General features: G+C 61.6%; 48 protein-coding genes (2 of these 48 cut by a window edge). 32 read left to right on the top strand and 16 right to left on the bottom strand.

Features of this window, described 5'->3' with window-relative positions; genetic code table 11:
* Positions 1-8, bottom strand: partial view of a serine hydrolase gene (locus IC231_RS07725; RefSeq protein WP_190783901.1) — the beginning only. 1,303 nt of this gene lie to the left of the window's left edge; 8 of the gene's 1,311 nt are visible here — the first part of the coding sequence; the start codon lies at positions 6-8; its stop codon lies beyond the left edge, outside the window.
* Positions 9-80: 72 nt separating this feature from the next.
* Positions 81-365, bottom strand: a complete 285-nt coding sequence (locus IC231_RS07720) for a hypothetical protein (protein WP_190783900.1) — start codon at positions 363-365, stop codon at positions 81-83.
* Positions 366-532: 167 nt separating this feature from the next.
* Between IC231_RS07720 and IC231_RS07715 the strand changes: the two genes are divergently transcribed.
* A complete protein-coding gene (locus IC231_RS07715) occupies positions 533-1,387 on the top strand; it encodes a hypothetical protein (RefSeq protein ID WP_190783899.1) in 855 nt (284 codons plus the stop codon).
* 20 nt (positions 1,388-1,407) lie between these two features.
* Here the strand turns inward: IC231_RS07715 and IC231_RS07710 are convergent, their stop codons facing one another.
* Positions 1,408-2,271 (bottom strand): FkbM family methyltransferase, encoded by an 864-nt coding sequence (locus tag IC231_RS07710; protein ID WP_190783898.1) that lies wholly within the window; start codon positions 2,269-2,271, stop codon positions 1,408-1,410.
* Positions 2,272-2,569: 298 nt separating this feature from the next.
* Between IC231_RS07710 and IC231_RS07705 the strand changes: the two genes are divergently transcribed.
* The 4 genes from IC231_RS07705 to IC231_RS07690 all read left to right on the top strand — a co-directional run bounded on the left by IC231_RS07705 (position 2,570) and on the right by IC231_RS07690 (position 6,727).
* The gene (locus IC231_RS07705) at positions 2,570-3,403 is read left to right on the top strand and encodes a rhomboid family intramembrane serine protease (protein WP_190783897.1); all 834 of its coding nucleotides are present in this window, start codon (positions 2,570-2,572) and stop codon (positions 3,401-3,403) included.
* 126 nt (positions 3,404-3,529) lie between these two features.
* Positions 3,530-4,495: a T9SS type A sorting domain-containing protein gene (locus IC231_RS07700; protein ID WP_190783896.1), complete on the top strand. Its 966-nt coding sequence runs from the start codon at positions 3,530-3,532 to the stop codon at positions 4,493-4,495.
* 199 nt (positions 4,496-4,694) lie between these two features.
* Positions 4,695-5,606 (top strand): T9SS type A sorting domain-containing protein, encoded by a 912-nt coding sequence (locus IC231_RS07695; protein ID WP_190783895.1) that lies wholly within the window; start codon positions 4,695-4,697, stop codon positions 5,604-5,606.
* A complete protein-coding gene (locus IC231_RS07690) occupies positions 5,603-6,727 on the top strand; it encodes an esterase/lipase family protein (RefSeq protein WP_190783894.1) in 1,125 nt (374 codons plus the stop codon). The genes IC231_RS07695 and IC231_RS07690 overlap by 4 nt, the downstream gene beginning before the upstream one ends.
* Before the next feature lie 92 nt (positions 6,728-6,819).
* On the opposite strand, the gene IC231_RS07685 is transcribed toward IC231_RS07690, so the two are convergent.
* Entirely contained in the window at positions 6,820-8,379 is a 1,560-nt protein-coding gene (locus tag IC231_RS07685; RefSeq protein ID WP_190783893.1) for an alpha/beta hydrolase family protein, read from the bottom strand.
* A 164-nt stretch (positions 8,380-8,543) separates the two neighbouring features.
* Entirely contained in the window at positions 8,544-9,527 is a 984-nt protein-coding gene (locus IC231_RS07680) for a fasciclin domain-containing protein (RefSeq protein ID WP_190783892.1), read from the bottom strand.
* 229 nt (positions 9,528-9,756) lie between these two features.
* On the opposite strand from IC231_RS07680, the gene IC231_RS07675 reads away from it, so the two are divergent.
* Entirely contained in the window at positions 9,757-10,647 is an 891-nt protein-coding gene (locus tag IC231_RS07675) for a hypothetical protein (protein ID WP_190783891.1), read from the top strand.
* Between the two features lie 79 nt (positions 10,648-10,726).
* Here the strand turns inward: IC231_RS07675 and IC231_RS07670 are convergent, their stop codons facing one another.
* Positions 10,727-13,162 carry a glycoside hydrolase family 31 protein gene (locus tag IC231_RS07670; protein WP_211538935.1) on the bottom strand — a complete coding sequence of 812 codons (2,436 nt, stop codon included), beginning with the start codon at positions 13,160-13,162 and terminating at the stop codon, positions 10,727-10,729.
* A 193-nt stretch (positions 13,163-13,355) separates the two neighbouring features.
* On the opposite strand from IC231_RS07670, the gene IC231_RS07665 reads away from it, so the two are divergent.
* Genes IC231_RS07665 through IC231_RS07655 form a run of 3 tightly spaced genes read left to right on the top strand, consistent with a single transcriptional unit; the run spans position 13,356 to position 15,414 of the window.
* Positions 13,356-14,423, top strand: coding sequence for a glycosyltransferase family 4 protein (locus IC231_RS07665; protein WP_190783890.1), 1,068 nt, complete (start codon positions 13,356-13,358; stop codon positions 14,421-14,423).
* 4 nt (positions 14,424-14,427) lie between these two features.
* The gene (locus IC231_RS07660) at positions 14,428-14,898 is read left to right on the top strand and encodes a YdeI/OmpD-associated family protein (RefSeq protein WP_211538933.1); all 471 of its coding nucleotides are present in this window, start codon (positions 14,428-14,430) and stop codon (positions 14,896-14,898) included.
* A 42-nt stretch (positions 14,899-14,940) separates the two neighbouring features.
* Positions 14,941-15,414, top strand: a complete 474-nt coding sequence (locus IC231_RS07655) for a YdeI/OmpD-associated family protein (protein WP_185889233.1) — start codon at positions 14,941-14,943, stop codon at positions 15,412-15,414.
* Positions 15,415-15,501: 87 nt separating this feature from the next.
* On the opposite strand, the gene IC231_RS07650 is transcribed toward IC231_RS07655, so the two are convergent.
* Positions 15,502-17,550 (bottom strand): alpha amylase C-terminal domain-containing protein, encoded by a 2,049-nt coding sequence (locus IC231_RS07650; protein ID WP_190783889.1) that lies wholly within the window; start codon positions 17,548-17,550, stop codon positions 15,502-15,504.
* An 89-nt stretch (positions 17,551-17,639) separates the two neighbouring features.
* Between IC231_RS07650 and ggt the strand changes: the two genes are divergently transcribed.
* On the top strand, positions 17,640-19,364 hold the full coding sequence (gene ggt / locus IC231_RS07645) for a gamma-glutamyltransferase (RefSeq protein WP_190783888.1): 1,725 nt from the start codon (positions 17,640-17,642) through the stop codon (positions 19,362-19,364).
* A gap of 81 nt (positions 19,365-19,445) precedes the next feature.
* Here the strand turns inward: ggt and IC231_RS07640 are convergent, their stop codons facing one another.
* Entirely contained in the window at positions 19,446-19,787 is a 342-nt protein-coding gene (locus IC231_RS07640) for a hypothetical protein (protein ID WP_185889230.1), read from the bottom strand.
* A gap of 161 nt (positions 19,788-19,948) precedes the next feature.
* Here IC231_RS07640 and IC231_RS07635 point away from each other — a divergent pair, with 161 nt between their 5' ends.
* Positions 19,949-22,954, top strand: coding sequence for a TIM-barrel domain-containing protein (locus tag IC231_RS07635; RefSeq protein WP_190783887.1), 3,006 nt, complete (start codon positions 19,949-19,951; stop codon positions 22,952-22,954).
* Between the two features lie 37 nt (positions 22,955-22,991).
* Here the strand turns inward: IC231_RS07635 and IC231_RS07630 are convergent, their stop codons facing one another.
* The 3 genes from IC231_RS07630 to IC231_RS07620 form a co-directional block, all read right to left on the bottom strand.
* On the bottom strand, positions 22,992-23,558 hold the full coding sequence (locus tag IC231_RS07630) for a YceI family protein (protein WP_190783886.1): 567 nt from the start codon (positions 23,556-23,558) through the stop codon (positions 22,992-22,994).
* Positions 23,559-23,591: 33 nt separating this feature from the next.
* Entirely contained in the window at positions 23,592-24,113 is a 522-nt protein-coding gene (locus tag IC231_RS07625; RefSeq protein WP_190783885.1) for a hypothetical protein, read from the bottom strand.
* A gap of 142 nt (positions 24,114-24,255) precedes the next feature.
* Positions 24,256-25,437 (bottom strand): helix-turn-helix domain-containing protein, encoded by a 1,182-nt coding sequence (locus tag IC231_RS07620; RefSeq protein WP_190783884.1) that lies wholly within the window; start codon positions 25,435-25,437, stop codon positions 24,256-24,258.
* Between the two features lie 69 nt (positions 25,438-25,506).
* Between IC231_RS07620 and IC231_RS07615 the strand changes: the two genes are divergently transcribed.
* From IC231_RS07615 to IC231_RS07605, 3 genes are all read left to right on the top strand, one after another.
* Positions 25,507-25,968: a hypothetical protein gene (locus IC231_RS07615; protein WP_190783883.1), complete on the top strand. Its 462-nt coding sequence runs from the start codon at positions 25,507-25,509 to the stop codon at positions 25,966-25,968.
* Positions 25,969-26,031: 63 nt separating this feature from the next.
* Complete coding sequence (locus IC231_RS07610; RefSeq protein ID WP_190783882.1) at positions 26,032-27,483, top strand: alpha-amylase family glycosyl hydrolase; 1,452 nt, start codon at positions 26,032-26,034, stop codon at positions 27,481-27,483.
* Positions 27,484-27,603: 120 nt separating this feature from the next.
* Positions 27,604-28,953, top strand: coding sequence for an alpha-amylase family glycosyl hydrolase (locus IC231_RS07605; RefSeq protein WP_211538931.1), 1,350 nt, complete (start codon positions 27,604-27,606; stop codon positions 28,951-28,953).
* 115 nt (positions 28,954-29,068) lie between these two features.
* Here the strand turns inward: IC231_RS07605 and IC231_RS07600 are convergent, their stop codons facing one another.
* Entirely contained in the window at positions 29,069-30,664 is a 1,596-nt protein-coding gene (locus IC231_RS07600) for an N-acyl-D-amino-acid deacylase family protein (RefSeq protein ID WP_190783880.1), read from the bottom strand.
* A gap of 31 nt (positions 30,665-30,695) precedes the next feature.
* On the bottom strand, positions 30,696-31,271 hold the full coding sequence (locus tag IC231_RS07595) for a YdeI/OmpD-associated family protein (RefSeq protein ID WP_190783879.1): 576 nt from the start codon (positions 31,269-31,271) through the stop codon (positions 30,696-30,698).
* A gap of 135 nt (positions 31,272-31,406) precedes the next feature.
* Here IC231_RS07595 and IC231_RS07590 point away from each other — a divergent pair, with 135 nt between their 5' ends.
* The 8 genes from IC231_RS07590 (at position 31,407) to serA (ending at position 41,004) form a co-directional block, all read left to right on the top strand.
* Positions 31,407-32,360, top strand: coding sequence for an aldo/keto reductase (locus IC231_RS07590; RefSeq protein ID WP_190783878.1), 954 nt, complete (start codon positions 31,407-31,409; stop codon positions 32,358-32,360).
* Between the two features lie 211 nt (positions 32,361-32,571).
* Positions 32,572-33,870 carry a sugar MFS transporter gene (locus IC231_RS07585; RefSeq protein WP_190783877.1) on the top strand — a complete coding sequence of 433 codons (1,299 nt, stop codon included), beginning with the start codon at positions 32,572-32,574 and terminating at the stop codon, positions 33,868-33,870.
* A 116-nt stretch (positions 33,871-33,986) separates the two neighbouring features.
* Positions 33,987-35,429, top strand: coding sequence for a glycoside hydrolase family 30 protein (locus tag IC231_RS07580; RefSeq protein ID WP_190783876.1), 1,443 nt, complete (start codon positions 33,987-33,989; stop codon positions 35,427-35,429).
* Positions 35,430-35,480: 51 nt separating this feature from the next.
* A complete protein-coding gene (locus tag IC231_RS07575; protein WP_190783875.1) occupies positions 35,481-36,941 on the top strand; it encodes a glycoside hydrolase family 30 protein in 1,461 nt (486 codons plus the stop codon).
* A 156-nt stretch (positions 36,942-37,097) separates the two neighbouring features.
* Complete coding sequence (gene gloA2, locus IC231_RS07570) at positions 37,098-37,499, top strand: SMU1112c/YaeR family gloxylase I-like metalloprotein (protein WP_190783874.1); 402 nt, start codon at positions 37,098-37,100, stop codon at positions 37,497-37,499.
* A 167-nt stretch (positions 37,500-37,666) separates the two neighbouring features.
* The gene (locus IC231_RS07565; RefSeq protein WP_190783873.1) at positions 37,667-38,146 is read left to right on the top strand and encodes a GNAT family N-acetyltransferase; all 480 of its coding nucleotides are present in this window, start codon (positions 37,667-37,669) and stop codon (positions 38,144-38,146) included.
* A 78-nt stretch (positions 38,147-38,224) separates the two neighbouring features.
* Complete coding sequence (locus IC231_RS07560) at positions 38,225-38,938, top strand: DUF421 domain-containing protein (RefSeq protein ID WP_190783872.1); 714 nt, start codon at positions 38,225-38,227, stop codon at positions 38,936-38,938.
* A 164-nt stretch (positions 38,939-39,102) separates the two neighbouring features.
* The gene (gene serA, locus IC231_RS07555) at positions 39,103-41,004 is read left to right on the top strand and encodes a phosphoglycerate dehydrogenase (RefSeq protein WP_190783871.1); all 1,902 of its coding nucleotides are present in this window, start codon (positions 39,103-39,105) and stop codon (positions 41,002-41,004) included.
* 469 nt (positions 41,005-41,473) lie between these two features.
* On the opposite strand, the gene IC231_RS07550 is transcribed toward serA, so the two are convergent.
* Positions 41,474-42,838: a D-alanyl-D-alanine carboxypeptidase/D-alanyl-D-alanine-endopeptidase gene (locus IC231_RS07550; RefSeq protein WP_190783870.1), complete on the bottom strand. Its 1,365-nt coding sequence runs from the start codon at positions 42,836-42,838 to the stop codon at positions 41,474-41,476.
* 421 nt (positions 42,839-43,259) lie between these two features.
* On the opposite strand from IC231_RS07550, the gene IC231_RS07545 reads away from it, so the two are divergent.
* Positions 43,260-44,696, top strand: a complete 1,437-nt coding sequence (locus IC231_RS07545) for a Gfo/Idh/MocA family protein (RefSeq protein WP_190783869.1) — start codon at positions 43,260-43,262, stop codon at positions 44,694-44,696.
* Between the two features lie 96 nt (positions 44,697-44,792).
* Here IC231_RS07545 and IC231_RS07540 read toward each other — a convergent pair whose 3' ends face one another.
* Positions 44,793-45,701: an NAD(P)/FAD-dependent oxidoreductase gene (locus IC231_RS07540; protein WP_190783868.1), complete on the bottom strand. Its 909-nt coding sequence runs from the start codon at positions 45,699-45,701 to the stop codon at positions 44,793-44,795.
* A gap of 162 nt (positions 45,702-45,863) precedes the next feature.
* Between IC231_RS07540 and IC231_RS07535 the strand changes: the two genes are divergently transcribed.
* From IC231_RS07535 to IC231_RS07520, 4 genes are all read left to right on the top strand, one after another.
* A complete protein-coding gene (locus tag IC231_RS07535; protein ID WP_190783867.1) occupies positions 45,864-47,507 on the top strand; it encodes a CTP synthase in 1,644 nt (547 codons plus the stop codon).
* Positions 47,508-47,760: 253 nt separating this feature from the next.
* Positions 47,761-49,635: a membrane protein insertase YidC gene (gene yidC / locus IC231_RS07530; protein ID WP_190783866.1), complete on the top strand. Its 1,875-nt coding sequence runs from the start codon at positions 47,761-47,763 to the stop codon at positions 49,633-49,635.
* Between the two features lie 127 nt (positions 49,636-49,762).
* The gene (locus tag IC231_RS07525; RefSeq protein ID WP_190783865.1) at positions 49,763-50,842 is read left to right on the top strand and encodes a DUF6438 domain-containing protein; all 1,080 of its coding nucleotides are present in this window, start codon (positions 49,763-49,765) and stop codon (positions 50,840-50,842) included.
* A 58-nt stretch (positions 50,843-50,900) separates the two neighbouring features.
* Entirely contained in the window at positions 50,901-51,434 is a 534-nt protein-coding gene (locus IC231_RS07520; protein WP_190783864.1) for a hypothetical protein, read from the top strand.
* A 153-nt stretch (positions 51,435-51,587) separates the two neighbouring features.
* Here the strand turns inward: IC231_RS07520 and IC231_RS07515 are convergent, their stop codons facing one another.
* Entirely contained in the window at positions 51,588-53,261 is a 1,674-nt protein-coding gene (locus tag IC231_RS07515) for an ABC transporter substrate-binding protein (protein ID WP_190783863.1), read from the bottom strand.
* Between the two features lie 87 nt (positions 53,262-53,348).
* On the opposite strand from IC231_RS07515, the gene IC231_RS07510 reads away from it, so the two are divergent.
* The 5 genes from IC231_RS07510 to IC231_RS07490 all read left to right on the top strand — a co-directional run.
* Positions 53,349-54,029 (top strand): metal-dependent hydrolase, encoded by a 681-nt coding sequence (locus IC231_RS07510; RefSeq protein ID WP_190783862.1) that lies wholly within the window; start codon positions 53,349-53,351, stop codon positions 54,027-54,029.
* A gap of 109 nt (positions 54,030-54,138) precedes the next feature.
* Positions 54,139-54,948, top strand: coding sequence for a ParA family protein (locus IC231_RS07505; protein WP_190783861.1), 810 nt, complete (start codon positions 54,139-54,141; stop codon positions 54,946-54,948).
* Positions 54,949-55,023: 75 nt separating this feature from the next.
* Positions 55,024-55,401: a hypothetical protein gene (locus tag IC231_RS07500; RefSeq protein WP_190783860.1), complete on the top strand. Its 378-nt coding sequence runs from the start codon at positions 55,024-55,026 to the stop codon at positions 55,399-55,401.
* 148 nt (positions 55,402-55,549) lie between these two features.
* On the top strand, positions 55,550-56,515 hold the full coding sequence (locus IC231_RS07495) for a ParB/RepB/Spo0J family partition protein (protein ID WP_190783859.1): 966 nt from the start codon (positions 55,550-55,552) through the stop codon (positions 56,513-56,515).
* A 9-nt stretch (positions 56,516-56,524) separates the two neighbouring features.
* Positions 56,525-57,020, top strand: partial view of a DUF5683 domain-containing protein gene (locus tag IC231_RS07490; RefSeq protein ID WP_190783858.1) — the 5' portion only. The gene runs 164 nt beyond the window's last position; only the first 496 of its 660 coding nucleotides appear in the window; the start codon lies at positions 56,525-56,527; its stop codon lies off the right edge, out of view.

Genomic DNA, 57,020 nt, shown 5'->3' with positions numbered 1-57,020 from the left:
AGCCTCATGTGCCGAAAGATAGAATCTTCCGGCATATGAGGCTTCAAAAGTGGGTAACCCGGTCAGCTAGGCTATGTAGCTTATTGGTCGTTTTTCTTGGCGGGGGCTCCGTCAGCATCGGCTTCGGAGGTGCCTTCGGCGCCATTGGTTTGGCTGCTGTTGCCATAGTCGCCACGGATACCGGAGCCGTCGCCCATGCTTTCCTGGGTGCTAGTAGCTTCGGGGTTGCCGTTGGCGTTGGAATCCGGGTCGGCTTGGCCAGGAATGCGGCCTGCCGTGCTGATAGAGTTGCCCTGGCGCTCCGCGTCGGCTTTCTGGGTAGGATTCTGGTTATCGGTCTGCGGTTGTTGCTGGTCTTGTGCCATCGGAAGAAAGGATAAGGGGGAAGTGCTTGGGTTGCGGTGACGGGAGAGAGTCTGCCGGGCTATACGCACCAGCCGGGAGCGGCGTTGGCCTGCAGCGCATGGTAGTGCGGCGGCTTTTTGCCAACTTGGGGGTTGGTTTCCGATTTCTATCCGTTTTTTATCCCGGCATGGCCGCTTCCTCTTCTCCCGAATCCGAGTTTTTCACCCAGAAAACCGATGCGGAGCTGCTGTTTCTCGCGCAGCACCCCGAGCTGTATCACCCCGACCTGGTCAGCACGGCCCGCCGGGAGTTGCGTCGCCGGGGCCTCAACCCCGATCCGGAAGTCGAGCCTCAGCCCATGGGCGCGCACCTGCCGCCCTACGACGATTCGGAGGAGCCGATGTGGTGGCAGCGGCCGGGCGTGTGGGTTACCGTGCTGGCCGTGCTGCTGCTGGGCAGCGGCCTGTACTGGAAAAGCCTGCGCGGCAACAAGACCCGGCAGGACGAACTGGCCCAACAGGCCAAGGATGCGCCCGCAGTGCTGAAAACCGTGGAAACCCATCTAATTCCGTCCTTCGACTCGCTCACCCGCACCCAGATTGCGCAGGAAATGCGCCAGCTACCCGCCTCCGAGCGCACCCTCGATACCACGGCTACCCGCAAATACCGGCTGCTGGCCGAACGCTACTGGAAGGCCGAAAACCAGACCCTGTACCTGCTGGACCGGGTGCGCCAAACGGCCCCCGACTCTGCGCTGCCCGGCCAGACGGTGACGGTGGTGGAAGAATGGCGCCGCCTTACCAAAGCCCTCGTCTACGACCACGGGCTGACGCCGGTACTGGCCAAACGGATGGATGTGATGCGCCGCGGCGCCTATCTGCGCATTGAGCTGCTGCAAAGCATAAAGGGGCGGTTTGAGGACGGCCAGCCGGTTTACAATGAGTATCTGACGACCCTGCGCGACTCGGCCACCACAATGCATGAGGCACTGCTGAGCCGCGAAAAGTGGGCTGCCGGCCTCCGCCGCGGTACTTCCCTGTAATGTTTCGACGGGCAGGCTGCTTAGCTGACGGATACGTCCATGAAGTATAGGTTCTTCAGCAGGCTGCCTTTCAGCCTGTAGCCCAGCGGCAGCAGAAAAGCGCAGATGGGGTGCGCCAGCGGCTGAATCGGGTCGAAATCCTCGGCCTCAACAACCACCAGCCGCGGCCGGTACCGCCCAAAATCCAACGACTGCAGCACCGACAGGTCGAACTCCTCCGCATCAATAGCCAGCAGGTCGAAGCGGGCCGGAGCGTTGCGGGCGGCCAGAATGGCGGTGAGCGAATAGGGCTGCACCTGCCGGGTGCGGGATATCTGCTGCCCTTCCGCCAGATACTGCGGCACATACTGCAGGTCGGCGGTAGACAGCACGTTGTTGGCAAACTCCATGTAGCTCAGCGCCTGCGTGCTGTGCGCCACAAAAGCGCAAACCGCCTGGTCGCGGGGGCGAATCCGTTGGTATTTTCGGATCAGCTGCTCGTTGGCATCAATGCAGATGCCGCGCCAGCCGCGCCGATACAGCAGAAACGTGTTGGAAATGAACCGGGGCTCGTTGCAGCCGACCTCCACATAGTAGCCGTTGTGCGTAACCAACGGCTTCAACAGTGATTCTATGAGCCGATCTTCGCCGGTGTAGCCGTAGCTCAGCCGCACGCTGCGGCCCAGGGGTAGGCGCACGAGCCCTACCAGCACGTATTTCAGGCTCCGCAATGCCGAAACGACCGGACTGGACCAAGTAAAGAACTGCCGGAAGCTCATCCGCACTTCTTTCAGTGCCAGGCCCGATTGTGTGAAGGAAGCCCGCGAGCGGGCACTCTGATAGAGAGGATACGCCAGGTACCGTTGTGCTTGCGCACGTGCGGCAACTGCGAAAGATGGAAACATGTCAATGACAAAAAGGCGCACAACCAGCCCGCCAGGAGTACTATAAAACATCAACAATATACCACGTTATTATTAAGAATATTAGCAAAATAAGTAAATACCGGTTGAATCTGTCCCCTGTTCCCCGCTTTTACTTTCTGCCGGGTAGCAGCAGAGGCTGAATCCGGTTTTGCCTGCGTAGCTGCCAAAGAGGAATAGCATACTGGGGGTGGCTATTCTGGCAGACTGTGCTGGTCTGGCGCGAGCATGGGACGGTTCTTGTGAGCTGCCGGAAGCCTAGTTTGGGCACTCCCGCCGCATGGAAACTCCTCCCCCCGGTCCGCTCGCCGACAAAACCGATGCGGAGCTGCTCTACCTCGCACAGCACGCGGCCCGCTACCCGGCGGCCATCGGTACGGCAGCCGTGCAGGAGCTGCAGCGCAGAGGCCTGATTCCGGATGAGCTGCCAGAAGCTGCCCCGCCCCGCCCACCGGCAGTTCCTGTACCGGACACACATTGGCTGGAGCAGGGCGCGCAGGTAGTCCGGGCCATGCTCTGGCCGCGGTCAGGCTACCGCGTTACGCCCTGGCTGCTGAATGCCAATCTGGCGGTGTTCCTGCTGATGGGGTTAAGCGGAGTTAATATGCTGGCGCCAGCGGGAGCCGCTCTGGTGGCCTGGGGCTCCAACGTTTCCTCCCTGACGCCCCAGCAGCCCTGGCGGCTCCTGACCAGCATTTTTCTGCACGGCGGCCCGGCACATCTGCTCCTTAATATGAGCGCGCTGCTGCTGCTGGGCCTGATGGCTGAAGGCAAAGCGGGGCATTGGCGCTGGCTGCTGATTTATTTGCTGAGCGGCATCGGGGGCAGCCTGACCAGCCTTTGGTGGCACACGCAGGGCGTAAACTCAGTGGGAGCATCCGGCGCAATATTCGGCCTCTACGGGCTGCTGCTGGCCTTGCTGCTGACCCAACGGACCGCGCTAAGCCGGCAGGAACGCGCCGGTATGCTGGGACTGCTGCTGTATTTCGCGCTCAGCAGTCTGGTGGGCGGCCTCGAAGGCCCGGCCGGCACCGACAATGCCGCTCATATCGGGGGGCTCCTCACCGGACTTGTGGCGGGTCTGGCCTCTATTTTTGTCTGGCGTCCCAAATAACCACTCGTTTACATCCATATTCAACATAGAATAATCAAGTATTTTGCATCCCGGAAAGCAACCAGCTGCCAGCCAGCTGCATCCTTGGAAACACAACGCATTGTCTTTCACTTCTTCTTTATTCTAATGAAAACAAGCCTACGCAACCTGGCTGCCGCCTTGAGCCTGCTCACGGCAACCACCGTTTCTGCCCAGACTACCACCGTGCCCAATGGCACGCTCGATACCTGGATTACGCGCAGCACGCTGGAAGTTCCGCAGAGCTGGAGCACCATCGATGAGGCTATCAAAACGGTGCCCGTCTTTGGCGGCCTCTACACCAGCGTCACGACGGCCAAGGATGCGGGTAGCCGCACGGGGGCTTTTGCGGCGCGCATGGAAACCAAGCTCGACCCGTTTCTGGGCTCGTTGATCGGGCCGGTTCCCGGCGGTATTGTGCTGGGCAGCGTCGATGCAACGGCCATTGACATTGCGGGCAGCCGCGACGTAAGCGCGGTAGGCGGCCTGCCCTTCACCACGCGTGCGGCCAGCATGCAGTTTTACTACAAGCTCACGGGTGCCAATGCCCTGGCCGATTCGGCGTATGCGCTGGTTTCGCTGACCCGCACGGTGGGCGGCAACGTGCAGACCATTGCCTCCGGCAGCCTGCGCCTGCTGCCGGAGGCCAGCTACAGCTTGGGTACTATTCCGCTGCAATATGCGTCTTCCCTGGCCCCCGACTCTATTCATATTGCTTTCGCCTCCGGATTTTCGGTGGCCCCTACAGTCGGGACGGTGCTGGTAGTGGATGACGTGGTGATGAGTGGCACCGTGGCCGCCACCCGCAACACCCAGCTTACGGCTTCGCTTCAGGCCTACCCCAATCCCAGCGCGTCAGGACTGTTTACGCTGGCCGCCGTGGGCCACGATAATGTGCTGGCCACGGCCTCACTAACCGTACTGGACGCCCTGGGCCGCGTAGTTCTGCAGCAGCCGGCGGCCCGCACTTCCGGCCCGCGTACGCTGGACCTTCAGGCCCAGCCCGCCGGCCTCTATACGCTGCGCCTGGATACGCCTGACGGCTTTGCGGTGCAGAAACTGATGACGCAGTAACCACGGGGAGAACAGGCAGTACAAGCGCCCCGGTGGCTGGTGACAACCAGCCACCGGGGCGCTTTCTTCTTTGCGACACCCCCGAATACTGCCTCTCAATCACCCGATTATGTGATAAAAAACACATAGCACAAGCATTATATTTATAGTATTCCGGTGAACAGTTGCCGGAACACTGTTTTGCCTAAGCCCTACTGCTATGAAAAACCTGCTACTTCTCGCTGTAGTACTGTGTTTCGGTGGATGGATGGTCCGTCCTGCCGTGGCCCAAAGTGTGCCCAATGCCGGCTTCGAAACCTGGACCACGCAGGCGGGCACCGAGTACCCGGCCAGCTGGCTCACCACCGATGCCATTTATGGTGGCCAGGGCATTCCGATTTCGCTGGGAACCGTCACGAAAAGCACGGAGAGCTATGCGGGCAGCTTCGCGGCCAAAATGGAAAGCAAAACCCTGTTTGGATTGCCTTTCCCGGCATTTCTGATCCTGGGTTCGCGCTTTCTTACGTCCAGCACGTTTGGCGTTGGCGGCATTCCGTACACGAGCCGGCCGGCCACGCTGCAGTTCTGGTACAAGCTCACACTGGCCGCCAACGACTCAGCGGGCGTGTACGTGGCCCTGACCCGCGGTGGCGGCCAGGCCGCGCAGATAATCGGAGCCGGCGCCACTATTTTGCCCGCCCGCGCCGCCTACGGCCAGATTTCCGTCCCGATTTCCTATGCCCTCGGTCAGGCCCCGGACTCGCTCCGGCTGTTCTTCCTCTGTGGCACGGGAGGTGTGGCGGCCAGCTCGGCGCTGTGGATAGATGAGGTAGCCCTGACCGGCAGCGTGGCCGCAGTAGCACCGGCGGCAGTAGCCGCGGCGCTCAGCGTTTACCCAAACCCCAGCAGTAGCGGCGAATTTTTTCTGGCTTCTTTGTCGCACCCGATGCTCGCTACGGCTCCCTGCCGGGTTTATGACAGCATGGGCCGGCTTGTGTTCCAGCAGCAAGCGGCCCCGCTCAACGCGGCAAGCGGCCGGACCGTAGATTTACGTGGGCTGCGGGCCGGCGTGTATCTGTTGCACCTCAGCACGCCCGATGGCCTGCTGACGCGCAAACTCCTCATTCCGTGACCGAAGACCTGCCTTCTCCCGATTCACAACCCGAAAAACAGCCTTCGCGCTGGCGGCGTGCCACCCAGGCCATGGGCCGCGCGGCGCTACTGCCGTTCAACACGGCCGGCTACCTCTATCGGACGGGGCAGGAAAACCGGCACTTCACGCTACCGGTTCTCAACGGCGCTTTCGGCGACCAGCTGGCCGAGCGGCAGGACCGACGCGCCATCCAGATGAGTTTCCGCCGCCACAGCACCGATGTGCCAGTGGCAGCGCTCCGCCTGGAACCTGCCGCCACCGGCCCTCGCAAAGTAGTGGTGTTTCTGCACGGCCTGATGGGCGACGAGGTAATCTGGCAGGCCGGCTCGCCGGACGGGTTGCGCTACGGCCCCCGGCTGCAGCAGGACACCGGCGCCATCTGCCTCTACGTGCGCTACAACAGCGGCCTGCACATCTCCCAGAACGGCCAGCTGCTCAGCAATCTGCTCACGGAACTCCTTAGCACCTATCCCGATGCAGTTGGGCCGCTGACCCTGGTGGGCCACAGTATGGGCGGCCTCGTTATCCGAAGCGCGGGCTACTATGCTTCTCTGGAGACACAGCAGGGGTCCGTGGCCTCAGCAAGTAAGCCGGAACAAGCAGTTCCAGCGCACTGGCTGACGCATCTCCAGGATGTGTTTCTGCTGGGCGTCCCCAACGATGGGTCGTTTCTGGAACAAAACAGCCATTTCACGTCCGTGGTCCTGCGCAAAATCAATCTGCGGCCCACCCGCTTCATCAGTGGCCTGATCGACAAGCGCAGCAACGGCATCAAAGACCTGCGCCACGCCATTCTGGTGGATGAGGACTGGCAGGACCCGCACGCCGACGACCTGTTTCCGCCCCGCACGCTGGTGCCACCGCTACCTGGGGTGAGCTACCACGTGCTGGTGGGCTCGTTGCTGAAAACCGCCAATTCCGCCCTGCACGACTACTTCGGCGACGGGCTGGTGGGTGCGGGCAGCGCCCTGGGCCGCGTCTTCGGCGACCCGGGCCTGCCGCCGGAGCAACTCATCAGCACCCGCGTGTTTCCGAAGCTGCATCATGGCACACTCCTTTCCAACCCAGAAGTATACCAGTACCTGCGCGACCATATTTAGCCAGAAACTCCTAACAGGCAACGGCCATCTACCCTGGGTAGATGGCCGTTGCCTGTTAGGAGTTTCTGGCTAGTTTACTTGTACGGCATATTCTACTCCTTCACATGGGCCATTATCCAGGAGTGCATGGCCTCCAGAGCAGCGGGCGAAATGATGGGGCGGGGCTGGCCGTTCAGGAGGGGCCACTCGGTGGTGGGAGCCTGGAACAGGTGGTTGGCACCTTCAATCTTCTGGGCCGTCACGCGCGAATTGCCTTTCAGGGCCTTCACGAGGATGTCCATGTTGGTCTGGCCTTCCACCATATCGTCGGCGGTACCGTGCAGCAGCAGTATGGCGGTTTTGGTTTTGTCCAGTTCATCGCGCGGATCAAACCGAAGGTAGTAACGGTACCAGGGCGAGGTGAGGCGGGCGGTGGCCGTCAGTACGGCCTCCGGCGGCAGCGCCGGGGCATCCTGCCGCACCATGTTGGCCACAATGGCCTGCGCCTGGGCGTTGTCGGCGGTATTGGCAATGATATCAAGCATGGCACGGCGGCGCTTGCGCTGGGCATCGAGGCGCTTTTTTTCTTCTACCCGCTGCCGCATGCGCTGCTGCTCCAGATAGGTAGCTACCTGGGCAGCATTGGAGCCTGAAGCCCGCAGCTTTTCGGCTTTCTGCTGTGCTTCCGCGAGGGCCTGCTCCTGCCGCCGCGCCAGACTCAGCAGCGCCGTATCGGGTGTGCCGGCACGCAGCAGCAGCGAGGGGCGCTGCTGGGTCAGCAGCTCGTTGCCGGGCAGGCCGGCGGCGGCCAGCGTCACCACAAAGCTGGGCGGCAGCGGCTGCGCGGCAGCCAGCAGCGCCACATTACCGCCCTCCCCGTGCCCGATCAGGCCGATGTGGGCAATATCGAGCAGCGGCCGGGAGCGAAGAAACGCCAGCGCCGCCTGGGCATCCCGCACCCGGTCTTCGGTGGTCGCCTTCGTCGAGTCGCCGCCGGATTTGCCCGTTCCCCGGTCATCGAGCCGCAGCACCGCCACGCCCCGGCGGGTGAGGTAGTCGGCCAGATTGCCGAATAGGGCAAAGTCGCCGTAGAGAGCATCCCGCGTCTGGGCATCCTGGTCAGAAAGCAGCACGACGGCCGGGAAAGGCCCTTCGCCGGCTGGTACCGTGAGCGTGCCGGCCAGCCGCAGGTGGTCCGTAACGCTGGGCACCGTCACTTCCTCGACGCGGTAGGGCGGCGGAAACTTAAAGGCCTTGGGGGCGGCTGCCGCGGCAGGTGGCACAAACAGCAGCGTGAGCGGCGTAGCGTAGCCGGGTTGCTGCCAGATACCCAGCAGCTGCTGCCCATCGGGAGTGCGGCGGCCCACAAAGCGGCAGCCAGCCTGCTCCGCCTCGAAAATGAGCGTATCGCCACGGGGCGTCACGGTCATGGGTTCCCGGTTTACACGCTGCATGGGCACATCCAGCACCGCGAAACGGTTGCCGTCGGCCAGCTCCGTTATCGTAATCATGAGCGGCAGGCTGCCGCCGGGCACTGTCAGGGCACCTCTCCACTGGCCTTCCAGCGAGTAGCGGCCACCAGCCGGCGCCTGGGCACGGGCTGCCGCGCCGCTGAGCAGCAGCAACAGCCCCAACAAGCCTCTCCAGACGAAGGCAGAGTTTAACTTATTCATAGTGAAAGCAGATGGACAGAGTGCGCGGCAGCCCAGCTGAGCAGGCAGCAACGGCGGGAATCAGGCGGCAAGTACGCCCGCTACCGGGCAGCGCCACCGAACAATTGGCCGGGCAGCCGGAAACGGCCGCCAAACTCCCTGTTCTACTCGCTCAAGCTATTCGCTTATGGAAGCAACACCCGGTCGATGACGTGCACCACGCCATTGGTGCACTGCACATCCGGAATCACCATGCCGGCTGCCGTGGCGTTGCTGTTTCCTTTCACGGTCAGGATGCCATCCGTAAACGCGCCGAGCGTGAGCTGGCCGCCGCCAGCGGTGGTGACGCGGGAACTCTCGGGCAGCTCCGAGGTAAACTGGCCGCCGGGCACTACATGGTTCAGTAGCACGGCCGTGACGGTGGCCTGGGGCAGCTTGCGGATATCGGCCGGCACATCCAGCACCACGCCCAGGTCGGTACCCAGGTTTCGGAATGCCTGATCGGTGGGGGCAAATACCGTGAACTGCGGGCTGCCGGGCGAGGCCGTCAGAACGCCGGCCAGGTTGCAATACAGCACGGCCTCCACCAGAAAGCCCAACTCAGGCTTGGTGAATACCTGCGCATCCTTCAGCGCTACCGCCGACTGCACAATATCGGCGCCGGTGGCCAGCAGCACTTTATCTATCACGTGCACCGTGCCATTGGATGCTTTTACGTCGGTAGCCAGAATCTTCGAGCCGTTTACATAGGTGCTGCCATTGCGGCTGATGATCCGGCGGTTCGGGCCCAGAGCGGAAGGCGACGCCAGCCCCGCCTGCAGGTTATTCCCCGACAGTGTGCCGCCCGTGACGTGGTAGAACAGGGTGCTGGTCAGGAAGGGCTTCTGCAGGGTTAGCAGGTCGGCGGCTGAGTTGAGGCCCAACCGGCCGAATGCCGTGTTAGTTGGGGCGAATACCGTGTAGTTGCCTTCGGGGTCGTTAGGATTTTTATTGGACAGAATGTCCACCACCTCTCCCCGGATAGCCGCATCTTCCAAAATCTGGAAATCCGGATTCGCGACGGCAATGCCGGCAATGGTCGGATCAAGTTCTTCGTTTTTCTGGCAGCCCACCAAAAAAAGGGTGCTCAACGCAAGGCCGCAAAGCCAGCCGGGTAAGGATTTTTTCATGTGCAAACGGTGTGTGAGGCAGTATAAGAGCAGGTTTTCGGAACAGTTCCGGCGTAGAAACGAAAATAAATTCAATCCGGATTTACCCCGTAGTAAATCCGATGCGACTGAGTAGTTCGTAGTTAGCGCCCAGACGGATTCCCATATCCGAACACCGGCGCGCCTGGATTGTTTCTTGAACAATTTCCCGATGAGCCTGTCTACCTGTTCCCTCTACCACTGCTCCTTTATGCAACACACCTACCGTTTTCTCCTTGCCTTCTCATTGCTAAGCCTGGCTGGGTCCCAAATTGGCCGCGCCCAAAGTCTGGTAAGCGGCTTTCTGCCGGGCAAAGGCCACGGCTCCTTTGTAGTGTCCGGTACCGCAGAACGCTACCAAAGCGTGTATCTGGCTCCGGAAAAAATTGACCGGGTTCCTATTTTCGACCGGGTAGAAGTTACTTCTCTTAACCTGTATGGCAGCTACGGCCTCACCGACAGGCTGGAAGCCGTTGTCAGCCTGCCCTATATTCAGTCGCGGGGTTTCGCCGACGAGCAGGTGTTGCGCGACCAGAACTACGTGAATAAACGTGCTGGCCTGCAGGACATTACCCTGCTGCTGAAAGCGAAAATCTTCTCCAAGGAAATCGGGACCAACGTGCTGGACGTGCTGGGCGTAGTGAGCGGTAGCACCCCCATCAGCGACTACAAATCGAACACGGGCCTAGGCTACATTATTGCTATCGGCAACGGCTCCAGCAAGCTCTCCGGCCAGGGAGTCGTGCACCTGAAAACGCTGTCCGGCGTGTTTCTAACCGGCCAGGCCGGCTACAGCCTCCGCGACAACAGCGCCCCCAATGCCTTTGTGGCCGAAACCAAAATCGGCTATGCCGGCCCCCGGCTCTACGTTGATGCGCTGGCCTCCTTCCAGAAGTCAGACAAAAGCGGCACCGACATTCTGCAGCCCGGCTTCACCGGTTTCTTTCCCGCCACCCGCGTCGACTATGTGCGTCTGGGCGTCAGCGCGTTCCGGCCGCTGGCCAAGGGGTTTGGCCTGACGGTGGGCGCCACTACGTATGTAGCAGGCCGCAACCTGGGCAAATCCACAGGTCTGTCGGGCGGGGTGGCCTACAACTTCTAAGTCGCCGCCTCAGACGGCACGAAAAAGCCCGACAGCGCAATGCTGCCGGGCTTTTTCACAATATATCTAGCACCACGTATCAGCCCACTACCAGTTCCGTAAACGTGGCACTGATGTCGACGGCTGGAAGCGTCAGGCCGGTTTCGAGCGTAACCTCCAGGGCTTCGGCGGGCTGGCCGTCGGTGCTGTAGGCCGTGGCCGCGAAGGGCAGGCCGTGCAGCACCACGCGGTAGCGCTGGAAGGTGGGCTCGTAGTCGCCTTCGGTGGTCTGCTGCAGCAACAGGCCCTTTTCGGTGCCCGTCACGGTGAAGCGGCGGGTCGTTTGCTGGCCGCTCTGGTAGCCGTAGCCTTCGCCGCCATCGTCGTAGAGCACGCTGCTTTCCTGGCCGGCTTTGTAGTACACGTGCAGCGTCACTTCGTCAATCACCTTCTCTCCCACATACTGCTGCACCGGATACATCGGGATAACCGCTCCGGCCCGCACGAACAGCGGAATCCGGTCGAGGCCGGCGGCGGCCCACACTTCGGCGGCACCCGAGCGGGGCTCATCGGTCCAGTAGTAGAACCAGTCGCCGCGGGGCAGGTACATCCAGCGGCCATCGGCGCCGGCCTGCGTGATGGGGCACACCAGCAGATGGTCGCCGAGCCCGAACTCGGCCATGCGCAGGTAGGTTTCCGTGTCGGTCTGGTCGAGGAAGGTGAGTGGGCGCAGCATGGGCGTGCCATGCGTGGTGTACTGCCAGAACGTGGTGTACATGTAGGGCAGCAGCTGGTAGCGCAGCTCAATGAAGCGCTTGGCCAGCTCGGCAGCGGGCTCGCCAAAGCTCCAGGGCTCCTGGTCGCCATGGTCGCCGGAAGAGTGCGTGCGGAAGAACGGATGGAACGCGCCCAAGGCTACCCAGCGCACGTACAGCTCGGCATCGGGCGTATCGATAAAGCCGCCGATATCGGAGCCCACAAAGCTGAAACCCGAGATGCTCAGGCGCTGGCACTGAATGTTGGCCAGCCACAGGTGCTCCCAAGAGGCAATGTTGTCGCCGGTCCAGGCGGAGGAGTAGCGCTGGCCACCGGCGTAGGTGCTGCGCGTGATGGTGAAGGGCCGGTTGGGGTAGGCAAAGCGCTTCACGCCCTCGTTGGTAGCGCGCGCCATCTGCATACCGTAGATGTTGTGGGCCTTGCGGTGCGAGGTCGGGTGGCCATCATAGCCGAAGCGCACATCATCCGGGAACGTGCCTTTCTCGAACACTGCCGGCTCGTTCATGTCGTTCCAGACGCCCTTCACGCCAATGTCCTCAATCAGTTCCTTAAACAGACCGGCCCACCAGTCGCGCACGTCGGGGCGGGTGTAGTCGGGGAAGTTGCAGAGGCCGGGCCACACCGAGCCCTTCATCAGGGGTCCGTCGCCGCGGCGGCAGAAATAGTCCTTCTCCAGCCCTTCGGTGAAGACGCTGTAATTGGGGTCTATCTTGATGCCAGGGTCGATGATGACGATGGTTTTGAAGCCATCCTGGGCCAGCTCCTGCACCATGCGCTTGGGCTCCGGAAAGTGCGTGGGACTCCAGGTAAAGCAGCGGTAGCCGTCCATGTAGTCGATGTCGAGGTACAGGGCGTCGCAGGGAATCTGCCGGTCGCGGAAGCCTTTGGCTATTTCCTTAACGTTGCTTTCGGGGAAGTAGCTCCACTTGCACTGGTGGTAGCCCAGCGCCCACAGGGGCGGCAGCTCGGGGGGGCTCGTGAGGCGCGTGTATTCCTGCGTGACTTCCAGCAACGAAGGCCCGTAGATGAAGTAGTAGTTCATCTCGCCGCCCTGCGCCCAGAAGCTGGTGACGTCGGCCCGCTCAGCCGCAAAGTCGAAGGAAGCCTTGAAGGTGTTGTCGAAGAACACGCCGTGGGCAATGCGCTGCTGAAGCTCCAGATAGAACGGAATGTTCTTGTAGAGCGGGTCGGTGCCCTTCACGTAGCCGTAGGTATCGGAGCCCCAGTTGGTGAAGCGCTTGCCCCGCAGGTTCATGTTGTCGGGCTTGTCGCCGAGGCCGTAGTAGCATACGCCGCCCTGCACGCCCTTGCTCATCTTCACGATGTCGTTGCCGGAATCGTAGTCGTACTCCCAATGGAAGCCCTTTTCGTCCTGTAGCAGCGTGTTGCCGGACCGGTCGAGCACCCGGGTTTTCAGGCCGTCTTTGCTGACGGTACAGATCAGGCGGTCGGTGGTGATGCGGTAGTGGTCGGGCCGCTCCCGGAACTCCAGAAACTCCGGCGCGGTGCGGGCCGGCACGCCACCAGGGAAGGCATAGCTGAAATCGGGACCAAACCCGGTTTCGGTGGCATAGCGGAAGCGCAGCACTTTGTCGGTGATGACCTCCACGCGCAGCTGAGCGCCGTTGTCGCACAGAAAAACGAAATCGTGGCCTTCCTGCTGGCCGGCCACTATCTTACCGGGGAAGAACTCCTGCCTCGCTTTCGCGGCCAGGTCGTTCACCATATAGTTGTTTTCCTGAATAGTAGCGTCGTTCATGGAGGGCGTCGGTGTGGGCCAAACGAGGCGAACAAAAAAAAGTCCGGCGGGGCCGGAAAAAGCCTGCGTTAAGCCTGCGAAGGTAAAAACGAATCCCGCGAATTTTGCCTAACATTGACCATAGATTAGCCAAAACCGCCTCCAGGCATGTAATAATGCGGTTTTATTACTGTTCTGCTTTTCCCCTCTGCTTATGACTATTGCTCCGCTTAAGGTGCTGCTGCTAAGCTGGGACGCCCCGGCGCCTTCCTCGGAGGCATCTGCTGTTCCAGTCACTTCGCCTGCCCTAGTGGCGGCGCTGGCCCCCCACGCCGACCTCACGCTGCTGCTGCCGCACCTCTCGGAGCCCATGCAACTGTCTGCGCTGATCCGTGCCACCGGCCTCGGCGACCTGACGGCCGCTGACCTGGCGCTGACTGGTACTGAGCGAAACGCGCTGCGCCTAGAAACCTGGCAGTCGCCGGTGGCGCCGTATCTGGGTGCTTCGGTACCGGGCGGCGCGGGGGACACTTTCGGCGCGGCTCCGGCCGCACCGTACGCGGGCAGCTCTGCTCCAGTGCCGCAATACCATTCGGAAACAACGCCAATAGAAGCAACCACACAGGAAAAGCCCGCCACTGGGGAACCCAGCCTGCTGCAAAACCCCGACGAGTTTGCGGCTGAGGCAGCGGAACCTGCGGCGCAGGAAGCGCAGGACCTGAGCCAGCCAGCCGACGACTTACAGCCCGACGATGTTCTGGAAGTAGCTCCGGCCGAACCAGCTGCATCGGCACCGACTGACGGCTTTCCGGTGCCGGCCATCCGGCAATCGGTGCTGGACGTGGCCCTGACGGCCTTGCGGACGGAACCCACCGACGAAGCCGGGCTAAACTTCAAAGTCATTCAGTATGCGCGCTTCGCCACGCGGCTGGCGGCCAGTCAGGATTTCGCCGTTATTTATGCCTCCGACTGGCAGTCGTGGCTGGCAGGGATGGAAATCCGGCAGCTGACAGGCAAGCCGCTGGTGCTGCATGTGCACAGCCTAGCCCAAGACCGCACCGCCGCCGACCGGGGCTGGATTGTAGAACTGGAACGCATGGCCCTGCGCCGCGCCGACCTGGTGCTAACGTCTTCTTCCAGCCTAGCCATGCGGGTACTGGAGCTGCACGAGCTACCACCCCAACGCGTGCGGCGGCTTTCCTCCTCTGATGCCCAAAATCCTGACCGTCTGGCCGAGGCGATTCTGGTTGCTTTGCGGGAGGTAGCACCCGGATTAGCCTGAGCAAATGAAGTCCGAACAGTTTACGTTTGACTCCAAATTGCAGGCACATGGGCGAGGCGGGTGCTTCTGCCTGGTTCCCGCAGCCATTACGGCGGCGCTAGGCACTCGTGCGCAACTACGGGTGCAGGGCACTCTGAATGGCTACGCTTTTGCCTCCAGCATGGCTCCTATGGGCGGTGGGCAACACGCTCTACTCGTGCATAAAGCCACGCGCGAAACGCTGAGGCTGATACCTGGTGATGCGGTGCACATCGTTTTTGCGCGAGACACCACCGAGCGAGTTGTAGAAGTTCCGCATGACTTGGCAGTGGCCTTGGTGGGCACTCCCGCCGCAGAGGCTACCTTTGCAGCCCTGGCTTATACGCACCGCAAGGAATATGCAACCTGGGTTGCGGAAGCCAAGCGCCCCGAAACCCGCGCCCGCCGGGTAGCAAAAGCCGTAGAAATGCTACTGGCCGGCCACAAAATCAGCTGAGGCTTCCACTACCGGAGCGGCCCGGCCTTTACCCTTTTTCGTATGTCTGATTCTCAGGAACAGGTTTTTGACGCTGACCTAGAGCTGCATCCCTCCGATGGCGGCGTATTTCTTTTCGTGCCTTTCAGCGTGCCAGAAGTATTTGGCCAGCGCGGCCAAGTACATGTGCGCGGCACGCTTGATGGGTTTCCCTTCCGCCTTCCGCTTACGCTCGATGAAGATGGCCACCACATTCTGGCCGTGAACAAGCAGCTGCGCAACACCATCGGCAAGACCTGGGGCATGCCCGTGCATGTAACCATGATGCCCGATACCGACGAGCCCGGCTTCACGCTCCCGGAGGACCTAGCCCGCGCCCTTGACCGGACCGGACTGCGCGCCAAATTCGACCACCTAGCCTACCCCCACCGCCGCGAGTACGTGCAGTGGGTGGAACGCGCCAAAAAGCCGGAGGCCCGCCAGCGCCGCATCAACGACGTGCTGGATGGTGCTCAGGCAGGTCACAAGCTGAAGTAGAAAAGACAAAACGCTAAGAAAGAGCCCGTCAGCGCGCATAAAGCGCAGGCTAACGGGCTCTTTCTTAGCGTTTCTGACGGCCGGGTGTTATCCGATACGCATCAGAACCAGCGCCGTGCGGCTCGTGACGTATAGACTCAGCTTGTCGATGCCTTCTTCCACAAACGTTTCATAGGTCAGGGACGTGTCTACGCGGTTGTGGCCCCCAAACTCGGGCGCATCGGTGCTGAGCAGAATGCGGTAGCGGCCAGAGTGCGGCACGAAAAAGTGGTAGTTGGGAATGCTGTGGCTGACGTGGAAGTTGAACACGAACAGCAGCGGGCCCCGCTCAAATACCAGCACCTGATTATCAGCATCAATATTGAGCTGATGCGCGGCGGGATGCGCCAGTAGATGCTGCTTGCGGGCCAGGTGCAGCTGCGCGTGGTCGAAGGCAGCCAGTTGCTGAAACTTCAGGTCGGGGTTGTCGGCGAGGCTCCACTGGCGGCGGGCGAAATGGTAGCTCCACCCGTTGCCCTCCCGTGGAAAATCCACCCACTCCGGGTGCCCGAACTCGTTGCCGATAAAGTTCAGATACGCCTCGCCGCCCAGGCTCAGGGTCAGGAGCCGAATCATTTTGTGCAGCGCGATACCCCGGTCGGTAATGGCATCGGGGTCGTTGCGGTGCATGTGTTCATAAATGGCTTTGTCGAGCAGCCAGTGGGCAAGGGTTTTGTCGCCTACCAGCGCCTGGTCGTGGCTTTCGGCATAGGCCACGGTATTCTCGCCTACCCGGCGGTTAGTGAGCGTGTGCCACAGCTCGTGCAGATTCCAGTTTTCGTCGCGCGTGTGCTTGAGCAGCTTAATCCAGTAGTCGGGAATGCCCATGCCCAGCCGGTAATCGAAGCCGATACCGCCCTCCCGAATCGGGCGGCACAGGCCCGGCAGGCCGCTCATATCTTCCGCAATTACCAGGGCACCTTTCTTCAGCTCATGCACCAGCATGGTGGCCAGCTGCAGATACAGAATGGCGGCATCATCGGCCTCGGGGCCAAAATACTGGTCGTAGGAGCTGAACGCCACTCCCTCGCCATGATGATGGTAGAGCATGCTCGTGACGCCATCAAAGCGGAACCCATCGAAGTGAAACTCCTCCAGCCAGTAGCGCAGGTTGCTGAGCAAAAAGCGCTGCACCTCGGGCTTGCCGTAGTCGAAGAGCTTGGAATCCCAGCCCGGGTGGTTGCCACGGGGCCCCGCGTGGAAGTACTGGTGGCCGGAACCATCAAAGTCTGCCAGTCCTTCGGCTTCGTTCTTGACGGCGTGCGAGTGCACCACATCGAGGAGCACGGCCAGCCCGCGTAGGTGGGCTTCGTTCACCAGATATTTCAGGTCTTCGGGCGTGCCAAAGCGCGAGCTGACGGCAAAGAAATTGGCCACGTGGTAACCAAACGAGCCGTAATACGGGTGCTCCATCACGGCCATCAGCTGCACGCAGTTGTAGCCACCAGCCTGGATGCGGGGCAAAATCTGGTCGGCAAACTCGCGGTAGGAGCCGACGCGGCCTTCCTCGGTAGCCATGCCTACGTGCGCCTCATAAATCAGTGGCTCCTTCACGTAGTTGTGCATCCGGAACTTCTGGTCAGTCCAGACGAACGGCGTTTCGGGGCGCCACACCTGACCGGCAAAATCGTGGGTCTGTTCGTCCTGGATAGCGCGGCGCAGCGTGGCCGGCAGCCGGTCCTTGGCTCCGTGCTGGGTGCGCACATGCACTTTGTAGCGGCTGCCGTGCGTGAGGCGCTGCCCATACTCCCTGTCGGACAGAAACACTTCCCACACTCCATCGTGCCGGCGCTGCAGCGGCGTAGCATGCCGGTCCCAGCCGTTGAAGTCGCCCACGAGGTACAGGCCTTCGGCGGCGGGTGCCCACTCGCGGTACCAGAAGCCGCGGCGGCGGGCGTCGTAGTTGAGGCCCAGATACTGATGGGCAGTGGCAAACTTGAGCAGTGAGCCATGCTGCGCCTCAATTTCGGCGAGCCGCTCTTCCAGCCGCATCAGCCGGCGGCGAAGCACGGGTTCGTAGGGCGTCAGCCAGGGGTCTTGCTGCACTAAAGGCAAATGAGGCGTTTTCAGAGCAGGAATGAGCTTTTCAGGAGGCATAGCGCGGGCGTTGTTTTCAGGCTAAAACTACAGATGTAACGCGAAGTAGCGTGGCAAGGGTAGGCAGATGTTGTATTACCTTGCCAGTTATGAGAAGTTATTTTTATTCGTTGGCGCTGGTTTCACTGGTTGCCTGCACCGCCACTCCGCCCCCATCAACCCCTGCAGGCACGAGCCTGGCAGCACCCATACCCGCGGCCACGCCCCTCGTGACGGAGAAGGCCATGGTGGTAGCCGCGCACCCTGAAGCTACGCGGGTAGGCGTTGAAATCCTGCGAAAAGGAGGCAACGCCTACGATGCGGCCGTAGCGGTGCAGTTTGCGCTGGCCGTGGTGCTGCCGGCGGCCGGCAACATCGGCGGCGGCGGCTTCGTGCTCTACCGCGGCGCCGATGGCTCGGAAGGCGCGCTGGATTTCCGCGAAACTGCCCCGGCCGCCGCCACCCGCGACATGTACCTGAATGCGCAGGGTAACATTATTCCGAACCTGAGCACGCTGGGCCACCGCGCCGCCGGCGTGCCGGGCACTGTAGCGGGCATGGTGGAGCTGCACCGCAAGCTGGGCAAGCTGCCATGGCGTGAAGTGGTGCAGCCGGCCGTGGAGCTGGCCGCTAACGGCGTGAAGCTGACGGAAAAGGAAGCAGCTGGCCTGAACAGCCAGCGGGATGCCTTTGCCAAAGTCAATCCTTACAACGCGTACCTCAAACCGGCCATCTGGAAGGCCGGCGACGTGATGCAGCTACCGGAGCTGGCTGCCACTCTCGGCCGGGTCCGGGACCTTGGCCGCACCGGCTTCTACGAGGGGCAGACCGCCGACTTTATCCTGACGGAGATGCAGCGCGGCCGGGGCCTCATCAGCAGAGCCGACCTGAAAAGCTACCAGCCCAAATGGCGCACGCCGCTGCACGGCAGCTACCGCGGCCACGACGTACTGGCTTTTCCGCCGCCCAGCTCCGGCGGCGTGGCGCTGCTCCAAATGCTGCAGATGCTGGAGCCCTACGACCTGCGCAAGGCCGGCTGGCACTCGCCGCAGGCCGTGCACTGGATTACGGAAGCCCAGCGCCGCGTGTATGCCGACCGTGCCACCTACCTCGGCGACCCGGACTTCGGACAAGTACCCGTGGCGCGGCTCCTCGACAACAAGTACAATCAGCAGCGGATGACGTCTACCCTGCCCTACCGCGCCACAGCCAGCGCCCAGGTAACATCCGGCGCGGGCCTGCCAACCTACGAGTCGGACCAGACCACGCACTACAACATCGTGGATGCGGCCGGCAACGCCGTGAGCTGCACCACCACGCTTAATGGCGCCTACGGCAGCAAGGTGGTGGTAGCCGGAGCAGGCTTCATTCTCAACAACGAAATGGACGACTTCAGCAGCAAGCCCGGTACACCCAATGCCTATGGGCTGGTGGGCGGCACGGCCAATGCCATTGCGCCCGGCAAGCGCATGCTCTCCTCGATGACGCCCACCATCTTCACCAAACATGGCAAGCTGGTGCTGGTAGTCGGCACACCGGGCGGCTCCACCATCATCACGAGCGTGCTGCAGGCCAGCCTCAATATCCTCGACTATGGAATGAACGCCCAACAGGCCGTGGCGGCCCCGCGCCTGCACCACCAGTGGCTTCCCGACCAGATTGATGTGGAGGCTGGCGCCTTGCTACCGGCCGCCGAAGACACCCTGCGGGCCCGTGGCTACGTGCTGAAACCGCGCAGCCCCTGGGGCCGGATAGAGGTAATTCGGGTGCTGCCCGACGGCAGGCTGGAAGGCGGCGCCGACCCACGCGGCGACGACACCGCTGGTGGGTATTAGTAAAGCGGCGGGAGCGGGGCGGTAAACCGGGGCGACAGTTGCTGTTCCTTTCCGGCTCACTACCCCGCTCCCGCCGATTTGCTATGACATTTTCAGGTTGCCGGCGGCTGTAATCAGGGTCTGGCCGAGGTGGCGCAGCTGGTCGCCGGTGCCGTCGTGGAGGTTGCGGGCCGTGAGGGACGTATGCTCGCCAAGGCGCTGCAGGGAGGCCGCAATATTGGCGCGGTCGTCGTTTTCCACGAAGTTGCGCAGCTCACGCAGCTCATTCTGAATACCGGTCAGGGCCGAGCCGCCCAGGCCATCCAGCGCCTGAATCCAGTTATCAATCGACGCAATTCCAGCATCAGCCGGGTGCTTTTCGGGATGATTGAAGGCGTCGTAAATACCTTGAATGGTGTCTTCGATGCGGGCTGCGTGGTTCATAAAAGGAAGGATTAGGGAGTGGAAGAAACTGCTACTCCGGCTTTACGCCGCCCGGCCCGCGGGCGTTGCGCGTGGCGGCGGCCGGGCATTTTGAGGATGACGCACTGCCAGGCTGTGGCAGGGCTGTATCTTGCCCGCCTGAATGCATCACCACCCGCCCTATGCCCACCTCTTTCCGCCGCGCCCTGCCTCTGCTCCCGTTGCTGCTGTTGCCGCTGTTTACTGCACCCTTGTATGGGCAGCGCGCTACCAATGGGCCGCCCACGCAGGACCCATTTCGCCGGCCCGAGGCGGTGCCGGTAAGCATTGGTACCTATGAGTCGCATAGCTACCAGAGTGGCATCCTCACTATCAAAAGCAATGAGGGTGGCACCCTGCGCATTCGGCCCTGGGCCGAGGGCGTGGTGCGGGTAGAATACTTTCCGGCCGGCACGGCAGTGCAGGATATTCCGTCCATCAGTGTCGTGCAGGCGCCGGCCTTTCCGGCGGCCGCAAAAGCCGGCAAGCCGCTCGAAACCGATGGAGCGCTGGAGTGGCAGCCCTATCCTGCCATGGGCAGCCTCAGCGTTGTGGTACAGAAAAATCCGTTGCGGGTAAGCTACCGGCGCGGCCCCGAAACCCTGCTGGCTGAAGAGGAAGGCGTATTCCAACGGCTCACCAACGAAAACAGCGGACCCGGCGGCACCGGCGTATCGTTTCGGCTGCAGCCCGATGAGCACCTGTATGGCACCGGCTCCCGCGCCCTGCCGCTCGACCGGCGCGGTCGGCGCCTGACCCTCTACAACGAAGCGCACTACGGCTACCAGAACGGTGACCCCACCCTGAACGTGAGCCTGCCCACCGTGGTCAGCAGCCGGGGCTATATGCTGTTCTTCGACCATATGGCCGCCGCTACTCTCGACCTAGGCGCGGCCAAACCTGACCTGCTGGAATACAGCAACGAAGACCTGCTCAACCTGGGCTATTTCCTGATTGCGGGTGACTCCTACGCCGAAATCCTGAGCCGCTACACGGCCCTCACCGGCCGGCAGCCGCTGCCGCCGCGCTGGGGTCTGGGCCTGATTCAGAGCCGTTTCGGCTACAAGTCGGATACGGAGATGGAGCAGGTAGCGGCCCGCATGCGCCGCGAGAATTTCCCGCTCGATGCGCTGGTGCTGGACCTGTACTGGTTTGGCGGCACCCGGCAGCAGGGCGACCTTGACTGGGACTACACCAAGTTCAAACAGCCGGTGCGGATGATGCGGCGGCTCGATTCGGTGGGGGTAAAAACCATTCTGATTTCGGAGCCCTATGTGATGCGCACCTCCCGCAACGATACCGAAGTGCGCGCCCAGCAGTACGTTGGGACGCATCTGGATGGCTCTGCCTACACCGTGGAGTCGTTCTGGGCCGGGCCGGCCACTATTTTAGATATGTACAAGCCTTCCACCCGCGACTGGCTCTGGAGCTACTACCGCCGCCGCAAAGCCGAAGGCGTGGGCGGCTGGTGGAGCGACCTGGGCGAGCCCGAAAACCACCCAGATGATATGCGCCATGTGTTGGGCGGCACCCGGCAAGTGCACAATGGCCTGGGCCAGGCCTGGGCCGGCATTCTGCAGGAAAACTACACCAAAGAATTTCCAGAAGAGCGGCTGTTTAACCTGGCCCGCTCGGGCTGGGCCGGCATGCAGCGCAACTCAGTATTTCCGTGGTCCGGCGACATTAACCGCTCGTGGTCGGGCTACCGGGCGCAAGTACCCGTGATGCTGGGCATGGCTATGGGCGGTATTGGCTACATGCACTCCGATGCCGGCGGTTTCTGCGTAGGCCCCACCGACCCGGAACTATACACGCGTTGGCTGCAGATGGCCAGTCTCAGTCCTATTCTTCGCCCCCACGGCGAAGGGGTGCCCCCCGAACCGTATTGGTGGCCGGAGCCTTATAAAAGCATTGTGCGCCGCTACACCCACTTGCGCTACGAGTTGCTCCCCTACCTGTATTCGCTGGCCTGGGAAAACAACCAGACCGGCGCGCCGCTGGCCCGCCCGATGAACTTCGGCAACACCTATGTGCTGCCCGAAGCCGTGGAAGTATGGCCCTTGACTGCCGAAGAGCAGGCAGCCGGCTTCCCTAAATCTGACATGGGCTGGGGTGCCGCTGCTTTGCCCTGGAACTGGAACACCACCGCTTCCAGCCATTGGGGCAGCGAGAAGCTGCTGGCCCGCAAGCAGCGCGAATTTGCCGCCGAGCGGGCCCCAGCGCTGGCTAACGTCAATGACCAGTACCTGCTGGGGCCGAGCCTGCTGGTAGCACCGGTACTGCAGCCAGGCCAACGCCGCCGCAACGTGGTGCTGCCCGCCGGAAACTGGATTGATTTTGATACCAACCAGACGTATGCCGGCTCTCAGACCGTTGGAATAGCAGCACCGCTGGCCCGGTTGCCACTGCTGGTGCGGGCGGGGGCCTTTCTGCCGATGACGCCCTACGTGCCCACAACCACCCAGTACCATTCTGACAGCCTGCGCCTGCGCTACTACGCCGACCCCGCCGCCGGCCGCACCAGCTTCACCTTGTATGACGACGACGGCAAATCGGCCCTCACGCAACGGACTGGAGCATTTGAGTTGGTGGCATTCAGCGGCACCACTACCCGTACTCAGGCCGATATTCGCATTGTACCCGGGGGCCAGGGCTACGAAGGCGCCCCGCTCTGGCGTAGCGTAGAGCTCCTGATTCCGCGTGTGGCAGCAGCGCCGGCCGCCGTACTGATCAACAACGAAACCGTGCCGGCTACGGAGTGGCAATTCGACGCGGCCACTGCCACCCTGCGCCTGCGTTTTCTGTTGGAGCGCAAGCCCGTCACGGTATCGGTGCGCGGCCTGCGCCTGAACACTAGCCCCGCCGCCGCCCGACCAGAACTCCTGACCCTGGAAGCCCCTGACAACCGCATTTTCAGCGGCCGGGTAGCGTTGCCCTACACGCTTCACGCGGCCAGCCAGCCCGGCCCGTTGCGCATTCTGGATGCTACCGGCCGCGTAGTGCGCACCCTCACGCTGCCGACTACGGAAGCAGGCTCCCACACGGTTGTCTGGGATGCTGCTGATGCGCAGGGCCGCCCTGTAGCAGGTGGCGTGTACTGGGCCGAGCTGGCCGGCCAGCGGCAGCGGTTGGTAGTGGTGCAACGCTAATCCGTGTACCGCAGGCGCCGCTTCGCATGCTAGTCTCTTACTGCCGCTCCACTTCCGCTACTACATCAAACGTCAGCTTAAAATCGTTGCGAATGGCGTAGGAACCCAGATTCTGAAAGAAGCTGGAGGAATTGTGGTTTATCCCGAACTTGGTTCGGTCGAGGGTGGCAGTGCCTTGGATGCGCAGGCGGCCGTTTGCCTGACGCTCCACAGTGAGCGGAAACCGGACAGGCTGCGTGACACCGCGCACCGTGAGCTGGCCGCTGGCTATGCCCTGCCGTACTTCGCTCAGCACAAAAACGGCCACCGGATATTTCTCCACATCGAAAAAATCCGGCCCACGCAGATGTTCGGCCAGCTGGTCCTGCTCCTGCCGGATGGTGCGCATATCCACCTCAAAGCGGCCATTGCGCAGTAAGCTGCCATCGTAGTTGAAGCGGCCGCGCTGGAACTGTATGGAGCCAGTAGGCGCGTAGGTGCCTACCTCGGCATAGCCGGTCCAGCTGATGCGGCTGGCCTCCAGGTTTACTGAGTAGCTGGTAGCAGTTGGTGGCGTGGCTGCCAGCGTGCAGAAAAGCAGCAGGATAGAAAGGAGAAGTTTCATTGTGTTGTCAGTCAAAAGAGGTGAGGAGGCTGGTTAGCGGACCGTCGATTCCGTTTCAATCAGGCCCATGCCTTTGTAGAGTTTGCCGGTTTTGTCTTTGGCCAGAATGTACCACAGGGCGTCGCCACCATAGAGGCGCTGGGCATTGTCGGCGAAGCGGTAGTTTTTGGCAAACGTGTAGGTGCGGCCGGGCAGCAGTCGGCTATCGGGGCACTGAAACAGCTCGGCAAATTCGGCAGGAGTTTCGCGCATGTTGGCCTGCCACCCAGCGGCGCTGTACCAGATAAAGCTGCCGCACTCCACCACTTCCAGCTCGCCTACTTCCGACCGAATCATGGTGCTGTGTTTCCACACGTAGCCGCCGGGCTTTTCCGGGTTGGGCTCCGGGTAGTTCGGGTTGGGCGTATGCCAGAGCGTGAGGCCCACCGGCACCTGCCGGAGCTTATCGGGCAGCACACGGGTATGGTCGGCCCAGGCAGTGGGGGCTGGCGTTTGGGCCAGCAGCGGGGCAGCCGGAGCGGCGGCTAGACCCGCCAGAAGCAACAGGGTTTTCATGAGGCACTCAGGGGTTGATGAATGACCCAAAGGTGCCCGCCACAGCTCTGCCAAACGCCCCGAATCTGGTATCGGGACGCCCTGCATCATGATGTGGGTCTTATTTGACGCTTCTCAGGCAAGTATTCAAGACAGCCCTACTCTATTTCGGCGTTACCCGGTAGTCGCGCGGGGCCACGCCCGTGAACTGCTTGAAGATGCGGTTGAAAGTGGTTTTGGAGTTGAAGCCACTCTCGAAGGCAATGCCAAGTAGCGTCAAACGCTGCGCGTCGGAAGTGGCCAAGCGGCGCTTCACCTCCGCCACCCGGTAGCCATTCACCACATCGTTGAAGCTCTGACCGAAACCGTTATTGACGGTGAACGAAATCAGGCGCGGGGCCAGGCCGGTATGTGCCGACAACTCGGCCAGCGTGAGCGTGGGATTTAGATACAGCTGGTCTTCTTCCAGCGCCTTGCGGATGCGGGCCACCACCGCCACATCGGCGGCTGGTGGGGTGGCCGCTACAGCCACTGATTCGGCTACCGCTATGCCGGGCCGGCTGCCAGCCGAAAGGTCTTCCAGAGGAGCGGCAGCCGGGGCCGTTTCGGCTTCTTCCGGCACAAAGCGCACGGCCTGCATATCGGCCTGCCGCAGCCCCACTACCCCAATCAGAAACACAACCACCCCCAGCACTTCTGTGGAATAGTCGTACTGATAATACTTATCGAAAAACTCCCGCAGCACCACTTCCGCCAGCCACTGCACGCTCACCACGGCCACCAGCACCAGCAACACCCGCAGCCACTGCAGCCGCAGCTTCGATACTTCCGAAAAATTATCGGGCAGCCAGCGCTGGTAGTGCCGCAGCAGCTGCAGGCTCAGGCCCAGATACAGGGTTAAAGACAGCCACGTGCCGATGAATTCCACGCGGTAGGTATAGGGCCGGTGCACCTGCTCCCAGAACCAGTAGCGGGTGGCATAGGGCTGCAGCCGAAGCCCCCAGTACAGCGCGGCCTGCAGCAGCACCGGCAGAAAGTGCCACAGGTGCCGGGCCCGGAACCGGAAGTCGTGGTTGATGAGGCTGCGCACATAGAAGTACAGCAGCGGCCCGAAGGCAAACGAGTAGTAGATAGGGGCGAAATACCAGTTGGCATTCTGCCCATAGATGCCGGACACGCGGAAAAAGCCATCGAGCAGCCACAGCGCAATGGCCAGCATGAGCAGCGCCAGAAAGCGGTTCGGGAGTCGGTTGGCCGGAGCAAGCCACAGCAGTCCGGCCGCAAATACGGCCTGCGCCACCACGGCCAGCAACACGACAACCAGCGGCGTAAAAGGTATCTGCATAAGGCAGGACGTGGGAAGCCGGTATCTTTGGCCGGCCCTGAAAAATAGCCGTTTCTTTCCGGTTCCTGCATGAAACAGAAGCTCCGCGAATGGCTGCGCCGCTACCTGCCCGCCGAACTGCTGTCGGTGGTGGCTACGCTGGCCGCCGCTACCTTGGCGCTACAGGCCACGCACAGCGGCCTACAGGCGGCGCTGGCGGGCACCTGGGCCGGCAATGTGGCCTATTTCGGGTGGCTGCTGGGTCAGGATATGCTGCTGGCCCGCCGCACGTTGCGGGCCCTGGGCCGCCGGTACACTCTACGTACGTTGGGGCGCAACCTGCGGGCGCTGGCCGTAGAGTTTGGCCTGGCCGAAGTAGCCGACAGTTTCCTCATCCGGCCCGCGCTGATGTATTATCTGCCGCGCTGGCTGGGCAATTTTGCGGCGGGAATTCTGGTAGCCAAGCTGCTGGCCGATGTCACGTTCTACATCCCGGCCATCATCAGCTACGAACTCAGCAAAAACCGCCTCCGCCGCTTCGATAAGCCCTGACGGCGGCATCCGGCGCCGGCAGCCAAGGCCGGACGAGTTGCCCGAAATGTGCTATGTTGGTGCATGCTCCGTCCTTTCTCCCTGCTCAGCGGCCTGCTCCTGCTGGCCGCCTGCCAGCCCAATCAACCCGTCAGAACCGTTGCCGACTGCGACAAAACCCCACCGGCCGAATACACCATTCGCCACCCGGCCTGGGCCGATTCGGCCAGTATCTATGAGGTCAATATCCGGCAGTACACGCCCGAGGGCACGTTTCGGGCTTTCGAAGCACACCTGCCGCGGCTGCAGAAGATGGGCGTGGGCATTCTGTGGCTGATGCCGGTGCAGCCCATCGGCAAGCTCAACCGCAAGGGCACGCTGGGCAGCCAGTACTCCATCCAGGACTATCGGGCTGTGAACCCAGAATTTGGGACGATGGAAGACATGCGCCACCTCAACCAGGAAGCGCACAAGCTGGGGATGCACGTTATTCTGGACTGGGTGGCCAACCATACCAGCTGGGACAGCCAACTCAGCCAGCAGCATCCGGAGTGGTTCACGCGCACCAAAGCCGGCGGGTTTCAGCCACCCGTTTCGGACTGGCAGGACGTTATTGACCTAGACTACAGCAAACCCGAGCTACGCCGCTACATGCAGGAAAGCATGGCGTTCTGGTTGCGCGAAGCCGATTTCGACGGTTTCCGCTGCGACGTGGCCGGCCTCGTGCCCACCGACTTCTGGAACGACACGCGCCAAGAGCTGGAAAAGGTGAAGCCCGTGTTTATGCTGGCCGAGTGGGACGAGCTGTTTCCACCCACTTTCCTTAAGCCCGAGCAGTTCAGCCCCGACACGAAGCTGCTGGAAAAAGCCTTTGATATGGCCTACGCCCTGCGTCTGCACGGCCTCCTGGACAGCCTGGCCACCGGCAAAGCCCCTACCTCCGCCCTCGACAAATACCGCACCGCCGAAAGCCAGCGCTACCCCGGCTCAGTGTACCTCATGAACTTCACGTCTTCGCACGACGTGAACAGCTGGGACGGCTCGGAATATGAGCGGCTGGGCAAAAACGCGCTGCCGCTGGCCGTGCTGGCCGCCATGCTGCCCGGCATACCCATGGTGTACAACGGCCAGGAAGCGGCCCTGAAAAAGCGTCTCCGTTTCTTCGACAAGGATACCATTCCGTGGAACGACTACCCGCTGCAGGACTTCTACACCAAGCTGCTGCAGTTGAAAAAGCGCCACCCGGCCCTGCTCAATGGCGACGCCTGCGCGGAGTTCGAGGCTCTGCCCGCCAGCAGCAGCAGCGAAGTCTACAGCTTTGTGCGCCGCCGCGACGACAAGGCTGTGCTGACGGTCATCAACCTGGGCCGGCAGCCGCACCAGCTGGTACTGCGCACGTTGGGTCCGGGCAACTACCGGGAACTGTTCAGCGGACAGGTGCTGCGGCTAGGCTCCGGCTCAAAAGTGCTGCTGCCGGGCCACAGCTACCGCGTCTACGAGCAGGTACCGCCCCCGCCCCGCAACGGCCTCTGGTAGCAAGAGGCTGATACAATCAAGACAGCACGAAACACTAGGTGCAGCCACCTTAGTTTCCGCCCTAGCGGGCTGGTTTGTCGTACACTGCGGAGTTTATTCCTTCCATAAGCCTACATGCCTGTGTCCGATTCCGCTGTTCACCCCGATGCCCATCTGTTTCAAGTCCGCCACCCGGAATGGGCCGCCACCGCTACTATCTACGAGGTAAACCTGCGCAACTATACGCCGGAGGGCACCTTTCGGGCATTTGAGGCACACTTGCCGCGGCTGGCGTCTATGGGCGTCAGTATTGTGTGGCTGATGCCGATTCATCCGATTGGGGAAGTAGAGCGCAAGGGCAGCCTGGGCAGCCAGTATGCGGTGCGCGACTATTTTGGGGTGAATCCGGAGTTCGGAACGCTCGACGACCTGCGCCACCTCGTGCAGGCGGCCCACGCGCTGGGTTTGCGTGTGCTGCTCGACTGGGTAGCCAACCACACCAGCTGGGACAATGCCCTGGTGCAGCAGCATCCCGACTGGTACCAGCACGATGCTGCCGGCCACTTGGTGCCGCCCATACCCGACTGGACCGACGTGGTAGCCTTCGATTATAGCCACCCTGAGTTGCGCCGCTACATGACCGACGCGCTGCTTTACTGGGTGCGCGAAGCCGACATCGACGGGTACCGCTGTGACGTGGCCGGCCTCGTGCCTACCGATTTTTGGGACGAAGCCCGCCTGGAGCTGGACGAAGTGAAGCCGCTGTTTATGCTAGCCGAATGGGACGAGCTGTACCCGAGCGGCGGCCTGAGCTGGGAACAGTTCAACTCCGATACCAGGCTGCTGGAAAAGGCCTTCAACATGACCTTCGGGCTGCGCCTGCACTACCTCCTCGACCACATTGCCGAGGACAAGCAGCCGCTCCAGGACATCGACATTTACTTGGCGGCCGAGCGGGCTAAATATCCGCCTTCGGTGTACCTGATGCACTTCACCAGCAACCACGACGTGAACAGCTGGGACGGCACCGAATACGAGCGGCTGGGCCCGCTGGTCCTCCCCTTCGCCGTTCTGACGGTGCTGCTGCCCGGCATGCCGTTGGTGTATACCGGCCAGGAGGCAGCCCTGAACCGGCGGCTGGCCTTTTTCGACAAAGACCCGATTGACTGGCAGGACTATCCGCTGCAGGATTTCTATACGCGGCTGCTGCAACTCAAGCGCCGCCATCCGGCCCTGCGCAACGGCGACACAACCAGCCGCTTCCAGCGCCTCCCCAGCCCCAACGAAGACCTCTACGGCTTCCTGCGCCACAAGCAAGACGCCGCCGTGCTCTGCGTCATTAACACCGCCGCCACGCCCCAGATGCTGCCGCTGCCGCCCGAAACCGTTGGCTCCTGGCAGGATATTTTCGACGACACGCCGCTAGCCATTCGGGAAGGCGACCAGCTACCCGTACCAGCCCATGGCTGGCGCGTGCTGGAACGGATATAAGCAGGCTGTCATCCTGAGCGGAGCGAAGGACCTTCTCACATTGAAAAAAATCGTGCTGACGTGAAAAGGTCCTTCGCTTCGCTCAGGATGACCACTTTGCTTACCTTGCCGTGCGCTATTTCCGGCCGGCACCATGCAGTACCTGGCCGGCGCGCTGGCCGGTGTGGCGGCCGTTGCGCACCGTAAGGCGGCCATTCACCAGCACGTATTTCATGCCCACTGAGTACTGATGCGGCTGCTCGAAGGTGGAACGGTCCTGCACGGTAGCGGGGTCAAAAACAACAATATCGGCGGCGAAACCGGGGCGGAGCAGGCCGCGGTCCGCGAAGCCGAAGGTCTGGGCGGGCAGGCTGGTCATGCGCCGGATGGCTTCTTCCAGCGTGATGACGCGCAGCTCGCGCACGTAGCGGCCCAGCACGCGGGCATTGGAGCCGTAGCCGCGCGGATGTGGCACGCCCTGCTGCCACACCCGGATGCTGGCATCGGAAGCCACCATGTTTTGCGGATAGCGCATAATGTTCTGCACGTCGTCCTCGCTCATGCCGTGAAACACCATGCCCGCGTCGTACTGCAGCACCAGATCCAGCACAGTGGCGGCTTCGGCGCGAGCCGAGTGCCGGCGGCCGCGCAGACGGTTTATTTCCTCGATGCTAAGGCCGTTGTAGCTGGGTTCGGGTGGGAAGCTGGCTACTACGGCGTAGCTGAAATGCCTGAGCTGGCGGCGTTTCAGGCGGGCCATCATGTCCGCTTCCACGGCTTTGCGCACGGCCGGTCGTGCCAGCCGGGCGCGCAGCGAGTCGCGGCCGTCGGCCTGCACGGCGTCGGGCAGCAAGGTGCTGAGCGAGGTGGAGCTGGCCGTGTACGGGTACTGGTCGATGGTGACGGGCTGGCCGGCCTGGCGGGCGTCTTCAATCAGGCGCAGCAGGGCGGCGGTACGGCCCCAGTTCTGCTGGCCGCCCAGCTTGAGGTGCGAAATCTGCAGCGGCAGCCCCGCCTCGCGGCCCACGCGCAGCGCCTCCTGAATGGCAAAGGTCACACTGTCGCTTTCGTTGCGCATGTGGGTAGCGTAGAGGCCGTGGTAGCGCCCCGCTGTGCGCGCCAGCCGCACCAGCTCGGGCGTGCGGGAATAGGTGCCGGGCACGTAAATCAGGCCCGACGACAAGCCCACTGCGCCAGCTTGCATGGCGCTGTCTACCAAGGCTTCCATGCGCTGCAGCTCCATTTCTGAAGGCGCGCGGCGGGCCCGGCCCATCACGGCCTTGCGCACCGTGCCGTGCCCCACCAGCGAGGCCACGTTCACCGACAGCCGCACTGAATCGAGCTGGCGGAAATAGCGCCGCAAATCGGGCCGCGAGGAGCCGCAGTTGCCGGTTACGACCGTCGTGACACCGTCGTAGAGGAAATTATCGGCCGTAGGCTGGCGCACTTCGTCGTCTTCGATGTGGGTGTGCACGTCGATAAAGCCCGGCGCTACAGCCAGGCCCTGCGCATCCAGCACGGTGTCGGCAGGATAATCGGCGGGCAGCCGGCCTACCGCCACGATTCGGCCGCCCCGAACGGCCACGTCGCCGAGCGTCCAGGTGTTGCCGGTGCCGTCGTAGAGGCGGCCGTTGCGGATAAGAATATCAGCCCGCAGCGGCGTTTGGGCCGCAAGCAGCCGGGGTAGCAACAAAAACAGCCATAAGCAGGCAAGCAGACAAGTCCGGGGCATAAGAGTAAAGGTAGCGGCGGCGGCGCCGGCATTACAACCGCTGATTCTGCGCTGCCTTTTCCACAAGCCGCTCGATGCGCTGCCGGCGCGTTTCGGGGCGCTTGGCAGCGGCCAGCTGCTGCAGAATCTGCTTGCGCGCACTGGGCGGAAAGGCGTCGAAGTGCCTCCGGGCCGTTTCGTTGGCGGCCAGCGCCGCCGCCAGGTCGGCCGGAATTTCCAGGGCATCTACCGCCTCCAGGGCGGCCCAGCTGCCGTCGAGCTGGGCCGCCGCTATTTTGGCCTGCCCGGCCGGCTGCATCAGGCCTGCGGCCAGCAGCTCCGCCACCCGCTTTTTATTGACGGCCGACCACACACTGCCCTTTTTCCGGGGCGAAAAATAGAGCTGGAACGTGGCCTCATCTACTTTGCGGGGCGCCGAGTCGATCCAGCCGAAGCAAAGTGCTTCTTCCACCGCGTCGGCATACGTCATTTGGCGCTGGCCGCTGGCTTTCTTGTAGAGGATGAGCCAGATACCGTCGGGTTGCGAATGATGAGCCGCCAGCCAGTCGCGCCACACGGAGCGGTTGGGAGCGTCCAGTATTTCCAAAGAGTCTAGCTTGCGGGCCATGTCGTAAAATACCGCGTTTCTATTGCCGGTGCAACCCCGGCCGACGGCATCCGGTTATGTACCTCGTTCTGCACAGTGCCGGACGAGGCACTAAACGAACTGTACGTTTCTGTTTTTTTTCCCCTGACCTATTTTATGCAACACCGTGAACTGGGCCGCTCCGGCCTGCACCTCGCCCCGCTTGTGCTGGGCGGCAACGTCTTCGGCTGGACAGCCGATCAGGCGGCTTCGTTCCGCGTCCTCGACGCGTTTGTGGCCGGTGGCGGCAATGCCATCGATACGGCCAACGTGTATTCGGCGTGGGCGCCGGGCCACCAGGGCGGCGAGTCGGAAACGGTGCTGGGCAAGTGGCTGAAGCAGCGCGGCCGCCGCGACGACGTGCTCATCCTGACCAAAGTAGGCATGGAAATGGGTGACGGCAGCAAGGGTCTCGCCAAAGACTATATCCGGCGCTCCGTAGAAGACTCACTTCGGCGCCTTCAAACCGACTACATCGACCTATACCAGAGCCACAAAGATGACGAGACGCTGCCCGTAACGGAGCCGCTGGAAGCCTACGCCGAGCTGATCAAAGAAGGCAAGGTGCGCGCCATCGGGGCGTCCAACTACTCGGCCAGCCGCTTGCGCGAAGCGCTGGCAGCCAGCGAGCAGCACGGCCTGCCCCGCTACGAGAGCCTGCAGCCCGAGTACAACCTCTACAACCGCGCCGCCTTCGAGCAGGAGCTGCAGCCTCTGGTTCTGGAACAAGGCCTCGGCGTGATTCCCTATTTCGGGCTCGCCTCAGGCTTTCTGACGGGCAAGTACCGCACCGAAGCCGACCTGAGCCAGAGCATCCGCGGCAGCAGCATCGGCCCCAAATACCTTAACGACCGGGGCCGGGGCATTCTGGCCGCGCTTGATGCCGTGGTAGCCGGCCACGCCGGCAGCACGCCGGCCCAGGTGGCCCTGGCCTGGATACTGGCCCAGCCCGGCCTCACGGCGCCCATTGCCAGCGCCACCACCCCCGGCCAGCTACAGGAGCTGCTGGGCGCCACCACTCTGCACCTGGGCCCCGACGAGGTAGCCCATTTAAACCAGGCCAGCGCCTGAGTTGCCGCTATGGCGCCCGTTGCCGTTTTTGTGCAGTGGGCGCCATTGTTTGCGGAGTTTATGAACAAACTCCTTCCAAAATATTGCCATCCGAGGGCCCACGACCGGCAACTTTCATCGATTGTAGCGCCGGATTAGCTATTTTTCGTTCCTCCACCTCCTTGGTCAGGCTTTTTACTGCCGTCTGATACCATCTTTCTCTCCTTTTTGCATGGCCGCTCCCATTACCTCTCCACTTCCGCCTTCCGTCAGCACCCTGCCGGGCCAGGAAACGCCGCGCTATACCTCCGCGCTGGCCTCTCTGACGGTGCTTTTTTTTATGATGGGGTTTATTACCTGCCTCAACGACATTCTGATTCCGTACCTGAAAGCCGTTTTTACGCTCAGCTACGCTAAGGTAAATCTGGTCAACTTCTGCTTTTTCGGGGCTTACCTGATTATGGGCGTACCGGCCGGTCTGCTCGTAAAGCGTATCGGGTACAAGCGTGGCATGCTGGTTGGTTTTCTGGTGGCAGCTCTGGGCTGCTTCCTGTTCTATCCGGCCGCAGCAGGCCGTACGTTTCCGCTGTTTCTGGGGGCGCTGTTTGTGCTGGCCACCGGCATCGTGCAGCTCCAGGTAGCCGGCAACCCCTACGTGGCTATTCTGGGTCCGCCCGAAACGGCTTCGTCGCGGCTTACACTCACGCAGGCCTTCAACTCGCTGGCTACTACCATCGCGCCACCACTGGGCGCGCTGCTCATCCTGTCGCACCTCCCCGATCTGACCAAGCTGTCGGCCGCCCAAACGGCCTCGCTGGACGTCACATCGGTGCAGTATCTCTACCTAGCTATTGGAGCCGTTTTGGTGGTAATCAGCCTGCTTCTGAACTTCCTACAGTTGCCGCATATCCCGCACGCGCCGGCCGAGGCTCACGACACGCGCCGGGCCTGGAATTACCGGCACCTGCTGCTCGGGCTGGTGGGCATTTTCACGTATGTAGGGGCCGAAGTGGCTATTGGCTCGCACATTGTCAGCTACTTAAACCAGCCCGAGGTGATGGACATGGCCGCCAAAACGGCAGGCATCATGGTGATGCTGTACTGGGGCGGCGCTATGGTGGGCCGTTTCCTGGGCATTTACGTGCTGCGGAAAGTGAGCCCGGGCAAAGTACTCGCCGTGAATTCCATCGGAGCTGTTCTTCTGATCCTGATTTCTATCAACACGACTGGCCAGACGGCTATGTACAGCCTGCTGGCGGTGGGCCTGATGAACTCCATCATGTTCCCGGTGATTTTCACCTTGGCCGTTGCGGGTCTGGGCCGCCATACCGAAGATGCGTCCGGCCTGCTCTCAGCTTCGATTGTAGGCGGCGCCATCATCCCGCCTTTGTTCGGACTTATTGCGGACAGCACCATCAGCGGCGGCGGTATTCATGCCCTGCGCTGGGCGTTTGTGCTGCCCGTGCTCTGCTACCTCTACATTCTCTGGTACGGCCTGAAAGGCCATAAGCCCGCTCCCGCTACTACCTAGCGCCTCGGCGCGTCCGCCCCACCTACCTTCACTCAACGCCCTGATTCCCAAAGCCCCGCAACAGGTTCCAGCCTGTTGCCGGCTACTGCATTGCCTTGTATTTTCTCCCGGTTTCTATGGTCCGCTCTTGTGTTTCTGCTATTTGCGCGGTGCTCTTCTCCCTCGGGCTGGGCGTCGGCTGCCAGCGGCTGACACCCGTCGTTCCGGCTGCCCCGCCCGCAACGGCCGGCAGCACTGTGGCCTTTTGGCTCACGAATCCGGATAAGTCGGTGCTGTTCCGGCAGCAGGCGGGGTTGGCCTGGGGCACGGCTGCAACGGCTAGTAGCAGTGCGGTTATTGAGGTGGATGAGCAGCAAACCTACCAGACCATCGACGGGTTCGGCTACAGCCTGACCGGCGGCAGTGCGCAATTGCTGCATGCCATGGCGCCCGCAGCCCGCCACGCCATCCTAAGGGAACTGTTTGCCACCGACGCCGCCAATATTGGGGTGAGCTACCTGCGCCTCAGCATCGGGGCTTCCGACCTCGACGCCGCCGTGTTCAGCTACGACGATTTGCCGGCGGGCCAGACGGACCCCACGCTGGCCCGGTTCAGCCTCGCCCCCGACCTGGTGCATCTGGTGCCGGTGCTAAAGGAAATTCTGGCCATCAACCCCGACATCAAATTACTTGGCTCACCCTGGTCGCCACCGGCCTGGATGAAAACCAACAACAGCTCGAAAGGTGGCAGCCTGAAACCGGAGTTTTACGACGCCTACGCCCGCTACTTCGTGAAGTATATCCAGGGAATGAAGGCCCAAGGCGTACGCATTGATGCCATTACGGTGCAGAATGAGCCGCTGCACCCTGGCAACAACCCCAGCCTGCTCATGCTGGCCGAGCAGCAGGCAGAGTTTGTGAAGCTGCACCTGGGCCCGGCTTTTCGGACAGCAGGCCTCGATACGAAAATCATCATCTACGACCACAACGCCGACCGGCCCGACTACCCGCTGACCATCCTCAACGACCCGGAGGCACGCCAGTATATCGACGGCTCGGCGTTTCACCTCTACGCCGGCCCTATAGAGGCGCTGAGCACCGTGCACAATGCCCACCCCGACAAGCACATCTACTTCACGGAACAGTGGGTTGGCTCGAAGAGTCTGTTTGCTGAAAATGTACCCTGGCACGTACGGACGCTCCTTATTGGGGCGACGCGAAACTGGGCCCGCACCGTGCTGGAGTGGAACCTGGCCGCCGATCCGCAGCAGAATCCGCATACGCCGGGCGGCTGCACCGAGTGCCGGGGCGCGCTTACTATTGCGGGCAGCTCCGTAACCCGCGAAGATGCCTACTACATCGTGGCGCATGCCAGCAAGTTTGTGCGGCCCGGCTCCGTGCGTATAGCATCCACGCTGGCGCCGACGCTGCCCAATGTGGCCTTCAAAACGCCGGCCGGCCAGCAGGTACTGCTAGTTCAGAATGACGCCCGCACGCCCCAATCCTTTCACGTGCGCTACCACGGGCAAGTTTTTACCGCCACGCTCGGGGCCGGGTCCGTCGGGACCTACGTCTGGTGATGCACGACTTTGCAACGGTTCCTCTCTCCCACTTCCTGTTCCTCCTCTCGCATGCAAAATTCCCTCATTCCCCTGGTGCTGGCGTCCTGCATCGGTACGGCCGCCTTGGCTCAGCCAGCAGCTCCCACTACATCCTATTCGGCAGCGGGCCGGCAGGTGCAGGTATATACCACGGCGGCCAACACGCAGCTGCGCATGGCCGCCACGGATAAGCTCACGTTTCAGCCGCAGCCGCAACCTCTCGAAACGCAGCCGACCGTTTTTGTAGACCCAACGCACACCTTCCAGACGCTGCTTGGCATTGGCGGAGCCATGACGGACGCCGCTGCCGAAACCTTTGCCAAACTCCCAAAACCCCAGCAGCAGGAGTTTCTGCAGGCCTACTACAGCCCCACTGGCGGCATTGGCTACACGCTGGCCCGAACTACCATCCATAGCTCCGACTTCTCGAGCGGCAGCTACACCTATGTAGCGGACGGCGATAAGTCGCTGAAAACCTTCAGCCTCAAGCACGATGAGCAGTACCGGATTCCGTTTATCAAGCAGGCACAGGCGGCAGCGGGTGGCAAACTCACAATGTATGTGAGCCCCTGGAGCCCGCCGGCCTGGATGAAGGACAACAAAAGCATGCTGCAGGGAGGCAAGCTCTTACCGGAATTCCGCCAGACTTGGGCCGACTACTACGTGGCTTTTATCAAGGCGTATGAGAAGCAGGGCATTCCCATCTGGGGCCTCACGGTGCAGAACGAGCCCATGGCCAAGCAGAAGTGGGAGTCGTGCATTTTTACGGCAGAAGAGGAGCGCGACTTTGTGAAGGGATACCTCGGGCCCACGCTCAAAAAAAACGGCCTCAGCGACAAGAAGCTCATCGGCTGGGACCATAACCGGGACCTGATTTTTCAGCGGGCCGCTACCCTCTTCGACGACCCCGAAGCCAGCAAGTACTACTGGGGCCTGGGCTTTCACTGGTACGAAACCTGGACCGGCAGCACCATGCAGTTTGAGAACCTGCGCCGCGTACACGAAACCTACCCCGACAAAAACCTGGTGTTTACGGAGGGCTGCGTTGAGAATTTCAACTACGAGCAGGTGACCGACTGGCGGCTGGGCGAGCGGTATGGCCACTCGATGATCAACGACTTCAACGCGGGCACCGTGGCCTGGACCGACTGGAACGTGCTGCTCGATGAAACCGGCGGCCCCAACCACGTCGACAACTTCTGCTACGCACCCATCATCGGTGATACGAGAAGCGGCAAGCTTATCTACACGAACAGCTACTACTACATCGGCCACTTCTCGAAATTCATCCGCCCCGGCGCCCGGCGCATTGCCACCACTTCCAGCCGCGACGTGCTGCAGACCACCGCTTTCCTCAATACCAATGGCAAAGTGGCCGTGGTGGTCATGAACAGCACCGAAAAAGAGCAGCCGTTTCAGCTCTGGATGAAGGGCCAGGCTGCCCAGGCCACCAGCCGGCCCCATTCCATCATGACGATAGTGGTGAACTAGGACACCTGCTTTTCAGGAATGGAATGCCGGTGCCGGGTGCTTCGCACGCTGAAGGCATAGCATCCGGGCAATGGATGTTGCCGCTAGTCGCCGAGCCGCAAAAAGCGGAATTCACTGTTCGGATGCCTATTTTTCGGGCTTCAACTTCTGCTGCTTATGCTACCTGGCCTGTTGCACGTCCACCACATTGCCATTATCTGCTCCGACTATGCCGCGTCGAAGCACTTCTACACGCAGGTGCTGGGCCTGCACATAGTACGCGAGGTGTACCGCGCCGAGCGGCAATCCTACAAGCTCGATCTGGCCCTGAACGGGCAGTACATCATCGAGTTGTTTTCCTTTCCCGAAACGCCACCCCGCCGCAGCCGTCCCGAGGCCGCCGGCCTGCGCCATCTGGCCTTTGCCGTGGCCGATTTGGCTGCTGCCGTAGCACGCTTCGATGCGCTTGGCATTCCCTATGAGCCCATCCGGACGGACGAATTCACGGGCCGCCGCTTCACGTTCTTCTCCGACCCCGACCAGCTGCCGCTGGAGCTGTACGAGGCCAGCGAAGCGTAACCGCCAACGGGCGTTTTCTCTCCACGCGCCGGCACCTACCGAACATGGACCTGGTGGTCTGGTTAAGTAAAAAAGCCGGCAAGGCGCAGCTACTATGCAGAATACAGGATGCGCTTCCGCATCGGCCGTGCTACTTTCGCCCGTTTCTATTTGCCACTGCCGCTCCTATGACCATCCGGGTTGCCACGCCTCACGACCTCAACGAAGTATACCGCCTCTGGTGCCTGCTCATGGACCAGCATCAGGCCTACCATCCGGTTTTTGGCTACCATCCCGAGGCGGAGTTTAAGCTGAAGCGCATGCTGCGGGAGCGGCTCACCGAGCCATACACCCGCATTTTTGTAGCCGATGCCGGCCCCGATGGCCTGGTAGGACTATTGCTGGCTACCTACCAGGTGGGTACCAGCGCCATGCACTTTTTCCGGCGCGGCTACATTGCCGAAACCCTTGTGGAAGTGCCTTACCGCCGGCGGGGCCTGGGCCGGGCGCTCTTTGGGGCCGCCAAAGCGTGGCTGCTGGCCGAAGGAGCCGACCATCTGGAGCTGCAGGTAGCCCTGCAAAATCCGGCGGCGCTCCATTTCTGGCAGGCGCAGGGGTTTGGCATCACCACGCACCACCTGGTGCGGCCCCTTCCCTACCGGCCCTGACGCTCCGCCACCCGCACCAACTGAAAGCCCATCGGTTGCGTTAGCATAGGCCATCGTTTCTGCTAGTGCCTTACCCCTATGCTTCTTGCTGCTGCCATCCAACCCTTCGACTGGAACCGAATTTTGCTTTCTGAGGATGCTCCACCGCTTTTTTTGCTGGAAATAGTTTTCCGATGCGTCGTTACCTACCTCATGACGCTGGGGGCACTGCGCGTAACGGGCCGCCGCGGCGTGCGGCAGCTGTCTTTGTTCGAGCTCAGCATTATTCTGGCCCTGGGTTCCGCCGCCGGCGACGCCATGTTCTACGACGATGTGCCACTGCTACACGTGCTGGTGGTATTCGGGGTGGTGTCGGGCCTGTATCTGTTTTTCAACTGGCTCACCGAGAAGTCGGAGCGGTTCAGTGACTGGCTAGAGGGCGCGCCGGTGCTGCTAGTAGAAGGCGGCGAGATTCAGCTTCGCAATTTCAACAAGCAGAATTTGACGCAAAAAGAGCTGTTTGGTGAGCTGCGCCAACGGCAGGTAGAACACCTGGGGCAGGTGCGCCGGGCCTACATCGAGGCCACCGGCGAAGTCAGCGTCTACTTTTTCGAGGAGCAGCAGGTGCGGCCCGGCCTGCCGATCTGGCCGGAGCGCCTTGGGCAGGAAGTACGCCGCGCCGAAACGGCCGGCTCCTACGCCTGTGCCTGTTGCGGCCACGTGCAGCCGCTGGCCCGCGGCGGTGTGGCCCGTTGCCCGGTGTGCCAGCACGATGCCTGGCTTGAGGCCTGCGACGCTAAGCGGGTGGCGTAGGCGCTGGCCAGACCATCTTATTCCTGCCCTCCGCAGCGGCTGTTTCTCTTCAGGCCGCAGCCAGTCCAGCCGGACACACGGAAAGCTACCGCCCGAAATACGGCTTGCCAACTCTGAGAATTCCGGTGGGTTGCTTCGCAATTCCGCCCGATATTGCCCCCACTATGCCCGAACCAACGCAGCCGCTTCCGTACCTCATCATTGACTTCGATAGCACATTCACCCAGGTAGAAGGCCTCGACGAGCTGGCCGATATTGCCCTGGAAGGCCACTCCGACCGAGAGAAAGTGGTGGCCGAAATCCGGGCGCTGACGGACCGGGGCATGAGTGGGGAGTTGAAATTCTCAGAGTCGCTGAAGCAGCGACTGGCACTGCTGCCGGCGTACCGGCGGCACCTGGGGCCGCTGGTGGCCCGGCTCAAAGGCAAGGTGTCGGAAAGCATTGTGCGCAACCGGGCCTTTTTCGAGCAGTTTCCGGGGCGCGTGTATATTGTGAGCAGCGGCTTCCGCGAGTTCATCGAGCCGGTGGTAGCCGAGTTTGGCATCGGGCCCGATTTTGTGCTGGCCAATACCTTCACCTTCGATGCCGAAGGCCGCATCACCGGCTTCGACCCGGAAAACGTACTCAGCCGCGACGGCGGCAAAATCGAGCAGCTCCGCCGCCTCGACCTCAGCGGTGATGTGTACGTGCTCGGCGACGGCTACACCGACTACCAGATCCGGGAAGCCGGGCTGGCCAACCGCTTCTACGCCTTCACCGAAAACGTAACCCGCGACGCCGTAGTGGCCCGCGCCGATGAAGTGCTGCCTACTTTCGACGAATTTCTCTACCAGAACAAGCTTCCGATGACGCTTTCCTACCCCAAAAACCGCATCAAGGTCCTGCTGCTCGAAAACCCCGACGCGCGGGCCGCCGAACTGTTCCGCCAGGAAGGCTACCAGGTAGACACCGTGCCCGGCGGCCTCGACGAAGACGAGCTGGTACAGCAGATTGAGGGCGTCAGCATTCTGGGCATCCGGAGCAAGACGCAGGTGACGCCCCGCGTGCTGGAGGCCGCCAACCGCCTGATTGCGGTGGGCGCGTTCTGCATCGGCACCAACCAGATTGACCTCACGGGCTGCATGCAGAAGGGCGTAGCCGTGTTCAACGCGCCCTTCTCCAACACCCGCTCGGTGGTAGAGCTGGCGCTGGGCGAAATCATCATGCTGGCCCGCCGCATCCCGGAGAAAAGCGCCAAAATGCACGACGGCGAGTGGGACAAGTCAGCGAAAGGCTCGTTTGAAATCCGGGGCAAGAAGCTGGGCATCATCGGCTACGGCAACATCGGCAGTCAGCTGTCGGTTGTGGCGGAGGCAATAGGCATGCAGGTACTCTACTACGATGTGGCCGAAAAGCTGCAGCTCGGCAATGCCACTAAGTGCCGCACACTACCGGAGCTGCTCCAGCAAGCCGACATCGTGACGCTGCACGTAGACGGCCGCGCCGCCAATATCAACCTGATTGGGGCCGCCGAGCTGGCCCTGATGAAGCCCGGCGCGTTGTTGCTCAATAACAGCCGCGGCCATATCGTGGACGTGCCGGCGCTGGCCGCCGTGCTACGCTCCGGCCACCTGGGCGGCGCGGCCGTGGATGTGTTTCCGTACGAGCCCAAAACCAACCAGGAAAGCTTCGAGAGTGAGCTGCGCGGCCTGCCCAACGTACTCCTGACGCCCCATATCGGGGGCAGCACGGCGGAGGCGCAGCGCAACATTGCTGAGTTTGTGCCGGAGCGCATCATGCAGTACGTGAACAGCGGCAACACGCAGCAAAGCGTCAATTTCCCCAACATTCAGCTGCCCGAGCAGCAAGCCCACCGCCTCATTCACATTCACCACAATGTGCCCGGCGTGCTGGCTCGCATCAACAACGTGCTGGCCGAGCGCCACGTCAACATCCTGGGTCAGTACCTGAAAACCAACGAGCACATCGGCTACGTCATCACCGACATCGACAAGGAATACGAGCCGGAAGTAATTGGCGAACTGAAGCAGGTAGAGCACACCATCAAGTTCCGGGTGCTGTACTAAGAGCGTGTTTGAGAATTCATGAAAACGCCTTTTCCGTCATGCTGAGCTTGTCGAAGCATCTCTACCGCTTCGTCTGGACGTTTTCCAACGAAGCGGTAGAGATGCTTCGACAAGCTCAGCATGACGTTCTTTTTAACTTCCCAAGCACGCTCTAAGCCTTATGCCACTTCGAGAGCTGACCTCCCGCCAACTCTTTCTCGTTCTTCTGTATGGCTACGGCGGCTTTTAGCTGCCGCTGTCAGTCCTGTTTGGGCTTCTGTCGTTGGTAGGCGTGATACCAGCCAAATTGAATCAGCAACTCTACTACGGGCGGCCAGGGCTTACTATCTATGTGGTGTGTAGCCCTTTCATCATTTTTATCCTCACGGTTTCCACTTGGATTTTTGTGGCGCCTGGCTGGAAGCTGGCGCGCCTCGTGTGGGCAAGGAAGTCGCCGATGCATAGCGGCGGCTAACCACCGTTCCAATCCCTACAGCCGCTCGCGCACCTGCGTCAGAATCCGCTCCATTTCGGTGCGCACGGGCGCGTCGTTGCCGGGCATATTGTTGTTGAAGAAGCTGAAAGCCACCAGCCGGCCCGATTTCGTGCGGATATAGCCGCACAGGTTGTGGTTGTTGGTAAGCGTGCCGGTTTTGCCCCACAGCCACGGCTTGCCCGCTACGGGGCGGTAGCGGCGGCGCAGGGTGCCCTGCCCGCCGCCCGCCGCCAGGAGGCTCAGCAGCCGCGCTTCGGGCACTTCCTGGTGCAGCTTGAGCAGCAGGCCGGTCATGGTGCGGGGCGTCACGAGGTTGAGGCGCGAGAGGCCCGAGCCGTCTACCCAGCGCGGCACGTCGGGCAGGTCGGCCAGAAAGAGCTTCTGCATCACCCGGATGGGCCGGATGGTGCTCAGCGAATCCGGGCCGAGGCGGCTGGAGCAGAGCAGCAGCAGCTGTTCGGCCAGGAAATTGTCGCTCACCCGCAGCAGGCGGCGGTACAGCGAATCGACGGGCAGGCCGCGCACCACTTGCACGCTGTCCTGGGGGCGCAGCCGAAACGGCACCATGCCCACGGGCCGGCGCAGCGTGTCCTGGAGCAGCTGTTGCAGTAGCGCGGGGCTGGTCCGGAAGGGCGTTTCATCCACCCATTTTGTGGTGCTCGGGTACGCGAAAAAGCGGTTTTCCAGCTCCGGCCGCCGGATATGGTCGTCGGTGGGGTTGGGCGTGCCGGCGGCTACGGCTTCCGTCAGGGGCCGGAAGAAGCGGGGCGCCACCTGGGGCAGCGGCTGGCCGGCCTGCCCGTAGAAGCGCACCGTGTGCCCGTAAATCGGGAAGGCGCCCCGCTCCGGCTGGTAGTAGTAGTTGTAGTCGTCCCATGTCCAGCCGGGGCCGTAGGCGGGCACGCTGGGAATGGCGGCGTAGAACAGCTTTTCGGGGCGGCTTTGCAGGAAGGTGAAGGCGCGGCGGCTGGGCACGTCGCCGTGCAGCAGCGTGGGGTCGCCGGTGCCCCAGAAAATCAGCGAGTCGTGGCGCACCACGTAGTGCAGGCTGGGCACCGAGTCGGAGAGCATGTGCAGGCCGGCATAGAGGCTCAGCAGCTTCATGGTGCTGGCCGGCGTGAAATACCGGTCGGCATTCAGCTCATACAGTTTCTCGCCGGTGGCGGCATCGGCCAGCGCCACGCCCACATGGTGCTGGCGCAGCACCGGCGACGTAGCAACCAGCGCCTCCAGCCACGCTGGATTGGCCACTTTCTGGGCCGGCATGGCCGCTTTCTGGGCAAGCGCCGGCAGCATAATCAGCAAGAACAGCACCGCCACAGCCAGCGCGCGGCGAACAACGAAAAGGAACGACATCATTCAAAAAGAGTAACGGGCAAAATCCCCGCAACTTGGGCAAAAGCGCAACGGAATTCAACTATCCGGCTCCGATAAGCCCGGGTTTGGATTGGGCCTGAGCGGCCAAAGTATCTCTACCGCTTCGTTGCGTAGGGGCAGGGCTTGTCCCCGCCCGCCATTCGCGCCGCTATACCAATACTCGCTCAACAACGGGCGGGGACAAGCCCCGCCCCTACTGCCACTCTGATCAGTTAGCCAGAGGTAGAGATGCTTCGACAAGCTCAGCATGAAGTTCTATTCAAAATAGCATGACCGTTCTCTCCGCTCAGCAGGACGTTCCATTCACATCAGCAGGACCATGTTTCAAATCCGGGCTTCCGGCAACCTGGCTTCGGTGCCGGAAGTATGGTAATGCATCCTCGCTACTTATTTTCCGTTTCGTATGTCCATCACCAATGAACTGTTGAACACCGTGTTGCGCCACGCCAGCCAGGAAGTGTCGCGCAAAGAGTTTCTGAGCCTGGCCGGGCGCGGCTTGGCTGTGGGCGTCGCGGCCGGCTCGCTGGCCAGCTGTCAGTCGGATACCCCGAAAACCGGGGCCGCCACCACGCCTACCACCGGTACGCCGGCCTCGGAAGTGGAGGCGGCTACCGTGTACGCCGCCCCCGACGGGCAGAAAGTGCCTTCCTCGGAAGCCGTGTCGCCGCCGGCCAAAGTGCCGGCCGGCCTCGACCAGCCCATCGAGCTGGAGGCTTGGAAATCCGAAGTCGACCCCAAATCGGGCCCCACGCCTACCCCGCTGCCGCCCGATAAGCGGGTGGGCTACGCGCTGGTGGGACTGGGCCACCTCACGCTGGAAGAGCTGCTGCCGGCCTTTGGCGCATGCAAAAAGTCGAAGCCGGTGGCGCTGGTGAGCGGCTCGCCCGAAAAGCTCAAGAAAGTGGCGCAGCAATACGGCATCAAGCCCGAAAGCTGCTACAGCTACCAGGACTACGACAAGCTCCGGGACAACCCCGAGGTGCAGGTGATTTACATCGTGCTGCCCAACTCCATGCACGCCGAATACACCATCCGGGGCGCGCAGGCCGGCAAGCACATCCTCTGCGAGAAGCCCATGGCCAACTCCGTGCAGGAGTGCCAGGCCATGATTGACGCCTGCAAAAAGGCCAACCGCAAGCTCATGATTGCCTACCGCATCCAGTATGAGCCCTACAACCGCGAGGTGCGGAAGATGATGCGGGCCAACAAGTTCGGGCCGGTGAAATACATCCAGGCCCAGAACAGCCAAAGCTCCGCCAACCCCGACCACTGGCGCCACAAAAAGGCCCTGGCCGGCGGCGGCGCCCTCCCCGACATCGGCCTGTACTGCCTGAATACCAGTCGCTTTCTGCTCGGCACCGAACCCACCGAAGTATCTGGCTACATGCACAGCACGCCCGGCAATCCGCTGTTCAAGGAGGTGGAGGAGCTGATGTCGTGGCAGATGCGCTTTCCCGGCGGCATTACAGTGGATAGCATCACGCACTACAACACCCACGACTCGCGCTTCTACCGCGTGAGTGCCGAGCGGGGCTGGGTGCACCTCAACAACGCCTACACCTACCAGGGCCAGCAGCTGCAGACTTCGCACGCCGAAGGCCCGGCCAAGCTGCAGAACCAGATTACCATCCCGGCCAAAAACCAGTTTGCCGCCGAAATGGACCACTTTTCGGAGTGCGTGCTGGACGACAAGCAGCCGCACACGCCCGGCGAGGAAGGCCTGCAGGACCAGCGCATCATGGAGGCCATCTACCAGTCGGCGCGCGAAGGCCGCCCCGTGAAGCTGCCCGAAGTGAAAGGCACCGACGTATTCCGCGGCCCCGAGCCGAAGCAGGCGTAGTCTACCCTGTTTAATAGTTGTATTTCGCCCCAGCGACCATCTACTTAGACAGATGGCGGCCGGGGCGAAACGCTTATTGCAGCAGCGTCTCTCCGCTCAAAAAGCCGTTTCGATGAGGTTGTTATTCAGGAAAGCTGCGGCCTTGGAGCCATTGGCAGCGGCCATGGCCAGTTGGCGCATCGGCGAGCTGTTGTCGCCGGCAGCAGAAACGCCTTCCACCGAGGTCCGACCCACTTCGTCCACTTTGAGCAGGCCCTGCTCGGTCAGGGCGCAGCCGAGCTGCTGGTGCAGCGTACCGGGCAGCGTGAACGGCACGCGGGCATACAGCGCCGTGAGCGGTTCCCGCGTGCCATCAGTCAGCCGCAGGTGATGCAGCTGGCAGGCTTCGTGCTCAATTTCTGCCAGGGGCGTTTCAATGAGGCGGATGTTGTGGGCTACTAACTGGCGCGTTTGCTCCGCTGATAAAGTGGAAGGCCCATCCGTAAACAGACGCAGGTCGGGCGTCCAGTGCCGGATAAGCCGGGCCAGCTCGAAGCCTCCGTCCCCGTTGCCCAACACGCCCAGCGGCCGGTCGTGTACTTCATAGCCGTGGCAATACGGGCAGTGCAGCACCGATACACCCCAGCTTTCCGCGAATCCGGGTAGGCTGGGCAGGTGGTCTTGAAGGCCAGTAGCCAGCAGCACCCGCTTGCTGCGGAAGATCCGGCCATCATCAGTAGTCAACTCAAAACCCGCTTCAACCTTGCGGGCCTCCACCACGGAAGCCGAGTGTATAGCAACGGTTGGGTAAGCCTGCAGCTGAGCGCGGCCGAGGGCCAGCAGTTGGGCGGGCGTTTCGCCGTCGCGGGTGAAAAAGTTGTGCGAATGGGGCGTCTGGCGGTTGCAGGGGCGGCCGGCATCCAGCACCAGCACCCGGCGCAGCGCGCGCCCCAGCGTGAGGGCGGCACTCAGGCCCGCCGTGCTGCCACCCACAATTACTACATCAACACTCGAGTCTGGCTCCATCAGGAAAAGGCAAAAAGATGTGGTAGCAGAAAATTCGGAACAAATATATGCAACAAAGTTGCATATTGTTTCTCATGCGGTCAGTGCTTGCCAATCTTCCTCGCGCGTAACACAAACTTTTCGGGGCAAGGCCCAGGAATCCCGCTAACTTTGTTTCCCGTTATGCCAGACCGAACCCCTACCCCCACGGCTGCAACGGCCAAGTACATTTTCGTCACCGGTGGAGTGACTTCCTCGCTGGGCAAAGGCATCATCTCGGCCTCGCTGGCCAAGCTGCTGCAGGCCCGCGGCTTCCGGGTCACCATCCAGAAGTTCGACCCCTACATCAACATCGACCCCGGCACGCTCAACCCCTACGAGCACGGCGAATGTTATGTAACCGACGACGGCGCCGAAACCGACCTCGACCTGGGCCACTACGAGCGGTTCCTGAACGTGCCCACCTCGCAGGCCAACAACGTCACCACGGGCCGCATCTACGACCACGTCATCACCAAGGAGCGCGAAGGCGCCTACCTGGGCAAGACCGTGCAGGTAGTGCCCCACATCACCGACGAGATTAAGCGGCGCATGCTACTGCTAGGCCAGACCGGGCAGTTCGACGTCGTGATTACCGAAATCGGGGGCTCCATCGGCGACATTGAGAGCCTACCCTTCGTGGAATCGGTGCGGCAGCTGCGCTGGGACTTGCCCGAAAACAGCTCCCTCGTGATTCACCTCACGCTGCTGCCCTACCTGAAGGCGGCCGGCGAACTGAAAACTAAACCTACCCAGCACTCGGTGCGCGACCTGCGCAGCGCCGGCCTCCAGCCCGACATCCTGGTGTGCCGCTCCGAATACCCGATTCCGGCCGAGATGCGCCGCAAAATCGCGCTGTTCTGCAACGTCAACATCAACTCCGTTATCGAGAGCCTCGACGCCGACAGCATCTACTCGGTGCCGCTGCTCATGCTCAAGGAGCACCTCGATGAGCGGGTTATCAAGAAGCTGAAGCTGCAGGGCGGTGCGGCCCAGCCCGATCTGGACGTGTGGAAGGATTTCCTGGGCCGGCTGAAAAACCCCACCGAGGAAGTGACCATCGCGCTGGTAGGCAAGTACGTGGAGCTGCCTGACGCCTACAAATCCATCATCGAATCCTTCGTGCACGCCGGTGCCCAGAACGAGTGCAAAGTCACGGTGCGCAGCATCCAGAGTGACCACCTGAGCGCCGAGAACGTGGCCCAGCAGCTGCACGGCGTGGATGGCGTGCTGGTAGCGCCGGGCTTCGGCGAGCGGGGCTTCGAGGGCAAGATTGCGGCCGTGAAGTACGTGCGCGAAAACAACATCCCGTTCTTCGGCATCTGCCTGGGCATGCAGGTGGCCGTGGTGGAATTTGGCCGCCACGTGCTGGGCTTGGCCGAGGCGTCGTCGACGGAAATGAATCCGCAGACCCCGCACCCGGTTATTGCCATGATGGAGGAGCAGAAAACCGTAACCCTGAAAGGCGGCACCATGCGCCTGGGCGCCTATGACTGCGAATTGCGCCGGGGCTCGAAGGCGGCCAAAGCCTACGGCCGCAACCACATCAGCGAGCGGCACCGCCACCGCTACGAGTTCAACAACGAGTACCTGAAGCAGTACGAAGCCGCCGGCATGATTCCCTCGGGCCTCAACCCCGACACCGGCCTAGTGGAAGTGGTGGAGCTGGCCAACCACCCGTGGTTTGTGGCCGGGCAGTTCCATCCGGAGCTGAAAAGCACCGTCCAGAACCCGCATCCGCTGTTCGTGCGCTTCGTGCGTGCCGCTATTCAATACCGGAAAGGGTAATGAGGTGATGAAGTAATAGAACGTCATTCCGAGGGCAGCCGAGGAATCTCGCTAGGGTGGTAATTACTATTTACTACCCTAGCAAGATTCCTCGGCTGCCCTCGGAATGACGCTCTATTTAGGGCAATTTCTTCTGCCAAAAGCGCCGACCTACAATTATTAACCTGACAAACCCGACCTTTGCGGCAGCGTTGCCGGATTTTTGCGGTTGGCGCGGTTCACGCATTCCTTGTTTGCCCTCATTTTTACCTGAATGGACAGAAATTCAGCAACCGGCCTGTTTCTGATAGCAGCCTTGCTCCTCGTCTACCTGTATTTCTTCAAGCCCGAAACGCCTAAGGAAGTACCGGCCGACAAGCCCACCACGGCCGCTAGCACGGCGCCCGGCGCTACTCCCGCCCCCGCCGCTTCCTTCGACTCGACGGCTGCGGCCCGCACGCTGGGCGTGTTTGCCGGCGCCGCGCAGGGCACTGCCCAGCAGGTGCAGCTGCAGAACGACAACGTGGCTATTACTTTCTCCTCGAAAGGAGGCCGTGTGGAGGCTGTTCGTTTGAAGAACTACAAAACCTTCTTTGGCAAGCCGCTGGATCTGCTGGATGCCCAGAGCGCCCAGATTGATACCCGCTTCCGGACCATCGGGGGCCAGAACGTGCGTCTGTCGGACTTGTATTTCCAGCCTGGCGCGGTGCAGCCGTTTGCCGAGGGCGACAAGAAAGGCCAGCGCCTGAGCTTCACGGCCAGCGTGGCCGGCGGCCAGATTGAGGAAGTGTATACGCTGGCCGACGGCTCCTACGAGCTAGGCTACGACCTGCGCTTCACGGGCCTGCAGCAGGCCATGTCGCAGGAGCCGCTCACGTTTACGTTTGTGGACCGTGTGCGCCAGACTGAGCAGGACCTCAAGCAGAACCGCAACCATACCACCATCAACCACTACCTCGTGGACGATGAGCACGGTGCCCTGACCGAGGCTTCGGAAAAGCCGGAGGAGCTGGACATTGCGGAGCCGCTGAAGTGGGCCGCGCACAAGCACGACTTCTTCGTGGCCGGTATCATCGCCAACGACAAGTTCTCAAATGGCAAGTTCAACTCTACGGTTGACCTGAACGACAGCACGTTCATCAAGACGCTGAGCACCACGCTCAGCATTCCGGCCGCCGACGCCCAGCAGGGCAAAGCCAGCTTCCGCTACTATTTCGGCCCGAACTCGCTGCCTATTCTCAAGGATGTCGCGCCCGGCTTCGACCGGAACGTGTACCTGGGCTGGGGACTGTTCCGCTGGGTAAATCAGTTTGTGGTGCTGCCCGTGTTCCACACGTTGGAGCAGTTCATCAGCTCCTACGGCATCATCATTGCGCTGCTGGTGGTGCTCATCAAGCTCGTGACGTGGCCTCTGACCTATAAAACGTACGTGTCGCAGGCCAAGATGAAGGTGCTGAAGCCGGAAATTGACGCCATCAAGGAAAAGGCCGGCGACGACCAGATGAAGGTGCAGCAGGAAACCATGAAGCTGTACTCCAGCTTCGGGGTGAGTCCGCTCAGCGGCTGTGTACCGACGCTGCTCACGCTGCCCATCCTGTTTGCCATGTTCCAGTTTTTCCCCAACGCCATCGAGCTGCGGCAGGAGCACTTCCTGTGGGCCAAAGACCTGAGCACCTACGACGACCTGATTAAGCTGCCGTTTGAGGTGCCGTTCCTGGGCAACCACATCAGCCTGTTCACGGTCCTGATGACGCTTTCGACGCTGCTGATGACCTGGCAGAGCAATCAGATGAACCCCGCCGCCATGCAGGGCCCGATGAAGTTCTACTCGTATCTGATGCCGGTGGTGTTCATGTTCGTGCTGAACAGCTTCGCCGCCGGCCTGACTTGGTACTACCTCGTCTCGAACCTGGCCACGCTGGGCCAGCAGGCCCTCACGCGCCGCTTCGTGGACGACACCAAGATCCGGGCGCAGCTCGAAGCCAACAAAGTGAAGAATAAGGACAAGAAGCCTTCCGGCTTCGGTGCCCGCCTCCAGGATGCCATGCGCGCCGCCCAGGAGCGCGACGCCCAGCCACGTTCGGGTGCTGATGCTGGTACTTCAGCCTCGGTAGAGCCCAAGCCCAAGAAGCCAACTCGCCGCTCTTAGGCTGTCTGAATCATAAAAAAGCCTTCCACATGCTGTGGAAGGCTTTTTTTATTTTGAATATTCAGAAAACGTTGATTTGGTCCGCTTTTTGGAAATTGCAGCTCTATACCTCTTTTCTCTCCTTACTATGCGCCCTTTTCTACCCCTTTTTCTGTTGGCTCTGGGTGTAGGCACGCTGCCAGCCTGCACCGTCAACTACTACGTGCCAGCGGGTACTGATACTTCTGCTGCTACGCCCGCTCCCCGGCCGCCCCGCTCCCGCCCGCAACGGTATCAGCCGCAGCAAGGCACTGTGCGCTGGGAGCCGGCCCCGGTAGTCAGCACCCCTGCCGCGCCTACGCGTCCCCCTGTTTCGGCTCCTACGTCTCCTCCCGTGCGTACTGCGCCACCCATTCGCACGTCTCCCCCAGTTCGTACCTCGCCTCCGGTTACCACTGGCCCGGTGCGCCAGAACCCAACGGTGCGCCCCCCCGTGACCAGCCCTCCGGTTACAAACCCGCCGGTAGGTACCACCAAACCCACACGCCCCACTCCGGCCACTCCCGGCGCCGGGCAGCCTACCGTCGGCACACCCCTGCCCGTAACGAGCCCTCCTGTTACCACTCCTCCTGTGGCAACTACTAGCGGCAACCTGACCACGGTACTCACCGAGCAGCCCGCTGCTCCGGTGGCCGGCACCGGCAAAGTGCTGGCCAGCCAGCTGGCCGTGCAGGAAGAAGTACCGGTAGCTACCACGGGAGGAGTGAAGCCACCCAAAACGACTTCTGCCCCTACCACTGCAGGCACCATGCTGTCCGCCGATGAAGTGCCGGTAGTGGAGCCACAGAAAGAACCCAGTATTATTTTCACCAAGACCCCCTGCCTGGGCACCTGCCCGCATTACACTGCCACCATCTACCCCGATGGCCGCGTGAGCTACGAAGGGTTCCGCTACGCACCGGTAGAAGGCAAGCGGGAGTTCAGAATTTCGCCATCCGCAGTTAATACGATGCTGGCGCAGGCACGGGAAATCAACTTTGCCGACTTAAAAAGCAGCTATTCCGATGGCGCCACCGACCTGCCTTCAACCACCGCTACCATCCGGCAATCCGGTGGCCCGGCCAAGAAAGTAAGCGTGGAATCCGGAGAGCCTGCGGAGCTGAAAAGCTTCTTCCGCTACATCGAGAAGCAGATTACCGACGGCCTGGGTGTGACGGCAGACCAGTAGCGGCCTACTCATCTGGTTTTTTTCGGATCTGAATGAAGCCTTTTCCTTACTCTGGTTTATGAGTCGGCGTCTACTTCGCTCCCTTACGATTTTTGCCCTGCTGCTTCCTGCTGCGTGGTCCCAGGGCCAAAGCAGGCGCAAACCGGCCGCGCCTGTAGTCAAGCGGTTTCAACCTACCTGGCTAACTATCGGCGAGGAAGCCGGCTATGGGGCAGGCAGTGGCTTCAGCGCTAGGCTCTACCGGACCGGCCACGCGTCTTATTGCAACGGTGCCGGAGATGTATACACTTTTGTGCTGCCCGACACCACCAACCGGCGGCTCTGGCAGCGCATTGATAAGCTGTCCGACGCGCAGTTCCGCTTCTATGCCCCCGAATACCCGATAGATGCTGGCTCCTACTTCCTGCTACGCGACCAGGGCGTTAAGCGGCCCCTGCGCGCCAGTTACATTCTTGAAAGTCAGGCCCCGGCTATAGCCCCACTTTTCAAGCACCTGCAGCAACAGTTGCGGCCTCCGGCCGGCTCGTTGCGCCCGCCCCTCGTGCGCACCCCGCAGACCACCGTCCCCGAGCTGTTTCCCTGCTCATTTTAAGCATTCAGCTAAACCAGCCTTTACAGAAAGCCCTCCGGCAGCAGATTAGGAATCTACTGCCGGAGGGCTTTCTGCTTAATTCACGCTTATCGCACGGAGAGGAAGGATTAGCTGCGCTGTCCTTCGGGTGCTTCGCTCTGCTCGCAATGACGGCTACTGCTTGCGCACGCGCTCCAGCACCAGCTGGTTCATGGGGTTGGGCGTGAGGCCGCGCACGTTGTTCTGGGTGAGGCGCACCACTTCGTCGTAGTACACGGCCACCACGGGGCATTCTTCCACCACGATACGGTCCATCTGGCGGTAGAGCTCGTAGCGCTTTTCGGTGTTCTGCTCCAGCTTGGCCTGCTCGTAGAGGCGGTCGTAGACGGGGCTTTTGAAGTGAGTTTTGTTGGGGCCGGCGGGCGCGAAATTCTTGCTGTAGAACAAGGCCAGGTAGTTTTCGGCGTCGGGGTAGTCGCCGAGCCAGCTGCGGGTAAAGAAGGCGGCGCGGCCGTTGTCGATTAGCTCCCCGTGCGCCGCGCCCTGGTTCACGTCGATTTCCACCTGCACGCCCACTTCGGCCCACTTTTTCTGGTAGTACTCGCAGTATTCCTTGGTTTCGGCCACGGTGCTCAGGCGCAGTTTCAGCGGCTTGTTGGGGCCGTAGCCGGCGGCGCGCAGCAGCGCCCGCGCCTTCTCGGGCTGGTAGGTGTAGCCGGGCACCATCGTAGGGCTGAACGAGGGCAGCGAAGCCGGCACAAAGCCCGAGTTGCCGGGCTTGCCCACATTATTAAGGAAATAGGCCAGAAACTCCGGCTTGTTCAAGGCATAGTTCAGCGCCTGCCGCACGCGCTTGTCGCGCAGGGCGCGGCCGGTTTCGGCATTGTCGCCGCGCAGGTTGGCGGGGTCCTGCTGCATGCCCAGGTACTCGGTGTTCAGGTAGGGCACTTTCTGCAGCTGAAACTTGCCCCGGAAGTCTTCCCGCACGGCCCCATCCGGGTACAGAATAAGGTCGCGGGAGCCACTGCGGATACCGCTCAAGAAGTCCAGTTTGCCCTGCATAAAGGTCAGGAACTCAGTTTTGCGGTCCTGAATGAAGCTGATCTGCACCGCGTCAAGGTACGGCAGTGCCCGGCCCTGGGCGTCTTTCTTCCAGTAGTTGGGGTTGCGGTGGTAGATGATGGCGTTGCCTTCGTCCCACTGCCGGAACACAAACGGCCCCGTGCCCACCGGATGCTCCCGGAAGTCCTTGCCGTACTTCTGCACCGCCTCACGTGGCACCACATAGGCGTAGGGCATGGTCAGGATGCCCAGAAACGGAATGAACGGCTCCCGCAGATGAATGCGCAGCGTCGAGTCGTTCACGGCCACAAACGCCGTATCCGACGGCTCGCCGTCGCTGGTTTCCAGCACCTTACCCCGGAAAATCCAGCCGCCGGGGCTAGCCGTAGGGCCGTCGAGCAGCCGCTTGAAGCTGTACACGAAATCCTGGGCCGTAACGCGCCGGCCCTTGCCGCCCGCAAATACCTCGGCATCATGGAAGCGCACGTTGGGCCGCAGCCAGAACGTGTAGGTTTTGCCGTCGGGCGAAATGTTGTAGCGGCGCGCAATGCCGGGGCCGGGTTTGAGGCTATCATCAAGCTCCACGAGGCCGTTGTAGAGCTGGGTCACGGCCCAGGTATTGGCTTGGTTGCGGGCAAAGGCCGGGTCCAGCGACGTCAGGCTTTCGGGCTGGTTGTAGCGGAACACGCGGCGGGCATCGGTAGCCGGTGCAGGGCTTTGGCACCCGGCCAGCGCCGTAAGCAACAGGAAGACAGGTGCAGCAGCCAGGCGCGAAATCGGAAGCATGGGAAAGGCGGAATCACGTATATTTGTGACAAAGGTATCCGGTCTGGCCGTTGTGCCGGGTGCCGGACCACCCGCTTTCCTTTCCTTATGCACCTTACTTACTACGGACATTCCTGTTTCCTGCTCGAAACCGGCGGCAGCAGCGTCCTTTTCGACCCCTTCATCCGTCCGAACCCGTTGGCCAAAGACGTTGAAGTGGATAAAATTCCCGCTGATTTCATTCTGCTCAGCCACGGTCACGCCGACCATGTGGCCGATGCCGAGGAGATTGGCAAGCGCACCGGTGCCGACTTCGTGGGCATGGCGGAAGTAGTAGGATGGTTTGGCAGCAAAGGCCTCAAAGCCACCTACGGCATGAACCTGGGCGGTACCCTCAAGCTGCCTTTCGGAACCGTGAAGATGGTAGCCGCAGCCCACTCCAGCTCTATGCCCGATGGTTCCTACGGTGGACTTGCAGCCGGATTCGTGGTAGAGGCGGAAGGAAAGACCTTCTACTTCGCCGGCGACACGGCCCTCACCTACGACATGAAGCTGCTGGCAGAGCGGCATTCGCTCGACTTCGCCATCCTGCCCATCGGCGACCATTACACCATGGGCATCGACGATGCGCTGACGGCAGCCGACTGGACCGGGGCGCCCAAAATCATCGGGATGCACTACGACACCTTCCCGCCTATCACCATCGACCAAGCCGAGGCCCACGCCAAAGCCCGGCAGGCAGGCAAGGAGCTGGTGCTGCTGAAAATCGGCGAAACCATTACTTTGTAAGTTGTCAGGTGCCCGTTGCTGGGTGTCAGCGTGCTCTGCCGGAACACGCGCAATCAGCAGCTTATTTGCTAGCAAACAACTGACAACTACCATCTGACAACTAATTGAAATGGGAAAAATCATTGCGGTAGCCAACCAGAAAGGTGGCGTGGGCAAGACCACTTCCTCGATTAACCTCGCGGCTTCCTTGGCGGCGCTGGAATATCGGACCTTGCTGGTAGATGCCGACCCGCAGGCCAACGCCACTTCCGGCGTGGGCTTCGACCCGAAGGATATTCAGAACAGCATTTACGAGTGCATGGTGGACGGCATCAACGCCCAGGACATCATCCTCAAGACCAACATCCTGCCCCACCTCGACCTGATGCCCTCCCACATCGACCTGGTGGGCGCCGAGGTGGAGATGATTAACCTGCCCAACCGGGAGGAGAAGATGAAGGATGCGCTGCGCCCGCTGGCCGACCTCTACGACTTCATCATCATCGACTGCTCGCCTTCTCTGGGCCTGATTACGGTGAATGCCCTCACGGCCGCGCACTCCGTGATTATCCCGGTGCAGTGCGAGTATTTCGCGCTGGAGGGCCTGGGCAAGCTGCTCAACACGGTAAAAATTATCCAGAGCCGCCTCAACGAGAACCTGGAAATTGAGGGCATCCTGCTCACGATGTATGACGTGCGTTTGCGCCTCAGCAACCAGGTAGTAGAGGAAGTGAAGCTGCATTTCCAGCAGTTGGTGTTCGACACCATTATTCCGCGCAACGTGAAGCTGAGCGAGTCGCCGAGCTTCGGCATTCCGGTTATCCTGCACGATGCCGAAAGCAAAGGCTCTATCAGCTACCTGAATCTGGCCCGCGAAATTGTGGAGAAGAACGTGGAAGCGGCCGGCACGGCTGAAGCGGCCGAGGATACGGCGGCGTAGCATTTATCTTATGAGTACAAGAACAGCCCACAAGCTTTGTGGGCTGTTTTTGTTTAAAAGCCTACCGTATCTGCCATGGATTCTTATGCCGATAACGGGCTGTCCCCTGATTTCCGGGTTAGCTACAGCTTATATAGCGCCGAGGAAGGAGGCCGCAAAACGCCTGCTTATCAGCATATCCGCTGGGATTTCAGATACGACGACGAATCTATATCGACCCGCACGTTCCATATCTGGCCTGAAATACTGCACCCTGACGGAACCCTGCTGCTAAACGAGCATGTGCCTGCGCATGGACTGGCAGATATGTTCGTTGTGTTTCCTGGGTCACGCGCTTATCACCAGCAACACATCAGACTTGGCGTGCGCGGCTACTTTGTGGAAGGCGCGCGGCGGGTTGCTGTGTGTGAGGTAATTGCTGTCCTCCATTTGCACACCAACCCGCTGATATAAAACGCAGCAGCCAGAAACCCACGGGTTTTTCAGCCAACGTTCCACGCTTATTTTACTTTCGTGGAACAAAATACCCTGCCCTTCCACGGCGTTTGTGTATTTTTGAATCCCGCTTTCCGGCGCTGGTGTCGGCAGGCAGATTGCAGGTATGTCAGAGAAGCAAGAAGAGAAATCCGTTCCGGCTGCGCTTCCCGCAGCGGCAAAGCGCAAAGTCGGTGGTCTGGGCCGTGGCCTCAACGCCCTGATTGAAGGCAGCTACGAGAAGAAAGGTGACCGGCTGGGCCTGGTGCCGCACCCGGTGAACTCCGTGGGGCTGATTCCGGTCGGCAACATCGAAGCCAACCCCTACCAGCCCCGCACCCATTTCGACCAAGAAGCCCTGCGCGAGCTGGCGGAAAGCATCAAGGTGCAGGGCATTATTCAGCCCGTGACGGTGCGCCAGACCGGCACCAACGCCTACCAGCTCATTTCGGGCGAGCGGCGTCTGCAGGCTTCCAAGCTCGCCGGCCTCGATACTATTCCGGCCTATATCCGGAAAGCCGACGACCAGCAGATGCTGGAAATGGCCCTCATCGAGAACATTCAGCGCGAAAACCTCAACGCCATTGAAATTGCCCTGAGCTACCAGCGCCTCGTGAGCGAGTGCAACCTGAAGCAGGAAGAGTTGGGCGACCGGGTGGGTAAAAACCGCTCGACGGTGACCAATTACCTGCGTCTGCTGAAGCTGCCACCCGATATCCAGATTGGACTGCGCGATACGGCTATCAGCATGGGCCACGCCCGCGCCCTGATCAGCATTGAGAATGCAGAGCAGCAGCTGGCCCTGTTTCACCGCATCGTGGCCGAGGAGCTGTCGGTGCGGCGTGTGGAGCAGCTGGTACGTGCCGGCCTGAGCCCGGTAGAAAAACCCGACTCGCCGGAAGCCAAAACCGTACAGGAGAATACCGTGGCTATTCCGGTAGCAGAGCTGCGCCGCACCGAGCGCCACCTCACCGAGCGTTTCGGCAGCCGCGTGATGGTGAAACCAGGGCCGCAGGGCCGTGGCGAAATCAAAATTGCCTTCGACTCGGTGGAGGACATGCAACGCATCCTCCATATCCTGCATCCCGCGTAAAACGTCCCGATGAATCTGCGCTTCCGCCTTTCGAAACTAGCAGCGGCTACGCTATTGGCACTGCCAATGGCAGCGCAGGCCCAAACCACCGATACGGGCGTAGCGCCAGCCATTGTCACGGCCGGGCCAGATTCGGCCCGCGTGCGTACGCCCGTTGTGCCCGACTCCGTACGGCGCACGGCACGGCTATTCGGCCTGAAGATGACCAAGCCCGCGAAAGCCGGGTTGTTGGCGGCCTTGCTGCCCAGCGCAGGCCAGATCTACAACCATCGGTGGTGGAAGCTGCCGCTGGTATATGGTGCGGTGGGTGGCACGCTCTACGGCGAAATTCACTACCAGAAGCTGTACCGCGGGTTTGCGGATGCCTACAACGCCCGCACCGACGGCGACCCGACGACTTTCAACGAAGTAGAAGGTGATAATGGCACCGTGGGCCGCACGAATGATTACGTGAAGCGCGGTGTTATCGTGTACCGCCGCCAGCGCGACTCCTTTGTAGCCTGGA

Source organism: Hymenobacter duratus (assembly GCF_014698995.1).
Classification (GTDB): domain Bacteria; phylum Bacteroidota; class Bacteroidia; order Cytophagales; family Hymenobacteraceae; genus Hymenobacter; species Hymenobacter duratus.
This window is presented reverse-complemented; position numbering and strand designations above follow the sequence as displayed.

Excerpts from the sequence above, each read along its gene's own strand:
- IC231_RS07720 (WP_190783900.1), bottom strand. The coding sequence starts at position 365 with ATGGCACAAGACCAGCAACAACCGCAGACCGATAACCAGAATCCTACC.
- IC231_RS07715 (WP_190783899.1), top strand. The coding sequence starts at position 533 with ATGGCCGCTTCCTCTTCTCCCGAATCCGAGTTTTTCACCCAGAAAACC.
- IC231_RS07710 (WP_190783898.1), bottom strand. The coding sequence starts at position 2,271 with ATGTTTCCATCTTTCGCAGTTGCCGCACGTGCGCAAGCACAACGGTAC.
- IC231_RS07705 (WP_190783897.1), top strand. The coding sequence starts at position 2,570 with ATGGAAACTCCTCCCCCCGGTCCGCTCGCCGACAAAACCGATGCGGAG.
- IC231_RS07700 (WP_190783896.1), top strand. The coding sequence starts at position 3,530 with ATGAAAACAAGCCTACGCAACCTGGCTGCCGCCTTGAGCCTGCTCACG.
- IC231_RS07695 (WP_190783895.1), top strand. The coding sequence starts at position 4,695 with ATGAAAAACCTGCTACTTCTCGCTGTAGTACTGTGTTTCGGTGGATGG.
- IC231_RS07685 (WP_190783893.1), bottom strand. The coding sequence starts at position 8,379 with ATGAATAAGTTAAACTCTGCCTTCGTCTGGAGAGGCTTGTTGGGGCTG.
- IC231_RS07680 (WP_190783892.1), bottom strand. The coding sequence starts at position 9,527 with ATGAAAAAATCCTTACCCGGCTGGCTTTGCGGCCTTGCGTTGAGCACC.
- IC231_RS07675 (WP_190783891.1), top strand. The coding sequence starts at position 9,757 with ATGCAACACACCTACCGTTTTCTCCTTGCCTTCTCATTGCTAAGCCTG.
- IC231_RS07670 (WP_211538935.1), bottom strand. The coding sequence starts at position 13,162 with ATGAACGACGCTACTATTCAGGAAAACAACTATATGGTGAACGACCTG.
- IC231_RS07665 (WP_190783890.1), top strand. The coding sequence starts at position 13,356 with ATGACTATTGCTCCGCTTAAGGTGCTGCTGCTAAGCTGGGACGCCCCG.
- IC231_RS07660 (WP_211538933.1), top strand. The coding sequence starts at position 14,428 with ATGAAGTCCGAACAGTTTACGTTTGACTCCAAATTGCAGGCACATGGG.
- IC231_RS07655 (WP_185889233.1), top strand. The coding sequence starts at position 14,941 with ATGTCTGATTCTCAGGAACAGGTTTTTGACGCTGACCTAGAGCTGCAT.
- IC231_RS07650 (WP_190783889.1), bottom strand. The coding sequence starts at position 17,550 with ATGCCTCCTGAAAAGCTCATTCCTGCTCTGAAAACGCCTCATTTGCCT.
- ggt (WP_190783888.1), top strand. The coding sequence starts at position 17,640 with ATGAGAAGTTATTTTTATTCGTTGGCGCTGGTTTCACTGGTTGCCTGC.
- IC231_RS07640 (WP_185889230.1), bottom strand. The coding sequence starts at position 19,787 with ATGAACCACGCAGCCCGCATCGAAGACACCATTCAAGGTATTTACGAC.
- IC231_RS07635 (WP_190783887.1), top strand. The coding sequence starts at position 19,949 with ATGCCCACCTCTTTCCGCCGCGCCCTGCCTCTGCTCCCGTTGCTGCTG.
- IC231_RS07630 (WP_190783886.1), bottom strand. The coding sequence starts at position 23,558 with ATGAAACTTCTCCTTTCTATCCTGCTGCTTTTCTGCACGCTGGCAGCC.
- IC231_RS07625 (WP_190783885.1), bottom strand. The coding sequence starts at position 24,113 with ATGAAAACCCTGTTGCTTCTGGCGGGTCTAGCCGCCGCTCCGGCTGCC.
- IC231_RS07620 (WP_190783884.1), bottom strand. The coding sequence starts at position 25,437 with ATGCAGATACCTTTTACGCCGCTGGTTGTCGTGTTGCTGGCCGTGGTG.
- IC231_RS07615 (WP_190783883.1), top strand. The coding sequence starts at position 25,507 with ATGAAACAGAAGCTCCGCGAATGGCTGCGCCGCTACCTGCCCGCCGAA.
- IC231_RS07610 (WP_190783882.1), top strand. The coding sequence starts at position 26,032 with ATGCTCCGTCCTTTCTCCCTGCTCAGCGGCCTGCTCCTGCTGGCCGCC.
- IC231_RS07600 (WP_190783880.1), bottom strand. The coding sequence starts at position 30,664 with ATGCCCCGGACTTGTCTGCTTGCCTGCTTATGGCTGTTTTTGTTGCTA.
- IC231_RS07595 (WP_190783879.1), bottom strand. The coding sequence starts at position 31,271 with ATGGCCCGCAAGCTAGACTCTTTGGAAATACTGGACGCTCCCAACCGC.
- IC231_RS07590 (WP_190783878.1), top strand. The coding sequence starts at position 31,407 with ATGCAACACCGTGAACTGGGCCGCTCCGGCCTGCACCTCGCCCCGCTT.
- IC231_RS07585 (WP_190783877.1), top strand. The coding sequence starts at position 32,572 with ATGGCCGCTCCCATTACCTCTCCACTTCCGCCTTCCGTCAGCACCCTG.
- IC231_RS07580 (WP_190783876.1), top strand. The coding sequence starts at position 33,987 with ATGGTCCGCTCTTGTGTTTCTGCTATTTGCGCGGTGCTCTTCTCCCTC.
- IC231_RS07575 (WP_190783875.1), top strand. The coding sequence starts at position 35,481 with ATGCAAAATTCCCTCATTCCCCTGGTGCTGGCGTCCTGCATCGGTACG.
- gloA2 (WP_190783874.1), top strand. The coding sequence starts at position 37,098 with ATGCTACCTGGCCTGTTGCACGTCCACCACATTGCCATTATCTGCTCC.
- IC231_RS07565 (WP_190783873.1), top strand. The coding sequence starts at position 37,667 with ATGACCATCCGGGTTGCCACGCCTCACGACCTCAACGAAGTATACCGC.
- IC231_RS07560 (WP_190783872.1), top strand. The coding sequence starts at position 38,225 with ATGCTTCTTGCTGCTGCCATCCAACCCTTCGACTGGAACCGAATTTTG.
- serA (WP_190783871.1), top strand. The coding sequence starts at position 39,103 with ATGCCCGAACCAACGCAGCCGCTTCCGTACCTCATCATTGACTTCGAT.
- IC231_RS07550 (WP_190783870.1), bottom strand. The coding sequence starts at position 42,838 with ATGATGTCGTTCCTTTTCGTTGTTCGCCGCGCGCTGGCTGTGGCGGTG.
- IC231_RS07545 (WP_190783869.1), top strand. The coding sequence starts at position 43,260 with ATGTCCATCACCAATGAACTGTTGAACACCGTGTTGCGCCACGCCAGC.
- IC231_RS07540 (WP_190783868.1), bottom strand. The coding sequence starts at position 45,701 with ATGGAGCCAGACTCGAGTGTTGATGTAGTAATTGTGGGTGGCAGCACG.
- IC231_RS07535 (WP_190783867.1), top strand. The coding sequence starts at position 45,864 with ATGCCAGACCGAACCCCTACCCCCACGGCTGCAACGGCCAAGTACATT.
- yidC (WP_190783866.1), top strand. The coding sequence starts at position 47,761 with ATGGACAGAAATTCAGCAACCGGCCTGTTTCTGATAGCAGCCTTGCTC.
- IC231_RS07525 (WP_190783865.1), top strand. The coding sequence starts at position 49,763 with ATGCGCCCTTTTCTACCCCTTTTTCTGTTGGCTCTGGGTGTAGGCACG.
- IC231_RS07520 (WP_190783864.1), top strand. The coding sequence starts at position 50,901 with ATGAGTCGGCGTCTACTTCGCTCCCTTACGATTTTTGCCCTGCTGCTT.
- IC231_RS07515 (WP_190783863.1), bottom strand. The coding sequence starts at position 53,261 with ATGCTTCCGATTTCGCGCCTGGCTGCTGCACCTGTCTTCCTGTTGCTT.
- IC231_RS07510 (WP_190783862.1), top strand. The coding sequence starts at position 53,349 with ATGCACCTTACTTACTACGGACATTCCTGTTTCCTGCTCGAAACCGGC.
- IC231_RS07505 (WP_190783861.1), top strand. The coding sequence starts at position 54,139 with ATGGGAAAAATCATTGCGGTAGCCAACCAGAAAGGTGGCGTGGGCAAG.
- IC231_RS07500 (WP_190783860.1), top strand. The coding sequence starts at position 55,024 with ATGGATTCTTATGCCGATAACGGGCTGTCCCCTGATTTCCGGGTTAGC.
- IC231_RS07495 (WP_190783859.1), top strand. The coding sequence starts at position 55,550 with ATGTCAGAGAAGCAAGAAGAGAAATCCGTTCCGGCTGCGCTTCCCGCA.